This is a genomic window from Streptomyces sp. NBC_00328 (assembly GCF_036139655.1).
Lineage (GTDB): Bacteria > Actinomycetota > Actinomycetes > Streptomycetales > Streptomycetaceae > Streptomyces.
In genome coordinates this window covers 6,772,064-6,829,734 of sequence record NZ_CP108013.1, presented here as the reverse complement: position 1 = coordinate 6,829,734, position 57,671 = coordinate 6,772,064, and the positions used below count along the sequence as shown (strand labels likewise).

General features: G+C 70.7%; 48 protein-coding genes and 5 tRNA genes (2 of these 53 running past the window's edge). 20 read left to right on the top strand and 33 right to left on the bottom strand.

Annotation, left to right across the window (positions count from 1 at the left end; translation table 11 throughout):
- Window positions 1–2,670 carry the 3' portion of a tetratricopeptide repeat protein gene (locus OG485_RS30100; protein WP_328671673.1) on the top strand. The gene continues 525 nt to the left of window position 1, outside the view, so the window shows 2,670 of its 3,195 coding nt (coding positions 526–3,195); its start codon lies beyond the left edge, outside the window; its stop codon occupies window positions 2,668–2,670.
- Here the strand turns inward: OG485_RS30100 and OG485_RS30095 are convergent.
- Entirely contained in the window at window positions 2,612–3,616 is a 1,005-nt protein-coding gene (locus OG485_RS30095) for a LysR family transcriptional regulator (protein ID WP_328671672.1), read from the bottom strand. The two genes, OG485_RS30100 and OG485_RS30095, sit on opposite strands and share 59 nt — an antisense overlap.
- Window positions 3,617–3,697: 81 nt before the next feature.
- On the opposite strand from OG485_RS30095, the gene OG485_RS30090 reads away from it, so the two are divergent.
- Window positions 3,698–4,624 (top strand): DMT family transporter, encoded by a 927-nt coding sequence (locus OG485_RS30090; RefSeq protein WP_328671671.1) that lies wholly within the window; start codon window positions 3,698–3,700, stop codon window positions 4,622–4,624.
- A gap of 19 nt (window positions 4,625–4,643) precedes the next feature.
- Here the strand turns inward: OG485_RS30090 and OG485_RS30085 are convergent, their stop codons facing one another.
- Entirely contained in the window at window positions 4,644–6,458 is a 1,815-nt protein-coding gene (locus OG485_RS30085) for a DAK2 domain-containing protein (protein ID WP_328671670.1), read from the bottom strand.
- Between the two features lie 263 nt (window positions 6,459–6,721).
- Between OG485_RS30085 and rpmB the strand changes: the two genes are divergently transcribed.
- Entirely contained in the window at window positions 6,722–6,907 is a 186-nt protein-coding gene (rpmB, locus tag OG485_RS30080; protein WP_037625034.1) for a 50S ribosomal protein L28, read from the top strand.
- A gap of 131 nt (window positions 6,908–7,038) precedes the next feature.
- Here rpmB and OG485_RS30075 read toward each other — a convergent pair whose 3' ends face one another.
- Window positions 7,039–8,004 (bottom strand): thiamine-phosphate kinase, encoded by a 966-nt coding sequence (locus tag OG485_RS30075; RefSeq protein ID WP_326785315.1) that lies wholly within the window; start codon window positions 8,002–8,004, stop codon window positions 7,039–7,041.
- 206 nt (window positions 8,005–8,210) lie between these two features.
- Here OG485_RS30075 and OG485_RS30070 point away from each other — a divergent pair, with 206 nt between their 5' ends.
- Both OG485_RS30070 and OG485_RS30065 read left to right on the top strand, forming a co-directional pair.
- Entirely contained in the window at window positions 8,211–8,444 is a 234-nt protein-coding gene (locus OG485_RS30070) for an Lrp/AsnC family transcriptional regulator (protein WP_158990895.1), read from the top strand.
- Between the two features lie 20 nt (window positions 8,445–8,464).
- Complete coding sequence (locus OG485_RS30065) at window positions 8,465–8,974, top strand: DUF3515 domain-containing protein (protein WP_328447716.1); 510 nt, start codon at window positions 8,465–8,467, stop codon at window positions 8,972–8,974.
- 21 nt (window positions 8,975–8,995) lie between these two features.
- On the opposite strand, the gene OG485_RS30060 is transcribed toward OG485_RS30065, so the two are convergent.
- The 3 genes from OG485_RS30060 to OG485_RS30050 all read right to left on the bottom strand — a co-directional run bounded on the left by OG485_RS30060 (window position 8,996) and on the right by OG485_RS30050 (window position 12,047).
- On the bottom strand, window positions 8,996–10,153 hold the full coding sequence (locus OG485_RS30060) for a D-alanine--D-alanine ligase family protein (RefSeq protein WP_328671669.1): 1,158 nt from the start codon (window positions 10,151–10,153) through the stop codon (window positions 8,996–8,998).
- 116 nt (window positions 10,154–10,269) lie between these two features.
- Entirely contained in the window at window positions 10,270–11,280 is a 1,011-nt protein-coding gene (locus OG485_RS30055; protein ID WP_328671668.1) for an NAD(P)H-dependent glycerol-3-phosphate dehydrogenase, read from the bottom strand.
- Entirely contained in the window at window positions 11,277–12,047 is a 771-nt protein-coding gene (locus OG485_RS30050) for a lysophospholipid acyltransferase family protein (protein WP_328671667.1), read from the bottom strand. The genes OG485_RS30055 and OG485_RS30050 overlap by 4 nt, the downstream gene beginning before the upstream one ends.
- 144 nt (window positions 12,048–12,191) lie before the next feature.
- Here OG485_RS30050 and cofC point away from each other — a divergent pair, with 144 nt between their 5' ends.
- Window positions 12,192–12,830 (top strand): 2-phospho-L-lactate guanylyltransferase, encoded by a 639-nt coding sequence (cofC, locus tag OG485_RS30045; protein ID WP_328671666.1) that lies wholly within the window; start codon window positions 12,192–12,194, stop codon window positions 12,828–12,830.
- Between the two features lie 74 nt (window positions 12,831–12,904).
- A complete protein-coding gene (locus OG485_RS30040) occupies window positions 12,905–13,108 on the top strand; it encodes a hypothetical protein (RefSeq protein ID WP_326785322.1) in 204 nt (67 codons plus the stop codon).
- A gap of 81 nt (window positions 13,109–13,189) precedes the next feature.
- On the opposite strand, the gene OG485_RS30035 is transcribed toward OG485_RS30040, so the two are convergent.
- From OG485_RS30035 to leuC, 4 genes are all read right to left on the bottom strand, one after another.
- Complete coding sequence (locus OG485_RS30035) at window positions 13,190–13,825, bottom strand: HU family DNA-binding protein (RefSeq protein WP_328671665.1); 636 nt, start codon at window positions 13,823–13,825, stop codon at window positions 13,190–13,192.
- 138 nt (window positions 13,826–13,963) lie between these two features.
- Window positions 13,964–14,194: a hypothetical protein gene (locus OG485_RS30030; protein ID WP_328671664.1), complete on the bottom strand. Its 231-nt coding sequence runs from the start codon at window positions 14,192–14,194 to the stop codon at window positions 13,964–13,966.
- A gap of 274 nt (window positions 14,195–14,468) precedes the next feature.
- The gene (gene leuD / locus OG485_RS30025) at window positions 14,469–15,062 is read right to left on the bottom strand and encodes a 3-isopropylmalate dehydratase small subunit (RefSeq protein ID WP_326785325.1); all 594 of its coding nucleotides are present in this window, start codon (window positions 15,060–15,062) and stop codon (window positions 14,469–14,471) included.
- Window positions 15,063–15,067: 5 nt separating this feature from the next.
- Entirely contained in the window at window positions 15,068–16,492 is a 1,425-nt protein-coding gene (gene leuC / locus OG485_RS30020) for a 3-isopropylmalate dehydratase large subunit (RefSeq protein WP_266763142.1), read from the bottom strand.
- A gap of 192 nt (window positions 16,493–16,684) precedes the next feature.
- Here leuC and ndgR point away from each other — a divergent pair, with 192 nt between their 5' ends.
- Window positions 16,685–17,401, top strand: a complete 717-nt coding sequence (gene ndgR, locus OG485_RS30015) for an IclR family transcriptional regulator NdgR (protein ID WP_028806673.1) — start codon at window positions 16,685–16,687, stop codon at window positions 17,399–17,401.
- Window positions 17,402–17,617: 216 nt separating this feature from the next.
- Here the strand turns inward: ndgR and OG485_RS30010 are convergent.
- The 9 genes from OG485_RS30010 to OG485_RS29970 form a co-directional block, all read right to left on the bottom strand.
- Window positions 17,618–17,690, bottom strand: a tRNA-Glu gene (locus OG485_RS30010).
- Between the two features lie 29 nt (window positions 17,691–17,719).
- Window positions 17,720–17,791 (bottom strand) — tRNA-Gln (locus tag OG485_RS30005).
- A gap of 25 nt (window positions 17,792–17,816) precedes the next feature.
- Window positions 17,817–17,889 (bottom strand) — tRNA-Glu (locus tag OG485_RS30000).
- Between the two features lie 62 nt (window positions 17,890–17,951).
- Window positions 17,952–18,024 (bottom strand) — tRNA-Glu (locus OG485_RS29995).
- Between the two features lie 44 nt (window positions 18,025–18,068).
- Window positions 18,069–18,140: transfer RNA gene (locus tag OG485_RS29990), tRNA-Gln, on the bottom strand.
- Between the two features lie 90 nt (window positions 18,141–18,230).
- Window positions 18,231–18,965, bottom strand: coding sequence for an HAD family hydrolase (locus OG485_RS29985; RefSeq protein WP_328671663.1), 735 nt, complete (start codon window positions 18,963–18,965; stop codon window positions 18,231–18,233).
- A gap of 218 nt (window positions 18,966–19,183) precedes the next feature.
- Window positions 19,184–20,653, bottom strand: coding sequence for a glutamate--tRNA ligase (gene gltX, locus OG485_RS29980; RefSeq protein ID WP_328671662.1), 1,470 nt, complete (start codon window positions 20,651–20,653; stop codon window positions 19,184–19,186).
- Window positions 20,646–21,422 (bottom strand): fumarylacetoacetate hydrolase family protein, encoded by a 777-nt coding sequence (locus OG485_RS29975; RefSeq protein WP_328671661.1) that lies wholly within the window; start codon window positions 21,420–21,422, stop codon window positions 20,646–20,648. The genes gltX and OG485_RS29975 overlap by 8 nt, the downstream gene beginning before the upstream one ends.
- A 227-nt stretch (window positions 21,423–21,649) precedes the next feature.
- A complete protein-coding gene (locus tag OG485_RS29970) occupies window positions 21,650–21,838 on the bottom strand; it encodes a hypothetical protein (protein ID WP_328447741.1) in 189 nt (62 codons plus the stop codon).
- Window positions 21,839–22,439: 601 nt separating this feature from the next.
- On the opposite strand from OG485_RS29970, the gene OG485_RS29965 reads away from it, so the two are divergent.
- The 8 genes from OG485_RS29965 (at window position 22,440) to OG485_RS29930 (ending at window position 32,890) form a co-directional block, all read left to right on the top strand.
- Window positions 22,440–26,132 (top strand): sensor histidine kinase, encoded by a 3,693-nt coding sequence (locus OG485_RS29965; protein WP_328671660.1) that lies wholly within the window; start codon window positions 22,440–22,442, stop codon window positions 26,130–26,132.
- A 9-nt stretch (window positions 26,133–26,141) separates the two neighbouring features.
- Entirely contained in the window at window positions 26,142–26,555 is a 414-nt protein-coding gene (locus tag OG485_RS29960; RefSeq protein ID WP_266765867.1) for a roadblock/LC7 domain-containing protein, read from the top strand.
- A 111-nt stretch (window positions 26,556–26,666) separates the two neighbouring features.
- Window positions 26,667–27,065: a DUF742 domain-containing protein gene (locus OG485_RS29955; RefSeq protein ID WP_037624993.1), complete on the top strand. Its 399-nt coding sequence runs from the start codon at window positions 26,667–26,669 to the stop codon at window positions 27,063–27,065.
- Window positions 27,046–27,621 carry a GTP-binding protein gene (locus OG485_RS29950; protein WP_028802395.1) on the top strand — a complete coding sequence of 192 codons (576 nt, stop codon included), beginning with the start codon at window positions 27,046–27,048 and terminating at the stop codon, window positions 27,619–27,621. The genes OG485_RS29955 and OG485_RS29950 overlap by 20 nt, the downstream gene beginning before the upstream one ends.
- A 351-nt stretch (window positions 27,622–27,972) precedes the next feature.
- Window positions 27,973–31,218, top strand: a complete 3,246-nt coding sequence (locus tag OG485_RS29945; RefSeq protein ID WP_328671655.1) for a sensor histidine kinase — start codon at window positions 27,973–27,975, stop codon at window positions 31,216–31,218.
- 11 nt (window positions 31,219–31,229) lie between these two features.
- Window positions 31,230–31,643, top strand: a complete 414-nt coding sequence (locus tag OG485_RS29940) for a roadblock/LC7 domain-containing protein (RefSeq protein WP_261709979.1) — start codon at window positions 31,230–31,232, stop codon at window positions 31,641–31,643.
- A 94-nt stretch (window positions 31,644–31,737) separates the two neighbouring features.
- Window positions 31,738–32,328: a DUF742 domain-containing protein gene (locus OG485_RS29935; RefSeq protein WP_328671653.1), complete on the top strand. Its 591-nt coding sequence runs from the start codon at window positions 31,738–31,740 to the stop codon at window positions 32,326–32,328.
- Window positions 32,309–32,890 (top strand): GTP-binding protein, encoded by a 582-nt coding sequence (locus OG485_RS29930; RefSeq protein WP_151472110.1) that lies wholly within the window; start codon window positions 32,309–32,311, stop codon window positions 32,888–32,890. The genes OG485_RS29935 and OG485_RS29930 overlap by 20 nt, the downstream gene beginning before the upstream one ends.
- Before the next feature lie 267 nt (window positions 32,891–33,157).
- Here the strand turns inward: OG485_RS29930 and OG485_RS29925 are convergent, their stop codons facing one another.
- The 3 genes from OG485_RS29925 to OG485_RS29915 all read right to left on the bottom strand — a co-directional run bounded on the left by OG485_RS29925 (window position 33,158) and on the right by OG485_RS29915 (window position 35,766).
- The gene (locus OG485_RS29925) at window positions 33,158–33,352 is read right to left on the bottom strand and encodes an acyl-CoA carboxylase subunit epsilon (RefSeq protein ID WP_328671650.1); all 195 of its coding nucleotides are present in this window, start codon (window positions 33,350–33,352) and stop codon (window positions 33,158–33,160) included.
- Window positions 33,353–33,409: 57 nt separating this feature from the next.
- The gene (locus tag OG485_RS29920) at window positions 33,410–35,017 is read right to left on the bottom strand and encodes an acyl-CoA carboxylase subunit beta (RefSeq protein ID WP_328671649.1); all 1,608 of its coding nucleotides are present in this window, start codon (window positions 35,015–35,017) and stop codon (window positions 33,410–33,412) included.
- 251 nt (window positions 35,018–35,268) lie between these two features.
- Window positions 35,269–35,766 carry a hypothetical protein gene (locus OG485_RS29915; RefSeq protein ID WP_328671648.1) on the bottom strand — a complete coding sequence of 166 codons (498 nt, stop codon included), beginning with the start codon at window positions 35,764–35,766 and terminating at the stop codon, window positions 35,269–35,271.
- 315 nt (window positions 35,767–36,081) lie between these two features.
- Here OG485_RS29915 and OG485_RS29910 point away from each other — a divergent pair, with 315 nt between their 5' ends.
- Complete coding sequence (locus tag OG485_RS29910) at window positions 36,082–36,714, top strand: YceI family protein (protein ID WP_328674716.1); 633 nt, start codon at window positions 36,082–36,084, stop codon at window positions 36,712–36,714.
- Window positions 36,715–36,882: 168 nt separating this feature from the next.
- Here the strand turns inward: OG485_RS29910 and OG485_RS29905 are convergent, their stop codons facing one another.
- Window positions 36,883–38,238, bottom strand: coding sequence for a hypothetical protein (locus tag OG485_RS29905; RefSeq protein WP_328671647.1), 1,356 nt, complete (start codon window positions 38,236–38,238; stop codon window positions 36,883–36,885).
- A gap of 123 nt (window positions 38,239–38,361) precedes the next feature.
- Window positions 38,362–41,403, bottom strand: coding sequence for a glycoside hydrolase family 3 protein (locus OG485_RS29900; RefSeq protein WP_328671645.1), 3,042 nt, complete (start codon window positions 41,401–41,403; stop codon window positions 38,362–38,364).
- A gap of 287 nt (window positions 41,404–41,690) precedes the next feature.
- On the opposite strand from OG485_RS29900, the gene OG485_RS29895 reads away from it, so the two are divergent.
- Window positions 41,691–43,553, top strand: a complete 1,863-nt coding sequence (locus tag OG485_RS29895; RefSeq protein WP_328671643.1) for a ricin-type beta-trefoil lectin domain protein — start codon at window positions 41,691–41,693, stop codon at window positions 43,551–43,553.
- Between the two features lie 89 nt (window positions 43,554–43,642).
- Here the strand turns inward: OG485_RS29895 and cimA are convergent, their stop codons facing one another.
- The 5 genes from cimA to ureA form a co-directional block, all read right to left on the bottom strand.
- Window positions 43,643–45,247 carry a citramalate synthase gene (cimA, locus tag OG485_RS29890; RefSeq protein WP_328671641.1) on the bottom strand — a complete coding sequence of 535 codons (1,605 nt, stop codon included), beginning with the start codon at window positions 45,245–45,247 and terminating at the stop codon, window positions 43,643–43,645.
- 330 nt (window positions 45,248–45,577) lie between these two features.
- On the bottom strand, window positions 45,578–46,168 hold the full coding sequence (locus OG485_RS29885; protein ID WP_328671640.1) for a TetR/AcrR family transcriptional regulator: 591 nt from the start codon (window positions 46,166–46,168) through the stop codon (window positions 45,578–45,580).
- Between the two features lie 15 nt (window positions 46,169–46,183).
- A complete protein-coding gene (locus tag OG485_RS29880; protein ID WP_328671638.1) occupies window positions 46,184–47,221 on the bottom strand; it encodes an agmatine deiminase family protein in 1,038 nt (345 codons plus the stop codon).
- A gap of 23 nt (window positions 47,222–47,244) precedes the next feature.
- The gene (locus OG485_RS29875; protein WP_328671636.1) at window positions 47,245–48,954 is read right to left on the bottom strand and encodes an urease subunit alpha; all 1,710 of its coding nucleotides are present in this window, start codon (window positions 48,952–48,954) and stop codon (window positions 47,245–47,247) included.
- A complete protein-coding gene (ureA, locus tag OG485_RS29870; RefSeq protein ID WP_328671634.1) occupies window positions 48,951–49,655 on the bottom strand; it encodes an urease subunit gamma in 705 nt (234 codons plus the stop codon). Before ureA ends, OG485_RS29875 begins: the two co-directional genes overlap by 4 nt.
- A gap of 164 nt (window positions 49,656–49,819) precedes the next feature.
- On the opposite strand from ureA, the gene OG485_RS29865 reads away from it, so the two are divergent.
- Window positions 49,820–51,253 (top strand): cytosine permease, encoded by a 1,434-nt coding sequence (locus tag OG485_RS29865; RefSeq protein ID WP_328671631.1) that lies wholly within the window; start codon window positions 49,820–49,822, stop codon window positions 51,251–51,253.
- Here the strand turns inward: OG485_RS29865 and OG485_RS29860 are convergent.
- From OG485_RS29860 to OG485_RS29845, 4 genes are all read right to left on the bottom strand, one after another.
- The gene (locus tag OG485_RS29860; protein WP_328671629.1) at window positions 51,200–52,540 is read right to left on the bottom strand and encodes a KamA family radical SAM protein; all 1,341 of its coding nucleotides are present in this window, start codon (window positions 52,538–52,540) and stop codon (window positions 51,200–51,202) included. The genes OG485_RS29865 and OG485_RS29860 overlap by 54 nt on opposite strands.
- Before the next feature lie 14 nt (window positions 52,541–52,554).
- Entirely contained in the window at window positions 52,555–53,625 is a 1,071-nt protein-coding gene (locus OG485_RS29855; RefSeq protein WP_328671627.1) for a hypothetical protein, read from the bottom strand.
- A 155-nt stretch (window positions 53,626–53,780) separates the two neighbouring features.
- Complete coding sequence (locus OG485_RS29850) at window positions 53,781–54,869, bottom strand: branched-chain amino acid aminotransferase (RefSeq protein WP_328671625.1); 1,089 nt, start codon at window positions 54,867–54,869, stop codon at window positions 53,781–53,783.
- 278 nt (window positions 54,870–55,147) lie between these two features.
- Complete coding sequence (locus OG485_RS29845; protein ID WP_328671623.1) at window positions 55,148–56,191, bottom strand: 3-isopropylmalate dehydrogenase; 1,044 nt, start codon at window positions 56,189–56,191, stop codon at window positions 55,148–55,150.
- Between the two features lie 175 nt (window positions 56,192–56,366).
- Between OG485_RS29845 and OG485_RS29840 the strand changes: the two genes are divergently transcribed.
- Window positions 56,367–57,671, top strand: the 5' portion of a protein-coding gene (locus OG485_RS29840) for a purple acid phosphatase family protein (protein WP_328674715.1). Its footprint extends 264 nt past the window's final position; 1,305 of the gene's 1,569 nt are visible here — the first part of the coding sequence; the start codon lies at window positions 56,367–56,369; the stop codon falls past the right edge of the window.

The following is a 57,671-nucleotide window of genomic DNA, read 5'->3' as shown; positions in this document are numbered from 1 at the left end:
CACGGGCAGGGGTGGTGGCGCGCGGTGCGCGGCGCGGACGAGGAGGCGCTGGAGCTGTGGGCGCCGGTGCTCCAGGGCGAGTACACCTGCGCCCATGAGCCGCACACCGTCCTCGCGTCCTCCCTGCTGCCGCTGCTGCGCCTGGGGCGGACCGAGGAGGCGCGCTCCCATCATCTGCGGGGTTTCCGGCTGGTGCGGGCCATGGAGAGCATGCGGGGCGCGTACGCGGACCATGTGGAGTTTTGTGCCCTGACCGGCAACGAGGCGCGCGCCCTGGAGCTGCTCGCGGAGCGCCCGGCCTATTTCACGGACTCCGGGGATCCGCGCAGCAAGCTGGACTTCATGTCGGTCGTGGCGCTCGCCATGGACAGGCTGACCGCCCTCGGGCTCGGCGGGCAGCCGGTTCCCGGGCCGGCGGGGCGGGGGTGGACGGCGGCGGAACTCGCCGTGCACGCGCGCGGGGAGGCGCTCGCGCTGGCCGCGCGGTTCGACGAGCGCAACGGCACGTCGTACGTCGGTGAGCGGGCCCGCGCGCGCATGGACCAGCCGGTGCTCGTCGGCCGGCTGCCGCTGGGCGTCCGCTCCGCGGCCCCGGCACGCTCCGGGTCCAGGCCGTCGGCGCCGGTGCCCGCGCCTCCGGGGGAGGCCGGGGCCGAGGCCGCCGGGCCGGGCCTGGACGCGCTGCTCGCCGAGGCCCGGCGGCTCTCGGCTGTGCGGGACCCGGACGCGGTCGAGGCGTGGGCAGCGGTCTCGCGCGCCGCCGAGGGCCAGGAGCCGGCGGTCCGCGACCGCGCGGAGATCGCCGATCACGCGGCGATGGGCCTCGGGCCGCAGGGCGCCGCCCTCTTCCACCGGGCCGCCGGACTGTACGCCGAGGCGGGCGACCCCGGTGAGGCGCTGGCGGCCCGTTCCCGCGCCGCGTACGTCCTGGCGCTGTCGGGCGGATCGGCCGAGGTGCTGGAGGTGGTCGCGGATCTGCGCGAACAGGTGCTCGCCCTGTTCGCGCGGGGCGGGACGGGGGTCTCGCAGACGGCGTCCGTGCTGGTGAGCCGGGCCCGGACGCTGATGCACCGGGTGGACGAACTGGAGACCGGCGCGGTGAGCGGGCGGACGCCCTCCGCCGGCGACGGCGACACCGGATCCGGCTACGGCTCCGAAGCCGCTGTCATGGCCGCCGCCGACGAGGCCGCGCGGGAGCTGCTGGCCCTCGCGGAGGCGCACACCGGGGACGACCTGGGCCTCGCGTCGCGGGCCGCCGAGGCGTACGCGATGCTCGGGGAGCTCGCGGCCCGCGCCGACGACGCCGAAGCGGCCGCCGGACTCCTGCGGTGCGCCGTCGACGGGTTCGTGGCGGCGGGGCTGCCGTGGTTCGCCGTCGAGTACGACTCCCGGCTCGCCGGGATCGCGACGCATCTCGGCGACATGGAGGCGGCGGAACGGGCGACGCGCGACGCGCTGGATCACGGGGCCTCCCACCTGGAGCCGATGGGCCATGCCCAGCTGCATCTGAGGCTCGCCGAGACGCTCGCCGCCACCGGACGGTTCGGCCCCGCCTCGGAGCATGCCCTGGAGGCCGCGCACTGGGCCGACGAAGCGGGCGAGGCGGCCACGTTCGGAGCCTGGGCGCGTCACCACCTCGGCGGGTTCCTGCTCCGCCGGGGACGGTGGGCCGACGCCGCCGAGATCCTGGAGTCGGCGCTGCCGGATCTGACCGCCGAGATGCACGGCGAGGGCACGATCGTGCAGACGCGCTGGTGGCTCGGCGACTGTCTCACCGAGCTCGGCGAACACCGCGAGGCCGCCGAGCACTGGCTGCGCGCCGCCGACACGGCCCGGCACTGGCCCGAGCAACGCGACCACGCGATGCTCGCGAACCTCGCGGCCGAGGCCCTCACGCACGCCGGGCTGACCGCCCAGGCCGATCAGGCGTACGTCCGTGCCGGCGACCTCTGGCGCGAGCTGGGCGACGTCGACGGGCTCGTCCGCGCGCTCCGGGCACGCGCGTGGGGCGCGGCCTGGCGGGACGGAGGGCTCGACCAGGCACGGGAGCTCATGGCGGAGGCGATCCAGGAGTGCGCGTCGGCGGCGGAGGGCCGGCCGGCCGGCCCGGACTCGCCCGGGGCAGGACGGCCGGGCGGAGCGGACGGCCCGTCCGAGGCCGAGGCGGCGAGGACGGACCGCAGCGCCGGAGTCGGTGTCGGTGTCGGTGTCGAAAACGAGGACGCGGAGGCGGAGGCGGAGGCAGAGGCGGAGGCAGAGGCGGAGGCAGAGGCGGGGCGCCGTATCGTCGCCGAACTCGGGCACACCCACCGTCAGTTCGGTGACCTGGTGGCGCGCTCGGTACCGGACGACGCGGAGGAGGCCGTCGTACGGGAGGTGTTCGAGGAGGCCCTCGGGCACATGGTCCGGGCGATCACCGTGTTCGCCTCCCTCGGCGACTCGCTGCTCGGTGCCCGGACGGGCGCCGAACTGGCGGCCGGCTGGCTGGAGGCCGACCTGGGGCGCCACGAGGCCGCGTCGGCCCGCGCGGGCACGGTCCTCGCCGTGTGCGACCGGCTGGACGCGGAGACCGCCGGGGCCCGGCGGGCCGAGGCCGAGAAGATGCGCGAGCTCACGGAGAAGGCCGGCCAGGAGCTGTCCGGCCGTTCCCGTGGCCGTCCGCAGGGCTGACGGGAGCGGCCGGACCCCCCGGCGGACGGGCGGGCCCGGGATCCGGGTCGTCGCCGGCGCGGATCGTCTCGGCCGCGCGGCGCAGTTCACCGAGGACCGTCCGTACGGCCTTGCGGGCCGCGCTCTCGGGACGGTGGAGCACGTCGATGCGGCGTACGGCGTGGACCCCGGTCAGCGGTCTGAGGACCAGGGCGGGATGCGGGCGGGTGGTCCAGCGGGGCATCAGGGCGAGGCCGCCTCCCGCGGCGACGGTCTCCGCGACCACCGCGAACTCGTTGATGCGGTGGACGATGTCGAGCCGCCGGTTCGCGGCGGTCGCGATGGCGTCGACGGTGGCCATCAGCGGGAAACCGTCGTGCACGGTGATCCAGGGCAGACCCGCGACATCGTCCGGGGTCAGGCTCGCCTCGCGGGCCAGGGGGTGGTCGGCCGGCAGGGCGACGTCGAGGGGTTCGCTCAGCAGCGTGGTCGCGGTGACGGTGCGCGGCCAGGGCGGTGTGTGCGCGAGATGGTGGGCGAGCACGAGGTCGTAGTCCCGGGTCAGCCGGGGGAAGTGGTCCTGCGCCACGTCCTGGTCGGCGAGCGAGAGCCGCGGGGCCGTCTCGGCCCGGTCGCGCAGCAGGACCGGGAAGAACGTGGCGGCCGCGCTGTGGAAGGCGGCCACCGACACGTCTCCGGCCGGCTTCTCGACGAACTCGTCCACGCAGTGCCGTGCCCGGGCGAGGGCGCTCTCCACCTCGATCGCCGCACCGGCCAGCACCCGCCCGGCGTCCGTCAGCACCAGCCGTCGTCCGTCGCGTTCGGTGAGCGGGACCGGGATCGAGCGTTGCAGCAGGCGCAGGTGCTGTGAGACCGCCGAGGGGGTCATCAGCAGCGCCTCCGCCACCGCGGTGACACTTCCCAGCTCGCCCAGTTCACGCAGGATCCGCAACTGCCGCTCGTTCACCCGTTCATTGTAGTGATGCTTAAAAGACCTTGAAGAACTTCCGTCTGTGCTTCACGGTCGGTGTACGGGAGTGTGTGGGGCGTGTCCCGAGTCCGCAGCACCGACGCGGTGCTTCTCCTTGTCGCCGTCGTCTGGGGTTCCAGTTATCTGGCCGCCAAGACCGCCACGTCGGCGCTCCCCGTCCTGCTCGTCCTGTTCGCCCGGTACGGCATCTCCGCCGTCGCCTGCGTCGCCCTGGTCGCCGCCCGGCGCCGGACCCGGCGCTGCACGCGTGACGAGCTGCGCGTCGGGGCCCTGCTGGGGGTCACTCAGGCGGCGGTCCTGATCCTGGAGACGTACGGGGTCGCGCACACCAGCGCGGCCAACGCGGGCCTGATCATCAGCCTCACCATCGTCCTCACCCCGCTGCTGGACCGCACGTCCGGCGCGGCGCGGCTGCCGCTCCGCTACTTCGCCGCCACCGGCCTGTGTCTGCTGGCCGTCGGGCTCCTGGTGTCGGGCAGCGGCTTCCACTCCCCTCGCGGCGGTGACCTGCTGATCCTCGCCGCCGCCCTGGTCCGCGCGGCCCATGTGGCCCTGGTGGGGCGGCTCACCGCCCGTCACCCGGTACGGCCGCTGCACGTCACGGCCGTCCAGACGGCCGTCGGCGCCGTCCTGTTCACGGTGCCCGTCGCGGGCAGCCTGACGACGCTCGGCGGGGTCGACGCCGGGGGCTGGGCGCGGCTTCTCTATCTCGCCCTGTTCTGCGGCCTGTTCGCCTTCCTCGCCCAGACCTGGGCGGTGCAGCGCAGTTCCGCGAGCCGGGTCAGTCTGCTGCTGGGCACCGAGCCGGTCTGGGCCGTCGCGGTCGGCCTCGCCCTGGGCGGCGAACACCTGACGGCCCTCACCGCCCTCGGTGCCGTGGTCATGGTCGCCGGGACCTACTGGGGGCAGGCCGTCGAACGCGTCCACAGGACGGCCGGGACCCTGGAGGTCCCCCGGCGGTCCGAGGTGCCCGCGGGGGCCTGACCACCGGCACCCAGGTCCGCTACTCGACCCCGATCAGCAGCAACGCGCCCTGGCGCCCGCCCCGGTACACCACGGTGTCCACCGCGAGGTACGACTCCCGCACCCGGGACTCCAGGCGCGCGGCGATGGTCTCGGGAGCCTCGTCGCCCAGGACGAGGGTGACCATCTCGCCGCCCGCCGCGAGCATGCGGTCGAGGACGGTCTCGGCCGTGGCGGTCACGTCGGCGCCGATGACGGCGACGTCGCCCTCGATGAGGCCGAGAACGTCTCCGGCCTGGCAGATGCCGGCCATCGTCCAGGACTGCCGCTCGGCGACGGCGACCTCGGCGTAGCGGGTGGCGCCGGCCGCCGAGGTCATGGCGACGACGTCCTCGTCGAAGCGGCGGTCGGGTTCGTGCACGGCCAGCGCGGCGATGCCCTGCACCGCGGAGCGGGTCGGGATCAGCGCGACCCGGACGCCCTCGGCGCGGGCCTGTTCGGCGGCGGCCGCCGCGGTGTGCCGCAGGTCGGCGTCGTTGGGCAGCAGCACCACCTCGCGCGCGTGGGCCCGTCGTACGGCCTCCACCAGCTCCCCGCTGGCGGGCGGCTCCCCCGGCCGGGCGAGGACGGTGGTCGCCCCGGCCTCCGTGTAGAGCCCGGCCAGGCCCTCGCCGGGCACGACGGCCACGACGGCCCGCTGCGCCCGCTCCCGGGGCGGGCGCCCCGCCCCTGCTCCGGTGTGCGCGTCACCGAGCCCGAAGTGGGTGATCCGGATGCGGTGCGGACGCCCCGCCTCGACGCCCGCCTCGACGGCCGCGCCCGCGTCGTCCACGTGCACATGGACGTTCCACAGTCCGTCGCCGCCGACCACGACGAGGGAGTCGCCGAGGCCGTCGAGCCGGTCCCGCAGCCGCTCCACGGCGGCGTCCTCCGCTTCCAGGAGGTAGATCACCTCGAAGGCGGGATGGCCGGTCTCCGCGGCCCCCTCCCCGCAGGCGGCCGTCGCGGCGGCGCCGTCGCCGTCCGGCACGTCCCGCCCGGCGGCCCGGGAGCCGCCGGCTCCGGCGTCGGCGGCGGCGTCCGGGGGGCCGGCCGGACCGGGCACGCCCGGGGTGCCGGGAACGGCCCCCTCCGCCGGCTCGTGCGGTGCGGCGGAGGCCGCGAACGGTCTCGGCGCCTCCCCCGTGAACGTCTCGACCAGCGCCGCGAGAATCGCCACCAGTCCTCGCCCGCCCGCGTCGACCACGCCGGCGTGCCGCAGCACGGCGAGCTGCCCGGTGGTCGCGGTGAGCGCGGTGCCCGCTCCCTCGTGGGCGGCGAGCGCGACCGTGCCGCAGTCCCCCTCGGCACCGCAGGCCGCTTCGGCGGCGGCCGAGGCGACGGTGAGGACCGTGCCCTCGACGGGGTGCGCGACGGCCCCACGGGCGGAATCGGCGGCGTTGCGCAGGGCGAGGCACAGGCCCCGGCCGTCGGTGTGAGCGGCCTCACCCTCGGCCGCGAGCACCTGGGCCATGCCCCGCAGCAGCTGGGCGAGGATGGTTCCGGAGTTGCCCCGGGCCCCGATCAGGGCCCCGTGCGCCATGGCCCTGATGGCGTCGGCGAGGGAGACGTCGCTCTCACCGGCGGCCCCGGCTCCGTCGGCGTGCGCGGCCGCTTCGTGCCCCGCGAACACCGCCTCGACGGCCGCCGCGGCCGACTCCACCGTCAGATACAGGTTCGTCCCGGTGTCCCCGTCGGCGACCGGGTAGACATTGATCGCGTCGATCTCCTCGCGCGCACGGCCCAGGGCCTCCAGCGCGAGCCCGCACCAGGTGCGCACCGCGACAGCATCGAATGTCTGCGGCACCTGCGGCACCTGCGCCTCCTTGAGCTGCTGGACGTGGAGGCAGCGTAGACCCAGAACGGGTTACTGCCGGTAGAGGGCCCCGGGCCCGAGGAGGGCGAAGTGGCAACCGGCAGGTCATGGTAGTTTCGTTCTCCGGACGCAGTCGTTGTATGCTGCTCCAGTTGCCCGATCCGATCGGGCCATCCCCCTGGCAGCGCCACTCAGATCCTAGATCTTGATTCTCGGCATGCCGGGATCAACCGTAAGTGCATCTGAAGTCTTTGGAGTGACCCGTGGCTGCCAACTGCGACGTCTGCGGCAAGGGGCCGGGCTTCGGCAACAACATCTCGCACTCGCACCGCCGTACACCGCGTCGCTGGAACCCCAACATCCAGCGCGTTCGTACCGTGGTGGGCGGGACGCCGAAGCGCGTGAACGCTTGCACCTCGTGCATCAAGGCCGGCAAGGTCACGCGCTGACAACCGCTAGCGCGCGGCCACTGCTGGTACGTCTGCACTGAACCCGTCCACCTCACGGTGGGCGGGTTTTTTGCTGCTCGCGTTCCGTCGGCCGCCCGAGCGCCCGGGGATACACCCCGGGCGCCGGGGGCTCAGGACTCGATGCCCCCGAAGTGGTCCCAGCCGCCCTTGCTCGTCCAGGGAGCGCCGTCCACGGTCACCCGGGGCAGCGCCGACGGGTTGAGGACCTCGCCGATCACCTTCCAGCGCGCGGGCAGCTTCACGTCCGGCGGGAAGGTGGCGACGATCGCGTGGTCCTCGCCGCCGGTGAGCACCCACTGGATGGGGTCGACCCCCACGGCCTGACCGATGTCGTTCATCTGCGAGGGGATGTCGATGTCCCCGGAGCGGATGTCGATACGGACCTTGCTCGCCTCGGCGATGTGCCCGAGGTCGGCGATCAGGCCGTCACTGACGTCCGTCATCGAGGTCGCGCCGAGCCCGGCGGCGGCCGGACCCGCGTGATACGGCGGTTCGGGGCGGCGGTGCGCCTCGACGAAGGCGCGCGGCGAGCGGAAGCCCCGGGAGAGCACCGCGAACCCGGCCGCCGACCAGCCCAGCCAGCCCGTCACGGCGACGACGTCACCGGGCTGGGCGCCGCCCCGGGTGACCGGCTCGTGGTTGCGCAGATCGCCGAGCGCGGTGATCGCGACGGTGATGGTCTCCCCCCGTACGACATCACCGCCGACCACGGCGGCGCCCGCGACCTGGCACTCGTCGCGCAGCCCGTCCATCAGCTCCGAGGGCCAGGTGGCCGGGAGCTCGGCGGGCACGACCAGGCCGAGCAGCAGCGCGGTCGGCACGGCGCCCATCGCGGCGATGTCCGCGAGGTTCTGTGCGGCGGCCTTGCGGCCGACGTCGTACGCCGTGGACCAGTCGCGGCGGAAGTGACGCCCTTCGAGGAGGATGTCGGTGCTCGCCACGACCCTGCGGTCCGGCGCTGCCACCACCGCGGCGTCGTCGCCGGGGCCGACCCGGACCGCCGGGGTGGTGGTGAGACGCGAGGTGAGCTCTCGGATGAGCCCGAACTCCCCCAACTCGCCCACGGTGCCCTTCATGATCGTCGTGCTCCCTCTGTCGCTGCTCGTGCCCGGTCGCGAGCCGTCTGAGTACTCGGTACGGTCGAGTTGACCGTCAACTTGCGCAGTTCCTCCACCCCGGCGCGCGAGCCCCAGTGACCGCGGGTCTCCCCGCGGCGAGCGGCAACGCGATACCGTGGCGTTCCTTTTCCCCACATGATCCTCGTGGCCGCCCTGGAGGTTCCGTGGTACAGGCGTACATCCTGATCCAGACGGAGGTCGGCAAAGCGTCGACCGTCGCCGAGACGATCGCCAAGATCCCGGGGGTGATCCAGGCCGAGGACGTGACCGGACCGTACGACGTGATCGTGCGCGCCCAGGCGGACACCGTCGACGACCTCGGCCGCATGGTGGTCGCCAAGGTCCAGCAAGTGGACGGCATCACCCGCACCCTGACCTGCCCGGTCGTGCACCTGTAGCCCCCGTCTACCCTTGGCCGGTGAACTTCTTCCGTCACCGGCACACCGCTCTGCTCGGGCTGCCCGCTCTCGCGACGCTGATCGCGATCGCGGGCTGCTCCTCAGCAGACGACAGCGCGTCCGTCGCGGTTCCGAGCCCGGACACGAAGGTCACCGAGCTGTGCCAGAACCTGGACAAGGCGCTGCCGCGGACCGTGGACGGCCGGCGCCGGGAGGACCCGGAGCCCCGGTCCGCGCTGACCGCGGGCTGGGGAAGCCCGGCGATCATACTGCGCTGCGGTGTCGAGCGGCCGCCGAAGATGATCGATCCGAAGGTGGCGGCGGGCGACGACCCGAAGGCGGTGGGCGGCGGAGTGAACGGCGTCGACTGGCTGATGGAGCAGCAGGACGACGGGACGACCCGCCTCACCACCGCGTCGCGTCTGGCGTACGTCCAGGTCACCGTGCCCGAAGGGGCCGATGCCTCCGGCGTGCTCGTCGACCTGGCCGCCTCCGTCAAGAAGGCGATCCCCAAGGGGATCGCCGACTGACGTACTGGTGCCGCGACGTACTCAGCGCAGTCCGGTGGACCGGCGCAGCGCCGCCTGGATCAGGCGGTCGACGAGCTCCGCGTAGCCGACGCCCGTCTCCCGCCACATGCGCGGGTACATGGAGATCGGCGTGAAGCCCGGCATCGTGTTGATCTCGTTGATCACGAACTCGCCGTCCTCGGTGAGGAAGAAGTCCGCGCGGACCAGGCCCTCGCAGGACGCCGCGTCGAAGGCCTCGACGGCCAGGCGGCGGACCTCCGCGGTCTGCTCCTCGGTGAGCGGCGCCGGCACGATCCCGTCGGCGGCGTCGATGTACTTGGCCTCGAAGTCGTAGAACGCGTGCGACTGCACGGGCGGGATCTCCGCGGGGACCGACGCGCGCGGGCCGTCCTCGAACTCCAGGACTCCGCACTCGATCTCGCGTCCGCGCAGCAGCGCCTCCACGATGATCTTCGGGTCGTGCCGCTGGGCCTCCGCGATGGCCTCGTCGAGGCCGGAGAGGTCGTCGACCTTCGTGATGCCGAACGACGAACCCGCGCGCGCGGGCTTCACGAAGAGCGGCCAGCCGTGCTCACCCGCGAAGTCGACGATCTTCTTGCGGGCGGCGGACTGGTCCTGCTGCCACTCGCGCGGCCGGATCACCACGTACGGGCCCACCTTCAGGCCGAACGAGGTGAACACCCGCTTCATGTAGTCCTTGTCCTGGCCGACGGCCGAGGCGAGCACGCCTGAGCCGACGTAGGGGACCCCGGACAGTTCCAGCAGGCCCTGGAGGGTGCCGTCCTCGCCGTACGGGCCGTGCAGCATCGGGAAGACGACGTCGACCTCGCCGAGCGCCTTGGGGACCGACCCCGGCTCGTTGTAGACGACTTCACGGTTGGCCGGGTCGACGGGGAGCACCACGCCGCCCTCGCCGGACTCGGCGAGCTGCTCGACGCTGGGCTGCTTGCGGTCGACGATCGCCATGCGTTCCGGCTCGTCCGCGGTGAGCGCCCAACGGCCGTCCTGGGTGATACCGATCGGCAGTACGTCGTACTTCGTACGGTCGATCGCGCTGAGGACGGCGCCGGCGGTGACCACGGAGATCCCGTGTTCGGAGCTTCGGCCGCCGAAGACGACGGCCACGCGCGGCTTGCGCGTCGGCTGCTCAGGGCTCTGGGGGAGGTTCTCGGTGCTCATATCGGGTTGAGAGTACCCGGTGGTACGGCGGTGAGTCAGCGCCCCACGGCGGCTGTTGCTCAGCGTCGTACCCACCTTGCGGAGCGTCGCCCACCTGGTGGTTCGGCGGCGCCGGTTCAGCGGCGTTCGGGCTTGGCGCTGCGCCCCATCAGCTCCTTGAGGGCGACCACCGGCGGCTTGCCCTCGTGGACGATGCTGACGACGGTCTCCGTGATCGGCATGTCGACGCCGTGCCGGCGTGCCAGATCCAGCACCGACTCGCAGGACTTGACCCCCTCGGCGGTCTGCCGGGTGACCGCGATGGTCTCCTGGAGGGTCATGCCCCGGCCGAGGTTGATGCCGAAGGTGTGGTTGCGGGACAGCGGCGAGGAGCAGGTGGCGGCGAGGTCGCCGAGGCCCGCGAGGCCGGAGAACGTCATCGGGTCCGCGCCCATCACGAGTCCGAGGCGGGTGGTCTCGGCCAGGCCGCGGGTGATCAGCGAGCCCTTGGCGTTGTCGCCCAGACCCATGCCGTCGGCGATGCCGACGGCGAGACCGATCACGTTCTTGACGGCTCCGCCGAGTTCACAGCCCACCACGTCGGTGTTCGTGTACGGCCGGAAGTACGGCGTGTGGCAGGCGGTCTGGATCCGCCGGGCCACCGCCTCGTCGCGGCAGGCGACGACGCCCGCCGCCGGCATCCGCTGGGCGACCTCCTTGGCGAGGTTGGGCCCCGTGACGACGGCGACACGGTCCGCGGAGACCTTGGCGACCTCCTCGATGACCTCGCTCATCCGCTTCACGGTGCCGAGTTCGACGCCCTTCATGAGCGAGACGAGCACGGTGTCGGGGGCGAGCAGCGGCACCCAGTCCGCGAGGTTGCCGCGCAGGGTCTGGGAGGGCACGGCGAGGACGGTGAAGTCGGCTCCGCGTGCGGCCTTCGCCGGGTCGGCGGTGGCCCGCAGGTTCTCCGGGAGTTCGATGCCCGGGAGGTAGTCCGGGTTCATGCGCGTGGAGTTGACCGCGTCGGCGAGTTCGGGACGGCGTGCCCACAGGGTGACGTCGCACCCCGCGTCGGCGAGCACCATGCCGAAAGCCGTACCCCACGATCCGGTCCCGAAGACGGCCGCCCTGACCGGCTTGCTCACGTGCCCTGCCCTTCTTCCTGCGGTGCCTTCGACTTGGCCGCGGTCCTACGGCGCTGCGCGATGCGCACCTCGCGCGGGTCGTACACGTTCTCGGGCGCCTTCTCGCCGCGGATCAGCTCCAGCTGCGCGGTGACGGCCGCCATGATGACCTCGGTGACCTCCTTCAGGAGGTCCGGGTTCATCTCCCGGTCGTAGTAGCGCGAGAGGTCCACCGGCGGGCCCGCGAGCACGCGGTGGGTCTTGCGCGGAAGGATGTCGGGCTTCTTGGCGTACGGGGGCAGCAGTTCGTTGGCGCCCCACTGCGCGACCGGGATCACCGGGCACCGGGTCTGCAGGGCGACCCTCGCCGCACCGGTCTTGCCGGTCATCGGCCAGCCGTCGGGGTCACGGGTGAGCGTGCCCTCGGGGTAGAACGCCACGCACTCACCGCGTTCCACGGCGTCGATCGCGGCCCGGAAGGCGCTCAGGGCGTCGGTGCTCTCGCGGTAGACGGGAATCTGTCCGGTGCCGCGCATCGCGGCGCCGACGAATCCCTTCTTGAAAAGCCCGGCCTTCGCCAGGAAGCGCGGAACACGCCCGGTGTTGTACTGGTAGTGCGCATACGCGAACGGGTCCACATGGGAATTATGGTTCACCGCGGTGATAAATCCGCCCTCGGCCGGAATGTTCTCCATCCCGCGCCAGTCCCGCTTGATCAGAAGCACCAGCGGCGGTTTGACGAGAACCGCTGCGAAGCGGTACCAGAAGCCGATTCTGCGGCGGGGCACGCGGACACCTTCCTCTAGAGCCTGGGGGGCCGCACAAGTGTCGCTCCAGGCCGCCTGTCTGTCGAGAACACCGTACGCCCCGACACCCGGACCGCCAGGGTGACCAGGTCACAATAAGGCGTGACTGGAGAGGGTGGAGCGCTCGTGCGGTGGACCTTGGTCGTACCTCTCAAACCCCTGGCGCGGGCCAAGAGCAGGCTGGCGGACACCGCTTCCGACGTACTGCGCCCAGGGCTTGCCCTCGCGTTCGCGCAGGACACCGTGGCGGCGGCGCTGGCCTGCGCCACCGTCCGAGGTGTGGCGGTCGTCACGGGCGACGCCCTGGCCGGGAGGGAGCTGGCCGCGCTCGGCGCGCACATCGTCGCGGACGAGCCGGGCGGGGGCCTCAACGCGGCGCTGGCGCACGGGGCCGAGGCCGTACGGGCCCGGGATCCCGAATGCGCCGTCGCGGCCCTGAACGCCGATCTGCCCGCTCTGCGGCCTGGGGAATTGGCCCGGGTACTGGCCGCCGCGGGCGAATTCCCCCGCGCTTTTCTGGCCGATGCTGCCGCAATCGGCACGACGCTCCTGGCCGCTTCCCCGGGCCGGGAATTGCTCCCCGCTTTCGGCGGTGATTCCCGGGCCCGCCATCGCGCCTCGGGGGCCGCGGAACTCCGTCTCGACGCGGTGGATTCCGTACGCCAGGACGTGGACACCCGGGAGGATCTGCGGGCGGCGCTGGCACTCGGCGTCGGACCGCGCACGGCGGCCGCGGCGGCGCGGCTGCTGATTCCCGGGCAGTAGGCGGCAATGGGCGGCCGAGCCCGGGGGCGGAACTGCTCGCGTCCCGCGCGGGGCGGGATCAGTAGGCTGCCCCCATGCAGGCGACCTCGTACACGTACGACCCCGAGACCCGCAGCGGACAGGTGCTGCTCGACGACGGCACCCCGGTGCCCTTCGACGGCCCGGCGTTCGACGCCGGCGGGCTGCGGCTGCTGCGGCCTGGACAGCGCGTGCGGATCGAGACCGAGGGCGAGGGCGCGGAGCTCAGGATCACCCTGATCACGCTGCAGACGTTCTGACGCGGACGTTCTGGACGTGCCGCGGGCCGGGCTCCCGGTGGGAGCCCGGCCCGGCGCGTGAGGTGCCCCTCGGCCCTGCTTCTAGCGGGCGGTGGCCTTCTTGGCGGTGATCTTGCGAGCCGTCGACTTCTTCGCGGGGGCCTTCTTGGCCGTGGCCTTCTTCGCCGGAGCCTTCTTGGCGGCGGTCTTCTTGGCCGCGGTCGTCTTCGCCGTCGTCTTCTTGGCGGCGGCCGTCTTCGCCGTCGTCTTCTTCGCCGCGGTCTTCTTCACGGCGGCCGTGGTCTTCTTCGCGACCGTCTTCTTCGCCACGGCCTTCCTGACCGCCGCCTTCTTGGCGGTGGTGGCCTTCTTGGCCGCGGCCTTCTTCACCGTCGCGGAAGCGCCGCCGGAGAGGCTGCCCTTCGGGGCCTTCTTGACCGCGACGTCGTTCTTCGGGAGCTTCTTCGAGCCGCTCACCAGGTCCTTGAAGCCCTGGCCGGCACGGAAGCGCGGCACAGAGGTCTTCTTGACCCGAACACGCTCACCCGTCTGAGGGTTGCGGGCGTAACGGGCGGGGCGGTCGACCTTCTCGAAGGAACCGAAGCCCGTGACCGAGACCCGGTCTCCGCTGACAACCGCACGGACGATGGCGTCCAGTACCGCGTCGACCGCGTCGGCGGCCTGCTGACGCCCGCCGACCTTGTCGGCAATCGCTTCTACGAGCTGCGCCTTGTTCACGTCTTCCCCTTCGGAGACATTGCCCGAACGAATGCGTTCAAGCTTTTTCGCACGTTAGGCAGATATATACCGCAAATCAAACACGAAACGGGCTAATCACCCTTGTGCCGCAACGAACTCGGGCCGCAGCTCAGTTCGTCAGTGATCCCCTTCGAGGAATCGGCCCTCGTCGAGGTCGGTGGTGAACCGCTCCAGCCGCCTTGTCGCGTCGGCGAGATCGTGCTTGGCCGCGGCCGTAATGACCAGCAGCTTCCGGGCCAGCGCCATCCGTACGCCCTCCGGGACTTGCAGTGCGCGCACTCTTGTGTGCGCTTCCTTGAGTTGGGCCGCGACCGCCGCGTAGAGCTCGAGTTGGCTGTCACGTTCCATGCACAGATTGTGCCATCTGGGGCGAGTTGTCGCCTGCGCAGGGGGCAACTGCCGCCCACCGGAGGCCTTCTGGCCCCCTTGGCCGGAAGTCGCCCACGTAGCCGCCTACCCAGGCAACCCGCCTTGTAACTAAGGGAGTTGACTGTCCTCGTGAGGGTGCGCGGGAGCCTTCCGGGAGCGGAAACAGCTGTACCCCCAACCGTCCACGATTGGGGGTACAGAGTGATGCGGCATGGCTGAAATCAACCGTGCCCGGCCGGAGCCGGGCCGGGTGTCAGACCTGGAGCGTCTTCGGCTTGTGCGAGGGCCGCTTGGCCTCGTACGCCGCGATGTCGCCCTCGTTCTGGAGGGTGATGGAGATGTCGTCCAGCCCGTTCAGCAGCCGCCAGCGGGCGTTCTCGTCGAGCTCGAAGGCGGCGGTGATGCCCTCGGCGCGCACCTCACGGGCCTCGAGGTCGACCGTGATCTCGGCCTGCGGGTCCTTCTCCGACAGCTCCTGCAGCGCGTCCACGATCTTCTGGTCCAGAACCACCGTGAGCAGGCCGTTCTTGAGCGAGTTGCCGCGGAAGATGTCGGCGAACCGGGACGAGATGACGGTCTTGAAGCCGTAGTTCTGGAGCGCCCAGACGGCGTGCTCGCGGGAGGAACCCGTACCGAAGTCGGGACCCGCCACCAGAACCGTGGCGCCCTGGCGCTCGGGCTGGTTGAGGATGAAGGACGCGTCCTTGCGCCAGGCCTCGAAGAGACCGTCCTCGAAGCCGTCCCTGGTCACCTTCTTGAGCCAGTGGGCGGGGATGATCTGGTCGGTGTCGACGTTGCTGCGGCGCAGCGGGACGGCCCGGCCGGTGTGCGTGGTGAATGCTTCCATGGCTCTCAGACTCCAGCGGGCACGGGGGCGTCGGACAGGTCGGCCGGGGAGGCCAGGTGGCCGAGAACCGCCGAGGCCGCGGCGACCTGCGGCGAGACCAGATGCGTACGGCCGCCCTTGCCCTGCCTGCCCTCGAAGTTGCGGTTGGAGGTGGACGCGGAGCGCTCACCGGGGGCCAGCTGGTCGGGGTTCATGCCCAGACACATCGAGCAGCCCGCGTGCCGCCATTCGGCGCCGGCCTCCTTGAAGACCACGTCCAGGCCCTCGGAGACGGCCTGCAGACCGACCCGCGCGGAGCCGGGGACGACCAGCATCCGTACGCCGTCGGCGACTTTGCGGCCCTCGACGATCTCGGCGGCCGCACGCAGGTCCTCGATACGGCCATTGGTGCACGAACCTACGAAGACGGTGTCGACCTTGATGTCGCGCAGCGGCTGTCCGGCGGTCAACCCCATGTATTCCAGGGCCTTTTCGGCGGCGTGGCGCTCCGAAGCGTCTTCGTACGAAGCCGGGTCGGGGACGTTCGCCGAAAGCGGCGCTCCCTGGCCGGGGTTGGTGCCCCAGGTGACGAACGGCGACAGGGAGGCGGCGTCGATGACGACCTCCGCGTCGAATTCGGCGTCGTCGTCGGACTTCAGGGTCTTCCAGTACGCGACCGCGGCGTCCCACTCCTCGCCCTCGGGGGCGTGGGCGCGGCCCTTGAGGTACGCGAAGGCGGTCTCGTCGGGGGCGATCATGCCAGCGCGGGCGCCGGCCTCGATCGACATGTTGCAGATGGTCATCCGGGCTTCCATCGAGAGCTTCTCGATGGCGGAGCCGCGGTATTCCAGGATGTAGCCCTGGCCGCCGCCCGTACCGATCTTGGCGATGATCGCCAGGATCAGGTCCTTGGCGCTGACTCCGTCGGGCAGTTCGCCGTCGACCGTGATGGCCATGGTCTTCGGGCGGGCCAGCGGGAGCGTCTGGGTGGCCAGCACATGCTCCACCTGGGAGGTGCCGATGCCGAACGCCAGGGCGCCGAAGGCGCCGTGCGTGGAGGTGTGCGAGTCGCCGCAGACCACGGTGGTGCCCGGCTGGGTCAGACCCAGCTGCGGCCCCACCACGTGCACCACGCCCTGCTCGACGTCGCCCAGCGAGTGCAGCCGCACGCCGAATTCGGCGGCGTTCTTGCGCAGCGTCTCCAGCTGGACCCGGGAGACCGGGTCCGCGATGGGCTTGTCGATGTCGAGGGTCGGGGTGTTGTGATCCTCGGTCGCGATGGTGAGGTCGAGGCGCCGCACCGGGCGGCCCGCCTGACGCAGGCCGTCGAAGGCCTGCGGGCTGGTCACCTCGTGCAGCAGGTGCAGATCGATGAAGAGGAGGTCGGGCTCGCCCTCGGCGCGCCGGACGACATGGTCGTCCCAGACCTTCTCCGCGAGTGTCCTACCCATCGCTTTCCCTCCGGCCGGCTTGTGTGGCGCCGGCCCAACTAGAGATTTCCGGGGCGGTTGAACGTCCGTACCCCTCGTACCGGACGTCGTCCGCCGGACCCGTTGGTTCGCGGGCCGCTGTGTCTACAAGGGTGGCGCGTTCCACCGGAAATTGAACTTGCGTTTCACAGAGTGAGACGCGAGTATCGTTTCATGGACAACAGTAGCGGCGTCGGCGTTCTGGACAAGGCAGCCCTTGTCCTGAGCGCTCTGGAGTCCGGTCCGGCCACCCTCGCAGGCTTGGTCGCGGCGACCGGACTGGCACGACCCACGGCACATCGCCTCGCCGTGGCACTTGAACACCACCGCATGGTGGCGCGCGACATGCAGGGCCGTTTCATCCTCGGACCCCGGCTCGCCGAACTGGCCGCGGCCGCGGGTGAGGACCGCCTCCTCGCGACGGCGGGCCCGGTGCTCACGCACCTGAGGGACATCACGGGCGAGAGCGCGCAGCTCTACCGCCGCCAGGGCGACATGCGCATCTGCGTCGCCGCGGCCGAGCGGCTGTCCGGTCTGCGGGACACGGTCCCGGTGGGCTCCACGCTCACCATGAAGGCCGGTTCCTCCGCCCAGATCCTGATGGCCTGGGAGGAGCCGGAGCGGCTGCACCGCGGTCTGCAGGGCGCCCGCTTCACCGCCACCGCTCTGTCGGGGGTACGGCGCCGGGGCTGGGCCCAGTCGATCGGTGAGCGCGAGCCGGGCGTGGCGTCCGTCTCCGCGCCGGTCCGCGGACCCTCGAACCGTGTCGTGGCCGCCGTCTCGGTCTCCGGGCCGATCGAGCGCCTGACCCGCCACCCGGGCCGCATGCACGCCCAGGCCGTCATCGACGCCGCCGGGCGGCTCTCCGAGGCCCTGCGCCGCACCGGCTGACCTTCGCTCCGCTCCCGCGCGACGGGAGGGCCGGCCTCAACGCCGCGGCAGGCCCTTCCCGAAGCGCACCGTCCCGTACACGGGGTGTACCGGCTCACCGAGCCCGTGCACCCCGTGCCCCGTTTCCGGGGTGATCCAACTCATGGCACCGTGGTCCGAGTTGATCTCCGAACGCCGAAAGGGCCCCCACCGAAGTGGAGACCCTTGCGGACCGTGTACCCCCGACCGGATTCGAACCGGCGCTACTGCCGTGAGAGGGCAGCGTGCTAGGCCGCTACACAACGGGGGCCTGAATCCTGCGTTTCCGCAGATTCGGAGCTGGGCTACCAGGACTCGAACCTAGAATGACGGTACCAGAAACCGTAGTGTTGCCAATTACACCATAGCCCATGGTGGTTTAGACCAATTTGGTCAGTACCCCCGACCGGATTCGAACCGGCGCTACTGCCGTGAGAGGGCAGCGTGCTAGGCCGCTACACAACGGGGGCCCTAGCGATCCTGCATGAGGGGCAGCGGGTGCGACCCGAACTGCCTCCCTGAGAAGGATCTGTACCCCCGACCGGATTCGAACCGGCGCTACTGCCGTGAGAGGGCAGCGTGCTAGGCCGCTACACAACGGGGGCGGGTGCGGATCTGGATTTCCGCGTGTGCAGATGAGCTCTGCGAGCTGGCCTACCAGGACTCGAACCTAGAATGACGGTACCAGAAACCGTAGTGTTGCCAATTACACCATAGGCCACTGAAACGCGACCCCTGTGGGGGATCTTGTTTTAGCTGGCACCTCCGGGCTCCGGCCTTTCGGCCCGCTCCCGGCGGCGCAGAAGGAACATTACCCGAAGGTGGACCACGCTCCAAAACGGGTATCCGTGTCGAGGATCGCGGGCAACTCTGCGAGCGATCCGATGCGGTGCGGACCCGTCCGTCCGGCGGCGCCGGCGGCGTGGGCGCCGCCCCGGTCGATCCAGACCGAGAGCAGACCGGCGTCGGCGGCGCCGCGTCCGTCGATCTCCGGATGGTCCCCTACGTAGGCGACGCGGTGCGGTGGCAGCCCCAGGGCGTCACAGGCCGCGTGGAAGGCGGCCGCCGCGGGTTTGGAGACGCCGAGTTCGGCGGCGCACAGGATGGCCTCGAAGCGGTCGTGCACACCGAGGACGCGCAGCTTGCGGTCCTGCACGAGGAGGCTGGAGTTGGACAGCACGGCGTGCCGGTGGCTGGCCACGAGCGCGTCCAGGACGGGCAGGACGTCCGGGAAGAGCGCCCAGGCGCCCTCGTAGTGCGTGACGTACCGGTCGAACCACGCGTCGGCCTCGGTGTCGCTCAGCGACTCCCCCAGGAACACCCGGACACGGTCCCGCCGCTGACCCTGCCAGTCCGTCTCGCCGGCCGCGTACCTCGCCCACTGGGCGTCGGTGATCTCCCGCCAGCGCCCGAGGGCCTGCTCGACGGTCGTCCCGCCGTCGAGCAGGCCCTCGGCGGCGAGATGGTCCCGCATGCCCGCCCGGTCGGCGGCCGTGTAGTCGAAGAGCGTGTCGTCGATGTCCCAGACCACGGCGTCGATGCTCATGCGCCGACGGTATCCCCGGGGGCGGGCGGCTGTCCCTCGGACGGTGGCGGTCGCGCCGGTCAGGGGCACAGCGGACGTACAACTGCGCTGCGACAAGAGGGAATTGACGGGAGCGGTGAACCGAGGGTGACCGGCCGGGCACATGCGGCAGGGCCGGCGCACACGCGACAGGGGCGGTGCCCGAACCGGACACCGCCCCTGTCGCGTACGTCTGCGGGCTAGGCCGCGAGCCGCTCCAGCGCGGCGTCGACGCGCGCCAGCGTCCTCTCCTTGCCCAGGATCTCCAGGGACTCGAAGAGCGGCAGGCCGACCGTGCGGCCGGTGACGGCGACGCGGACCGGGGCCTGGGCCTTGCCGAGCTTGAGGCCGTGCTCCTCACCCGCGGCCAGGACGGCCTCCTTCAGGGACTCCGGGGAGGTCCAGTCGGCCGCCTCCAGCTTCTCGCGGGCCGTGCGGAGCAGGGCGTCGCTGCCCTCCTTCATCGCCTTCGTCCAGGACGCCTCGTCGACGGCCGGCTCCGGCAGGAACAGGAAGTCGACGTTGTCCGTGATCTCGGAGAGGACCTTCATCCGCGACTGGGCGTGCGGGGCGATCGCCTGCCACTGCGCCTCGTCGAAGTCCTCCGGCGCCCAGGGCGCGAAGGGAGCGCGCAGCCAGGGGGCGCAGCGCTCGGTGAAGTCCTTCACATCGAGCATGCGGATGTGGTCGGCGTTGATCGCCTCGCACTTCTTCAGGTCGAAGCGGGCCGGGTTCGGGTTCACGTCCGTGACGTCGAACGCGGCGACCATCTCGTCGATCGAGAAGATGTCGCGGTCCGCCGCGAGCGACCAGCCGAGCAGGGAGAGGTAGTTCAGCAGGCCCTCGGGGAGGAAGCCGCGCTCCCGGTAGAGGTTGAGCGAGGACTCCGGGTCGCGCTTGGAGAGCTTCTTGTTGCCCTCGCCCATCACGTACGGGAGGTGGCCGAAGGCCGGGGTCTCCTTGGCGACGCCCAGCTCGGTCAGCGCCTTGTAGAGGGCGATCTGCCGGGGGGTGGAGGAGAGCAGGTCCTCGCCGCGCAGGACGTGGGTGATCTCCATCAGGGCGTCGTCGACGGGGTTGACGAGCGTGTACAGCGGGGCGCCGTTGGCCCGGACGATGCCGTAGTCCGGGACGTTCTCCGGGAGGTACGTGATCTCGCCGCGGACCAGGTCGTCGAAGGTGATCGCCTCGTCGGGCATCCTGAAGCGGACGATGGGCTTGCGGCCCTCGGCCTCGTAGGCGGCCTTCTGCTCGGCGGACAGGTCGCGGCAGTGGCCGTCGTAGCCGGAGGGCTTGCCGGCGGCGCGGGCGGCGTCGCGGCGGTTGTCCAGCTCCTCGGTCGAGCAGTAGCAGCGGTACGCGTGGCCCGCGTCCAGGAGCTTGGCGGCGACATCCGCGTAGATGTCCATGCGCTGCGACTGGCGGTACGGCGCGTGCGGGCCGCCGATCTCGGGGCCCTCGTCCCAGTCGAAGCCCAGCCAGCGCATCGAGTCGAGGAGCTGGTCGTACGACTCCTCGGAGTCGCGGGCCGCGTCGGTGTCCTCGATGCGGAAGACCAGGGTGCCTTCGTTGTGCCGGGCGAACGCCCAGTTGAACAGGGCGGTGCGGACCAGCCCGACATGGGGATTGCCGGTCGGGGAGGGACAGAAACGTACACGGACGTTAGCCACGCTTGATCACCTTGTTGGTGAGAGTGCCGATGCCTTCGATGGTGACGGCGACCTCGTCGCCGACGTTCAGGGGGCCGACCCCAGCCGGGGTGCCGGTGAGGATCACGTCGCCGGGGAGCAGCGTCATGGCCTCGGTGATGTTGACGATGAGGTCCTCGATGGAGTGGATCATCTCGCTGGTGCGGCCGAGCTGCCGCTGCTGCCCGTTGACCGTGCACTGGATGGTCAGGTCGGCGGGGTCGAGGTCCGTCTCCACCCAGGGGCCGAGCGGGCAGGAGCTGTCGAAGCCCTTGGCGCGGGCCCACTGCTTCTCGCGCCTCTGCACATCGCGGGCGGTGACGTCGTTGGCGCAGGTGTAACCGAGGATGACGTCCTTGACCCGCTCGCGCGGGACCTCGCGGCACATGCGGCCGATGACGACGGCGAGCTCGGCCTCGTGGTGCAGCTCGCTGGAGAAGGAGGGGTACTGGATCGGGTCGCCGGGACCGGTCACCGAGGTCGACGGCTTGAAGAAGGCGAACGGGGCGTCGGGCACCTCGTTGCCGAGCTCCCTGGCGTGCTCCGCGTAGTTGCGGCCGAAGGCCACGACCTTGTTCGGGAGCACCGGCGGCAGCAGCCGGACCTTGTTCAGCGGGACCTTCGTACCGGAGAGCTCGAAGTCCGCGAACGGGATGCCCTTGATGATGTCGAGGACGAGCTCGTCCGGCTTGTCGCCCTCGACCGCGCCGAAAGCGACGTTGCCGTCGATGGAGAATCTGGCGATGCGCACGGGATCCTTGCGCCCCTCACTGAGCTGGCTGGAGTCTGACGCTCCAGGCTAACGCGGCAAGGGCTGCGGGCTTGGCGTATATCCGCCGGGGCGGTGAGCCGCGGGGCGTGCTCCGGGGTGACGGGCGGCGGCGCACCGGTCCGGGCCGGCGGTGAGGGTGCCCTCGTGGAGGGGTGTCCGGGACCGGCCGGGCCGCGCGCCGCGCGGCCCTTCGCCGGTCACCGCGTTCACTCCGCGGCGGCGACCGTGACCGGGGCGTCCATCAGGACGGTGCGGCGGGGGTTGGCCGTCTGGAGGGGGAGCTCGACCGAGTGCTCCGGCCGCTCCGGCGTGCGCAGGGCATCGGCGTCCTCGAGGTGCGCCAGCGTCGTGCGCCGCGGATTGGCAATGTTGCGGAACATCATCGTCGTCTTCACCGTTTTGCTCGACCTTGTCGTCCTGGGCGCCGGTCGGGGTCAAAGAGCCCCACATAGACGCGGGTTGTCGGATTCGCCATCCCTGTAAAGCGTCAGGCTAAACATTCAATTCCCTGGCGATGCCGTGAAGAGGCCATGATCGCTGTGTGAGTTTGCTCACTCACCAAGGGGCAAACCGGTCAATCGAGGCCCCCAATACGGGCCGACCAAACGGACATTACTCCACTGAACCAGTCATTCCGCTCCTGATCATCGCGACTGGGACACGGTCGTGACGCCCATGGCTCGTAGGCCTATGCCCGGTATGTACGAGAACCCCTTACACGCCTCGTGACCTGTCACTCACATGCTGTCACGGAGGTCACAGCCTGGTACATGGCCCTTGTTGGAGATCCTGCACTGTGCTGGAATTCCTCGGACCGCCGCGGATTCACGAATCCGGCGCGCAGGGGCGCTACTCAGCGCCGAGTGGCGGCGGGAAGGGGGAACCTGCGCCGGTCATTCAGACCACAGACACAGGGCGCATCTGCGTCCGTGTACAACGCCGACACCGCCCCGCCGTTCCAGCGGAGGGGCGCCTGGTCCAGAGGTTGCGACGCTAGTGCAGGGACGTTTCAAGAGGGATGGCAGCGCTTCGGCGGAGCCGGAGCCGCGCGGCGGGACCGACCGCGGTTCCTCGCCCCAGCACGCCCAGAACCCGGGACCGGCAGAGGTCGGCGGCAGCGGTGAACACTCCGCTCGCGCCGGCGCGAAGCCCAAGGCTCCCGCCACCACGACCGACGCCACGTCGACGGGTACACCGAGCTACGGCTCGCGTGTAGCCCTGCGGAACTGGCGCATCTCGACGCGACTTGTCTCGCTGCTCGCGCTCCCCGTGGTCGCCGCGACCTCGCTGGGTGCGCTCCGCATCAACGAGTCGATGGACAACATCCAGCAGCTCGACAACATGCGGCTGCTGACCGAGATGACCAAGCAGGCCACCGAGCTCGCCGCCGCGCTCCAGCAGGAGCGCGACGAGACGGCCGGTCCGCTGGCACACGGCGCACTGGCCAACGACTACGAGGTCAAGTCGGCGCGCGACAAGACCGACGTGGCGAAGAAGCACTTCCTCGAAGGCACGCAGCAGGTCGACGACGCGACGGCCAAGGGCCAGCTCGCCGGCGTGCACGACAGCCTCGTCGGTGTCGTGAGCGAGCTGTACAAGCTCAACCAGATCCGCAGCGACGCCTACAACGACCCGCAGAACGCGACCCAGACGGTGGACGCGTACCACCGCCTGGTCACCGAGCTCCTCGCGCTCTCGCAGGACATGGCCGAGGCGACCAGCAACCCGGAGATGATCCAGCGCACCCGCGCGCTGGCCGCGTTCTCCTCCGCCAAGGAGTACGCCTCCGTCCAGCGGGCCATCATCGCCGCCGCGCTTCCCACGCAGCCGAAGGTCTTCGGAACCCTCTCCAAGAACGACCAGCAGTACGCGCTGTCCGCGCAGGAGAGCCAGGAGTCCGAGAACAGCAGCTTCAAGAACATCTACGGCAAGGGCAGCACGGACCTGCTCCAGCCGATCGAGGGTGACAACCCGACGATCAAGTCGGCCGACCAGTACGCCAAGCGCGTGCTGAGCAACCCCGAGGGCCTCAAGACGCAGAACAAGCGGTCCTACAAGGACTGGCTCGACGACGACTCGTCCAAGATCGACCAGATGTCGAAGATCGAGACCACGCTGCTCAGCGAGATGGAGCAGAAGGCCCGTGAGCTGCGCAACGAGTCCCAGAGTGAAGCGATCATCTCCGGTGTACTGATCCTGCTCGTCCTCGGTGTCTCGCTCGTCGGCGCCTTCGTCGTGGCCCGGTCCATGATCCGCTCCCTGCGCCGCCTCCAGGACACCGCCACCCGGGTCGCCTCGGACCGCCTGCCCGAGCTCGTCAAGCAGCTCTCGGAGTCGGACCCGCAGGACGTCGACACCTCCGTGGAGTCGGTCGGTGTGCACTCCCGGGACGAGATCGGCCAGGTGGCCGCGGCCTTCGACGACGTGCACCGCGAGGCTGTCCGCCTCGCCGCCGAGCAGGCCCTTCTGCGAGGCAACGTCAACGCGATGTTCACCAACCTCTCGCGCCGTTCCCAGGGTCTTATCCAGCGCCAGCTCTCGCTCATCTCCGAGCTGGAGTCCCGCGAGGCCGACCCCGACCAGCTCTCCTCGCTGTTCAAGCTCGACCACCTCGCGACCCGCATGCGCCGTAACGGTGAAAACCTTCTCGTTCTCGCCGGTGAAGAGCCCGGTCGCCGCTGGACCCGTCCGGTCCCGCTGGTCGACGTGCTCCGCGCCGCCGCCTCCGAGGTGGAGCAGTACGAGCGCATCGAACTCTCCTCGGTGCCGGGCACCGAGGTCGCCGGCCGGGTCGTCAACGACCTCGTCCACCTGCTCGCCGAGCTCCTGGAGAACGCCACGTCGTTCTCCTCCCCGCAGACCAAGGTCAAGGTCACCGGTCACGCCCTGCCCGACGGCCGCGTGCTGATCGAGATCCACGACACCGGTATCGGTCTGTCCCCCGAGGACCTGGCCGCGATCAACGAGCGGCTCGCCGCTCCGCCCACGGTGGACGTCTCCGTCTCCCGACGCATGGGTCTGTTCGTGGTCGGTCGTCTGTCGCAGCGTCACGGCATCCGTATCCAGCTTCGTCCGTCCGACTCCGGCGGTACGACCGCGCTGGTCATGCTGCCGGTGGACGTCGCCCAGGGCGGCAAGAAGCCCATGCCGAACAAGCCGGGCCAGAGTGCCGTCGGCGGCGGCCCCGCCGCCGCGCAGGCCTCGGCCGGCGCGTCCGCGGCCCGTCGCTCGGGCGGTCCCTCACTCGCTGCCGGATCCCCCTCCGCCCCCGGCGGTCCCCTCGGGGCCCCGCCGCAGCGCGGACAGGTCGGCGCGGGCCAGGGTCCGCGGGCCGCGCTGCCCGGCAGCAACCAGGGCGGTCGCCCGGGTGGCTCCGGCGGTGCGCGTGGCCAGCAGGGCCAGGCCGGCGGCCAGCAGGGCAGGCAGGCTCCCGCCGGTGCGAACGCCTTCGGGCAGAGCCCGCAGCAGGGCTTCCCCGCCCAGAACGGCTCGCAGCAGCAGGGCTTCGGCAACGGAACCGGCACGGGCCAGAACGCCTTCGGCGACAGCAACGCGGCTCCGGCCGCGCCCGCGAAGGCACCGTCCAACGGCAAGAGCGGCCGTCGCCGGCCGCAGCTTCCGGGACGCGGTGGCGCCGCGCGCGCCGAGCTGCCCGGTGGCAACGCCGGCTCCCGCACGCCGAGCTGGAGCGACGACAACGCGCAGCCGCCGGTTCCGCGTACGTCCCCCGACACCCCGCGTGGTCACGAGGACCCCGACGCCACGTCCCGCATGCCGCGGGTCGATGACCGGGGCCCCGCCTCCACCGCGGAGTTCGCCCGTCCCGACTTCGACGCCCCGCGCCCCGGCGCGAGCGCGCCGCAGAACAACGGCCAGAACAACGGCCAGTACGGTTACGCCTCCGGCAACCAGTCCCCCACCGGCCAGAACCCGGCCGCCACGGGACAGTTCGCCGCCCAGGGCTACGGCGCCTCCCAGTCGCCGTCGTCCACCGGCCAGTTCGCCCAGCCGGGCTACGCGCCTTCCCAGGACCCCGCGTCCACCGGGCAGTTCGCGGCAACCGGCTACGGCAACGGGCAGGGTTCGTCCACCGGACAGTACGAGCGACCGGCAACCCCACAGCCGCCCGCCCGTCCGCAGGCCCCCGAGGCGCTTCCCCCGGCCTCGAACCCCGGTGACGGCCGTACCCCGCTGTACGACACGCTGGAGACCAACTGGTTCCACGGTCAGGCCAACGGCTCGGACGGCGCGCCGGTCAACGGCACCGCCCACCAGAACAACGGTTCCCAGGGATACCCGCCGGCCGCCCCACAGCAGCCGCAGACTCCCCCGGCTCCGCAGCGGCCGGCCGCCGCACCGACCGCTGCTCCGACCGCCGCTCCGGCCGCGACCACGACGTGGCGCAGCTCTCCGAACGACGACCTCGTCAAGCAGGCGGAGCGTTCCCGTAAGCCGTCGGCAGGCGGGGTCACCACCTCAGGCCTGCCGCGCCGAGTCCCGCGAGCCAACCTCGTCGCGGGCACGGCACAGCAGCAACAGCACCAAAGCGGTCCGCAGGTCTCGCGTGCGCCTGATGACGTACGCGGCCGGCTGACCAATCTCCGTAGGGGCATTCAGCAAGGTCGACAGGCCGCTCCCAACGGCCAGACCGGCAGCTTCCCCAGCCCCACTCACCAGCAGGAGCGTTAGTTGAGCCCGATGAGCCAGGCGGCACAGAACCTCAACTGGTTGATCACCAACTTTGTGGACAACACCCCCGGGGTGTCCCACACCGTCGTCGTGTCCGCCGACGGACTCCTTCTGGCGATGTCCGAAGGCTTCCCCCGCGACCGCGCGGACCAACTGGCGGCCGTCGCCTCCGGACTCACTTCGCTGACTGCCGGGGCTTCCCGGATCTTCGAAGGCGGTGCGGTGGCCCAGACGGTCGTGGAGATGGAGCGCGGTTTCCTCTTCCTGATGTCGGTTTCGGACGGATCGTCTCTCGCGGTCCTCTCCCACCCGGAATGCGACATCGGCCTCGTCGGCTACGAGATGGCACTGCTCGTCGACCGTGCGGGCGCCGTCCTCACGCCGGACCTGCGTGCCGAACTACAAGGCAGTCTGCTTCACTGACCGCCGCCGGATCCAGACACCGCACGAAATCACCGTCCGGCCGCCACAATCCCCCCACCGGCCCCAACAGACGGCACGACTGACCGACTTGCTGTCCCGCCCGGAGGATTCATGACCCCGCCCCCCGCCTCTCATGATCCGTACGCCGAGTCGTACGGGGATGAAGGCGACCAGCCGCTGGTACGTCCGTACGCGATGACCGGCGGCCGGACCCGGCCGCGGTACCAACTGGCCATAGAAGCTCTGATCAGCACCACGGCCGATCCGGCCCAGCTGATGGGACTGCTGCCCGAACACCAGCGCATCTGCCATCTGTGCCGGGAAGTGAAGTCGGTGGCCGAGGTGTCGGCCCTCCTGTCCATGCCGCTCGGCGTGGCCAGGATCCTTGTCGCGGACCTCGCCGAGGCCGGACTTGTCGCCATTCACCAGCCTGGCGGCGATGAGAACAACGGCGGCGCGCCGGACGTGACACTGCTCGAAAGGGTGCTCAGTGGACTTCGCAAGCTCTGACGGAGGCCGGGCGACCACCTCCGCGAAGATCGTCGTAGCGGGTGGCTTCGGTGTCGGCAAGACCACGTTCGTGGGTGCCGTCTCCGAGATCAACCCTCTGCGTACCGAGGCCGTCATGACCTCCGCCTCGGCGGGCATCGACGACCTCACCCACACCGGGGACAAGACCACCACCACGGTGGCCATGGACTTCGGCCGTATCACCCTCGACCAGGACCTGATCCTGTACCTCTTCGGTACGCCGGGCCAGGACCGCTTCTGGTTCATGTGGGACGACCTGGTCCGCGGCGCCATCGGCGCCGTGGTCCTGGTGGACACCCGGCGTCTCGCCGACTGCTTCCCCGCGGTCGACTACTTCGAGAACAGCGGCCTGCCGTTCGTCATCGCCCTCAACGGCTTCGACGGTCACCAGCCGTACAACCCGGAGGAAGTGCGCGAGGCTCTTCAGATCGGCCCGGACGCTCCGATCATCACGACGGACGCGCGACACCGTGCAGATGCGAAGAGCGCTCTGATCACCCTGGTCGAGCACGCTCTCATGGCACGGCTGCGGTAGCAGCCAAGTAGACGACTCTGTATGGAAGTTGTCGTAGACGCGTTGGAGCCGGCTGTGTCATTTGACACGGCCGGCCTCAGTGTTCATAACGTTTCGACAGAGAATTTCGCCGGCCCCGACACGCATAGCGGTCGCCCGGTACCCCTGCGTTCATGAAGGCCCCGTCTTTTGACGGGGCTCGCTCTTTATGACCGTTTTGTCTGTGGTCAGCGCCACTCGGAATCATCCGTTCCGAGTGTTTGGAATGGCGCTGCTTGACGTGCTGGAATGCGCTGAACTGCCCAGTAGTCAAGGGCGCTGGTAGATACGGCGGCACACAGTAGGTGCCGACGCCGAGAGGTTGTTGGTCGAGTGAGGCGAAGCATGAACGGTCCCGAGCCGTCGGCACGGGGCAACTTCACCCCGCCGGCGCGCGGAGCGGCGCCCGCACAAGTCGCCGGCCCGGAGCCCACGCCGGCGCCCGCGCCGAGCGGAAGCCGATTCTCCCCGCGTAACTGGCGTGTGCCGACCAGGCTGAACGCGATCCTGCTCATACCCGTGGTGGTCGGCCTCGTCATGGGCGGCTTCCAGGTGAAGGGCTCGATCGACACCTGGCAGGAAGCGCAGGACGCCGAGAAGACGGCGCGCCTCGTGCAGGCGGCACTGAACTACGGCGACAAGCTGTTCGTCGAGCGTGACCTCAGCGCCTACCCGCTGCTGTCCGGCAAGGGTGCCAAGGACGCCACCGTCGTCAAGGTCCGCCGCGACACCGACCTGGCCGCCGACGCCTTCGACGAGGCCGCCCAGGACATGCCCAAGACTCCGGGCCTGGAGCGCCGCCTCACGGTCTTCCACAATGTCGAGCCCGGTCTCACGAAGCTGCGGGAAGCCGCGTACACCACCGCGCTTCCCGGTGTGAAGACCGAAGAGGGCTACCTCCAGATCCAGCACCCGCTGATGGAGTTCGCCAACGAGCTCGGTCTGGGCACCGGCAACATCACCAGCTACGGCCGTACGGTCTACGCGATCTCGCTGTCCAAGGCCGCGCTCTCGCTGGAGCGGTCCATCGGCATGCACATGCTGATCAAGCCGGGTCCCGGCGTCAGCAGCCTCGCCAGCCAGCGCGTCGCCCTGTCCTCGTACGCCTACCTCGAAGGCATCGCCATCGAGGAGTACAAGGGTGGTGGCACCGAGGAAGACTCGGCCAAGCTCGAATCGGCTTCGGCGAAGGTCAAGTCGGAACTGACCGCGAAGGCCCGCGAGGCCGCGGGCGCCGACCCGAACTACGTGCCGCCGCCCTCGGGCGACACCGAGATGGTCAAGGAACTCTCCGGGCTCGAGTCCCCGCTGGAGGCCGAACGCGCGGGGCTCGCCGCCAAGGGCGTCACCGCCCAGAACTGGATGGCGGTCAACACCGCCAAGTACAACGCGTACCGCCAGATCGAGTCGGACCTCGCCGACAAGGCCGTGGCCGAGGCCGGTGACATCTCCGACAGCGCCCGGACCGACGCCTTCATCACCGGCGCCGCCGTCGTGATCGCCCTGCTCGCCGCGTTCATCCTGGCCGGCATGGTGGCCCGCCAGATGAGCCGCGCGATGCGCCAGCTCCGCAGCGCCGCCTTCAATGTCGCCGAGCAGCGTCTGCCGATGCTGGTCGACCAGCTCTCGCGCACCGACCCCGGCCGGGTCGACACCCGCGTGCAGCCGATCCCGATCACCACCACGGACGAGATCGGCGAGGTCGCCCGCGCCTTCGACCAGGTCCACCGCGAGGCCGTACGACTGGCCGCCGAGCAGGCCCTCCTGCGAGGCAACATCAACGCGATCTTCACCAACCTCTCGCGCCGCAACCAGTCGCTGATCGAGGGCCAGCTGACCCTGATCACCGACCTGGAGAACAACGAGGCCGACCCGGACCAGCTGGAGAACCTCTTCCGCCTGGACCACCTCGCGACCCGTATGCGCCGCAACGGCGAGAACCTCCTGGTCCTCGCGGGCGAGGAGCCCGGACGCCGCTGGGACCAGCCGGTCCCGCTGGTCGACGTCCTGCGCGCCGCCTCCTCCGAGGTGGAGCAGTACGAGCGCATCGAGCTCTCCGGTGTCCCGGAGGCCGAGATCCACGGCCGCGCCGTGACCGACCTCGTGCACCTGCTCGCCGAGCTCCTGGAGAACGCGACCACGTTCTCCTCCCCGCAGACCAAGGTCCGTGTCACCGCGACCCGTCTTCCCGACGGCCGCGTCATGGTCGAGATCCACGACAAGGGAATCGGCCTCACCGCCGAGGACTTCGCGGACATCAACCACAAGCTGGCCAACCCGCCGACCGTGGACGCCGCGATCTCGCAGCGCATGGGCCTCTTCGTGGTCGGCCGGCTGTCCGACCGCCACGGCATCCGCGTCCAGCTCCGCCCCTCGGGCGAGCAGGCCGGCACCACGTCCCTGGTCATGCTCCCCGACGCCATCACCCACGGTGGCGGTGGCGAGCACCAGCCGATGGCCGACGAGTTCACCGTGTCGCAGATCATCCCCGAGCAGCAGCAACAGCAGCAGTCGTTCCCGGGCGAGAACTTCGGTGTCCCGCAGCAGCCTGTGCTGACCGCCGCGGACCTCGGCTTCGACGACAGCCGCTACGAGGTCCCGGACGACGCCCGTGATCTGGACCCCGTGGGCCGCTCCCTGATGCGCGAGGAGCGCCGTGCGGCGCTGGAGGCCCAGGCGCAGGGTCCGGAGGCCATCGAGGCCCCCCAGGCCTACGCCGACGGCTTCGACGCGCAGCCCGCCTCCGCGTACGACAACGGGCAGGCGTCCTTCGACGGCACCCAGGCGTACGACGGCACCCAGGGTGTCCAGGGTGTCCACGAGGAGCAGCAGACCACGTACGACCAGCAGACGTCGTACGAGGAGCCGCAGCAGGCCCCGTACGACGAGGCGTACTTCCCGTCCAACGGCGGCTACCCTGAGCCCTCCTACACGGAGCCGGTCCAGCAGGACCACGCCGGAATGGGCGGCTCCGCCCCGGAGACGGTGCCGGGCTTCGGTGAGCCGTCCTACCAGGACGACTGGCCGCAGCAGGACACGCGCCAGGACGCATACCAGGGCGGGTACCGGCCCGACTACGCTCCGCAAGCGGAATCCCCGCAGGTCGCTGACGCGGGCGAGCAGAACAGCGTAGGCTTTGGTCGTCCGGGTCCGGCCTCTTCAGCCCCCCACACGATGACCAACGCGGGACTCCCCCGTCGCGGACCCGCCCCCGCCGGCAACGCCCGGCGCCCCGCGGAACCGGCGAGGGAGCAGGCGGCGCCCATGTCCTCCGGGAACACGGGCGACGATTGGCGGTCGTCGAACGACGATCGGTGGCAGCGCGCCGAGCAGCTGAAGAAGCCCAAGGCGGGCGGGGTCACCTCGTCCGGTCTGCCGCGGCGGGTGCCCAAGGCCAACCTGGTCGAGGGAACCGCGGAATCGACCCCCCAGGGAGGCCCCCAGGTCTCCCGCGCTCCTGAGGACGTCCGGGGCAGGCTGAGCAACCTGCGTCGCGGCGTGGAGCGGGGACGCAGTGCAGGTACTGACACGAACGGTCAGGGCTTCGGTTCTGACAGCACCTACAACCAGGAGCGTTAGTTGTGAGCCCGATGAGCCAGGCGGCACAGAACCTGAACTGGTTGATCACCAACTTCGTGGACAACACCCCCGGGGTGTCGCACACAGTGGTGGTCTCCGCCGACGGACTCCTTCTGGCTATGTCCGAAGGCTTTCCCCGTGACCGCGCCGACCAGCTGGCAGCCGTCGCGTCCGGTCTGACCTCTTTGACCGCGGGCGCGTCCCGTATCTTCGAGGGCGGCCACGTGAACCAGACCGTTGTGGAGATGGAGCGAGGATTCCTCTTCCTGATGTCCGTTTCGGATGGTTCTTCACTCGCAGTACTTGCACACCCTGAGGCGGACATCGGTCTCATTGGGTACGAGATGGCGCTTCTGGTGGACCGTGCGGGCACGGTTCTCACTCCGGACCTTCGTGCGGAGCTCCAGGGCAGCCTTCTCAACTAATAGACAGACGGTGCGAATTCGCGTCCCGGGGCCGTAAGGTTTCGGGACGCGGTCCCAGCGTTGGGTGCCCGGCACGGTCGGAGGAGGAGAGAGAGTGGTAACACCCCCAGGCGGTTCGTCTTCGGGCAACTGGTCGTACGGCCCCGGCCAGGGGCAGGGCGGCCAGGGCGACGGTTCACAGAACCCGTACAACTTTCCCTCCGCACCCGGCCAGCGACGGCAGTACCCGCCCCAGGGTCCGCAGGGCCCCGGGCCCTCTCCCTACGACCAGCCGTCGGCGCCGCGCATCCAGCCCGTGCAGCCGCAGCGGCGCTCCCCCGAGGCGTCACCCGCCGGGGGTGCCAGCAATCCCCTGGTGCGTCCCTACGCCATGACGGGTGGCCGCACCAGGCCCCGCTACCAGCTCGCCATCGAGGCGCTGGTGCACACGACCGCGCAGCCGCACCAGATGCAGGGCCAGTTGCCCGAGCATCAGCGCATCTGCAACCTCTGCCGGGAGATCAAGTCGGTGGCCGAGATCTCGGCCCTGCTGACCATCCCTCTCGGTGTAGCCAGGATCCTCGTCGCCGACTTGGCGGAGGCGGGCCTGGTCGCCATTCATCAGCCGGGCGGCGACGAGAGCGCCGGCGGCCAGCCAGCCGTGACATTGCTCGAAAGGGTGCTCAGTGGACTTCGCAAGCTCTAGCGGAGGGCCTTCCCGCTCCACCACGTCCGCGAAGATCGTGGTGGCGGGCGGCTTCGGCGTGGGCAAGACCACGTTCGTCGGCGCCGTCTCGGAGATCAACCCGCTGCGCACCGAGGCCGTCATGACGTCCGCCTCGGCGGGCATCGACGACCTCACGCACACCGGCGACAAGAAGACGACGACCGTCGCCATGGACTTCGGCCGTATCACCCTCGACCAGGACCTGATCCTGTACCTCTTCGGTACGCCCGGTCAGGACCGCTTCTGGTTCATGTGGGACGACCTGGTCCGCGGCGCCATCGGCGCGATCGTCCTGGTGGACACCCGGCGTCTCGCCGACTGCTTCCCCGCGGTCGACTACTTCGAGAACAGCGGCCTGCCGTTCGTCATCGCCCTCAACGGCTTCGACGGCAACCAGCCGTACCAGCCCGAGGAGGTCCGCGAGGCCCTTCAGATCGGCCCCGACGCCCCGATCATCACGACGGACGCCCGCCACCGCGCGGACGCCAAGTCGGCGCTGATCACGCTGGTCGAGCACGCCCTCATGGCGCGCCTGCGCTAGCGGCCCCCGCTCGTACGACAACGGCCCCCGCTTCTCCGGCCGGAGAAGCGGGGGCCGTTGCTCGTTCGCCGTACGCCCCGGCACGCGCGGGCGAGGACTCCCGGCCGAACTCCTGCCCCGTACAGCCCCGTTGGGCGGCGGGACGACCGGGGCCCGCCCGAACGCCCGCCGCAGAGCCCCCTGTCGGCCCTGGAGGGCGTCCTCGGACTCCCGGACACACCACAGCCCCGTCCTCCACCGGAGGACGGGGCTGTCGGCGTCAGACTCTCAGCGCCAGCTGTGCGGCGCCCGGAAACCGGGCTCCCGCTCCAGTCGGCGCCAGCCCGCCTTGCGGTGGGGGCGGTGGGAAGGAGCGGCATCAGTGGGAGCGGCGGCGGCGCGGGCCAGGAGGATCGCCGTGATGGCGGCGACCTCCTCGGGCTCGGCGTGGCCCTTCTCGACGCGGATGTCAGCGTTGCTCATAGGTTTCAGTCTCCATGAGAGAGGTTTCCGCGGGGGTACCGCGGAGAATCCGCAGGGTTACTGCGGGGGGTTGCCGTGCTTGCGGGAGGGCAGGTCCGCGTGCTTGGTGTGCAGCATCGCGAGCGACTTGACCAGGACCTCGCGGGTCTCGGCGGGGTCGATGACGTCGTCGACCAGACCGCGTTCGGCGGCGTAGTACGGGTGCATCAGCTCGGCCTTGTACTCCTTGACCATGCGGACCCGCATGGCCTCGGGATCGGCGGCGTCGGCGATCTGGCGGCGGAAGATGACGTTGGCGGCGCCCTCGGCGCCCATCACGGCGATCTCGTTCGTGGGCCAGGCGTAGGTGAGGTCGGCCCCGATGGACTGGCTGTCCATGACGATGTAGGCACCTCCGTACGCCTTGCGCAGGATGAGGGAGATCCGCGGCACCGTCGCGTTGCAGTACGCGTAGAGCAGCTTCGCGCCGTGCCGGATGATCCCGCCGTGCTCCTGGTCGACACCCGGGAGGAACCCAGGCACGTCCAGCAGCGTGATGATCGGGATATTGAAAGCGTCACACATCTGGACAAAGCGCGCAGCTTTTTCGGAGGCCTCGATGTCGAGGACACCGGCCAGGCTCTGCGGCTGGTTGGCCACGATGCCGACGACCATGCCGTCCAGGCGGGCCAGCGCGCAGATGATGTTGCGGGCCCAGCGCTCGTGGATCTCCAGGTAGTCGCCGTCGTCGACGAGCTCCTCGATGACCTTGGTCATGTCGTACGGGCGGTTGCCGTCGGCCGGGACCAGGTCCAGCAGCACCTCGCTGCGGCGGTCCGCCGGGTCGGCGGACTCCGCGCGCGGCGGGTTCTCGCGGTTGTTCTGCGGCAGCATCGACAGGAGGTAGCGGACCTCGGCGATGCAGGTCTCCTCGTCGTCGTAGGCGAAGTGGCAGACGCCGGAGGTCTCCGCGTGGACGTCGGCGCCGCCCAGGCCGTTCTGGGTGATCTCCTCGCCCGTCACCGCCTTGACCACGTCCGGGCCGGTGATGAACATCTGCGAGGTCTCGCGGACCATGAACACGAAGTCCGTCAGCGCGGGGCTGTAGGCCGCGCCGCCGGCGCACGGGCCGAGCATCACCGAGATCTGCGGGATGACCCCGGAGGCCCTGGTGTTGCGCTGGAAGATGCCGCCGTAGCCGGCCAGCGCCGAGACGCCCTCCTGGATACGGGCGCCCGCGCCGTCGTTCAGGGACACCAGCGGCGCACCCGCCGCGATGGCCATGTCCATGATCTTGTGGATCTTCGTGGCGTGGGCCTCGCCCAGCGCGCCGCCGAAGATGCGGAAGTCATGCGCGTACACGAAGACCGTACGGCCCTCGACCGTGCCCCAGCCGGTGATCACACCGTCGGTGTACGGCTTCTTGGCCTCCAGGCCGAAACCGGTCGCCCGGTGCCGGCGCAGCTGCTCGACCTCCTGGAACGAGCCCGCGTCCAGCAGCAGCCCGATGCGCTCCCTCGCGGTCAGCTTGCCCTTGGCGTGCTGCGCCTCGGTCGCCTTCTCGCTCGGGCCACGCAGCGCCTCCGCGCGGATGGCGTGCAGTTCGGCCACACGGCCACGCGCGTCCGTCGGTTCGCCTGCGGGGATCGTGGAGCTCGCGGTGTCGGCCTCGTCCAAAACGGTCATGTAGCGACCATACGAAGTCCACCAAGGAAACAGGGCCGTCGACTCTGCACAGTCTCCGGACCGTTTTCCTGGCGCCCCTGAACAGAACCACCATCACATGCAGGCGATCCGACTGCCAGGAGGGGCTTGGGTTTGTGGATGTCTCACAAACTGTTCGGCCGACTGCCATCTCACATCCATGAGTGGCACATGCCATCACCGGGGTGACGCGGACGCCCGTTCGGCGGTCCGCGCACCCTGGAGGCGCCGGCTCAGCAGCCGCCGCAGTTGTAGTAGAGGACGTCCCAGTGGTTGCCCTCGTCGGCGTAGATGTTGCCGGCACCGGACCGGTACTGCGGAGCGCCGTCGCCGCGCAGGCCTATGTAGCCGAAGGTGTTCTTGATGTAGCCGGTGACGCAGGTGTTCTTGCCGTAGTCGAGCTTGTAGCCGTTCCAGTGCGAGTAGGTGCCGCTCGCGTGGCCGGTCTCGGTGCCGCCGGTGATGTTGAGCGCGCAGCCGCTGGCCCCCTTGAGGGTCTGGGCGCCCTGCGCGGTGGCGAGGTTGAGCTGCTCGAACGACGTGCAGGTGGAGTTGTTGCGGTCGGAGCAGCCACCGGAGGAGGACCAGGTGATGCCGGACTGGCGGAACATCGAGGTCGCGGTGGCGTGGCTGATCTTGCTGACGGCGAAGGCGTCGCCGGCGGTGCCGACGACGGCGACACCGGGGGCCACGACGAGGGCGAGGGCGGTCAGCGTGGACCTGAGCTTCATCTGGGGAGACCTTTCCTGCTGAGGACCGTGGGGCGGCCGCACGGACGTCCGGCCGCGTTTCCTGTGGGGCGGCTGTGCAGGGGGTGCACGCAGATGGTGCCCGAGTTCTACGCGCGTCCGCCAGAGGTCCGGCAAGGGTGACCCACCATCACCGCGCACCCGCGACCCAACGTGACCCCGCGCACACGCTCCGGATGATGTTGAAAGTTGAACGGAATAGGTCTACGGTTGCCTTCGTTGGAGTCGTTGAACATTAAACAGCCTGACGCCGTGGCTCTCACCGGAACCGCGGCCCGTCCCCCCAAGGAGCACCTCATGGGCATCTTCGGCCGCAAGACCACCGACACCGCCGCCGCCTCCGCCACCTCGACGGCCACCGCGACGGCCGGTGCCGTGAACCCGGACCTGGCCGCGCTGACCGGCGACTACACCATCGACCCGTCCCACTCGAGCATCGGTTTCGTCGCCCGGCACGCGATGGTGACCAACGTCAAGGGCACGTTCAACGAGTTCGAGGGCACGCTGCACCTGGACGGCACCGACCCGTCGCGGTCCACGGCCTCCCTCGACATCACGATGGACAGCATCGACACCGGGTCCGCCGACCGCGACGGTCACCTCAAGAGCGCCGACTTCTTCAAGACCGACGAGTTCCCGGCGATGACCTTCCGCTCCGTCAAGGCGGAGGCCCTCGGCGGTGACGACTACCGGATCACCGGCGATCTGGAGATCCTCGGCACCACCAAGCAGATCAGCATCGATCTGGAGTTCAACGGCGCCGCCAAGGACCCGTTCGGCAACGAGCGCGTGGGCTTCGAGGGCAAGGCCGAGATCCTCCGCTCCGAGTGGGGCCTCACCTGGAACGCGGCCCTGGAGACCGGTGGCGTCCTCGTCTCCGACAAGATCAAGCTGAACTTCGACATCTCGGCGATCAAGAACGCCGGCTGAGCCCCGGGCTTCGGCCCCGCGCCGCCGAGCGCCTTCTCCGACGCCGAGCTCCCCGGACAGGGGCGCTCGGCGTCGCCGTGTGCGCGGACCGCGGCCGGCCCGAGCGCGGCCGGACGAAGTGCGTCACCCCTCGACGAACCGGGTCACCCCAACGGAGTGCGTCACCCCTCAGAAGCCGCCGCCGAAGTCGCCGCCGCCCCCGCCGAAGTCGCCTCCCCCGCCGTCACCGAAGCCGCCGCCGAAGTCACCGGGGTCGAAGTCGGCACCGGAGACATCGCCTCCGTCGTAGCCGCCGCCGAAGTCGCCGTAACCGGTGCCGTACGCGGCCCCGTATCCGGGGCTCGCCATCATGCTGCCGAGCACGGTCCCCACGAGCAGGCCCGGCAGCACGCCGCCGCCGAAGTAGCCGCCCGCCCAGGGGCCGTACGCCGGACCCGCGTCCCAGTACGGGCGGCGGCCGTACTCCGTCTCGACCTCGCGCACCGCGGGCTGTTCGCCGCCGGTGAGACGCATCCAGTCCGCCTTGCAGACCGGGACCTCGCGGGGCGCGCCCCCGTCGGGTGTCCAGGCCGCGTCGGCGACGGAGGGGCCGTGCCGGGGGTCGAAGAAGCAGGGCGCGCGGCGCTCGGGGACCGGGCGGTGCTCGCGGCGCGCCGCGAGCACGGCGAGGGAGAAGCGGCCCTCCTCCAGGGACTGGGTGACGGCGCGTACGTCCTCGGGGCGCCGGGCCTCGGCCATGAACGACTTCGCCTGTTCGTAGGCGTCCAGCGCGCGTTCGTAGTCCGCGCGCATCACGTCGTCCGCGCCTGCCTCCGCGGGGTGGAAGTCGAGGCGGTCGAGTTCCTCGCCGAAGGCGGTGATGTCCTCGTCCACGACCACGCGGAGCCTGTCGAGCGCGGCGCGCTGTTCCTCCTCCTTGCGGCGCCGGTTGCGGCGCACGACCGTGTAGGCGCCCGCGCCGCCGACGACGGCCACCGCGCCGACCGCGATCAGCGCTCCCGTCGAGACACCTCCGCCGTCCGTGGCACCGCCCCAGCTCGCGGGGGCCGAACCGTGGATGCCGGGGAGCGCGAGGTCGGTGAACCGGTTCAGCTGGGTGTTCGCGTCCGACACGCCCTGGACGCTGGTGACCAGGTTCTGTACGGCCGAGCGGGACATCACCGCGGAGTCGGCGCGGGCGTCGAAGCGGTCGCCGAGCCTGATCGCGTAGAGGCCCGTGACGCCGGTGTCGGTGCGCAGGTTCCGGAAGAGGTTCTCGGTGGGGAAGTCCGCGGGAAGCACGGCGACGAAGAGCGGCTTGTCGGCCTTCTTGATCTTGGCGGCGAGGGCGTCGGCCTCCGGCGCGGACAGCTGCCCGGAGGCGGCCGGGTCCACATAGACGGGGCCCTTCCGCAGGGCCGCCGCGACCGTGGAGACGTCCGTCGCGGCATGGGCCCCGGGCGCCGGGAACCACACCAGGGCCAGGGCCGCGAGTATCAGTGCGACCAGCAGGCCCGGAAGTCCTCGGGTGTGTGCGGCCCTCATGCCTTGAAGCTACCCGAACCAGAGCGAAACCGGACATCGGGAGAGCGGCGTCCCGCTGCCGCCGGAACGCGGGCCGGCCGGGGCTGATGTGTCCAGCCCCGGCCGGCCCTCCACGTTCTCCCTCTATCCCGCTCGGTACGCCTGGGCCAGCTTCGCCACCGCCTCTCCGTAGTGGCCGGTCAGCAGAAGGTGATCCGCGTCCGCGAAGGGGGCCGCGTTCGCCGCGGTGACCGACGAGCCGATCTTCTGCTGGACGAGCAGACGGGCCTTCGTCACGGCCGCGCGGGCCGTCCCGTCGGCGCCGTGCCGCTCCGCCGCCGAGGCCACCAGGGCCAGCGCCCGCAGTCTGGCGGCGCCACCCCCCGGTACGTTCGTCAGCGTGGTGAGACCCCATCCGTACGGGAACTGCGGATCGTAGGAGGTGTCACCGACGTTGATCGGGAGCTGGGACTCCGACTTCGGCCAGGTGACCGGGAGCTGCCCGGTGAAGGCGCGCTTTCCGTAGAGGACGTCCGCGACCCCGTCGCCCTCGGTGCCCGGCAGCCAGGAGGCCACCAGGGCGTCGACGGCTCCGAGCCGGTCGCCGATGAGCTGCGGGCGGCCCGAGACGATCAGCACCGCGCACTTCATCGCCGCGCACACCTTGTCGACGGCCGCCTTGTCGGCCGCGGTCAGCTCCAGGTCGTTGCCGTTGCCGACATCGCCGACGCCCTCCGCGTACGGGGTCTCGCCGACGACGACCACACCGACGTCGTAGCCGCCGGTCGGGGCCGAGGCGTCCTTGGAATAGGTGACGTCACCGCCGGCGTTCCGCATGCCCTGGAGGATCGTGGTGCCCTTGGTGTTGCTGCCGGACGAGCCCTGCCAGGTGAGGGTCCAGCCGCCGGTCTGGTTGCCGAGGTCGTCGGCGTTCGAACCGGCGACGTACACCTTCTGGGACTTCCTCAGCGGCAGGACTCCGCCCGCGTTCTTCAGCAGGACCTGGGACTCGGCCGCCGCCTGCCGTGCCACGGAGCGGTGCGCGGCGGAGCCGATCCTCGACGCGCCGCTGGTGTCCGCGTACGGCTTCTCGAAGAGGCCCAGCTCGAACTTCTGGGTGAGGATGCGCGACACGGCGTCGTCGATCCGCCGCTCGGTGACGCGGCCCGCCTTCACCTCGTCCGTGAGCGCCGCCCGGAAGTCCTTGTACGAGTACGGCACCATCATCATGTCCACGCCCGCGTTGACCGAGGTGCGCACGTGCGAGGCGTAGTCGCCGGGGAGCTGGTCGATGGCGTTCCAGTCGCTGATGACGAAGCCGTCGAAGCCCATCCGGCCCTTGAGCACGCCGTTGATCATGTCGGCGCGGGCGTGCATCTTCACCGGTCCCCGGCCGTCACCGACGATGTCGAGCGAGGAGTAGGACGGCATGACCGAGCCGACACCGCGGTCGACCGCCGTCTTGAAGGGCGCCAGGTGCACGGCCTCCAGCTCCTGCCGGGTGACCTTGGTGACGCCCTGGTCGACGGTGTACGAGCCCGTCGTGGACGTGCCGTACCCGGTGCCGCCGTCGCCGACGAAGTGCTTGGCGGTGGCGAGGACCTTGTCGTCGTCCTTCAGGTCGCTGCCGTCGCGGGCGCCCTGGAGTCCCTGGACGACCGTCTCCATGGACTTCACGAGCGCCGGGTCCTCGCCGAAGGACTCGTAGGAGCGGCCCCAGCGTTCGTCGCGGGTCACGCACAGACACGGGGCGAAGTCCCAGGGGATGCCGGTGGCGCGGACCTCGGCGGCGGTCACCGCGCCCGTCCGCTCCGCCAGAGCGGGGTCACGGGTGGCGCCGAGCCCGATGTTGTGCGGCATGATCGTCGCGCCGGCGAGGTTGTTGTGGCCGTGCACCGCGTCCACGCCGTAGATCAGCGGGATCTGGAACCGCGTGGCCTGCGCCCTCAGCTGGTAGCCGTCGATCATCGCCGCCCAGGCCTCGGCGGTGTTGGGGGTCGGCGTGGAGCCGCCGCCGGAGAGCAGCGACCCGAGGTCGTAGGCGGCGATGTCGCCGCCCGTGCCGATCGCGCCGCGCTCGGCCTGGGTCATCTGGCCGGTCTTCTCCTCCAGGGACATCCGGGAGACCAGGTCGGCGACCCGCTTCTTCACGGGCAGTTTCGGGTTCAGGTACGGCAGCCCGTGGGCGTCGACGACGATCTGCGGGGTCTCGGCGGGGGCCTTGGCGCCGGTCACCGTGAGCTTGAGGGGGATCGTCTCGGCCGCTTCGGCGGACTTGTCGCGCAGGGTCCGGACGGTGACGGTGCGGCTCGCGCCGGACGTCGTGCCCGCCGGGAAGGTGATCTCGCCCTTGACGGAGGCGTAGTCCTTGCCCGGCTCGGCGCCGCCGCCCGTGCTCTCGTACGCGACGGTCACGGGCTCCTCGATCGGGGCGGAGCCGGTGGTGGCGACGGAGATCCTCACCCGCGCCGTGCCGCCCTCCTTCACCGGGTAGACCGCCGAGTCGGTGGTGACGGAGGCCCGCAGGGACTGGTCGGCCTTGCCGTACAGCTCGACGTCGTCCAGGGCGAACCGCCCCTGGACGCCGACCGGGAGAGTCAGGGCGTAGCCCCACATCTGCGTCAGGCCGAGGACGTGGTCGATACCGCCGACCGGCTGGTAGTCCGTGCGATAGACGAAGTCGGCGAACGGGATCTCGATCTGTTTCCAGCCGCTGAAGTCATCGGTGAAGGAGGTCGTCCACAGTTCCGAGGCCTCGCCGTTGGCGCCGCCGTCCTTGATCTCGAAGGCGATCTTCTTGCCGGTGGCGCGGCCGTCCCACCAGAGGCGGATCCCCTTGTGCGCGGACCAGTCGTGGGCCGGCTGGTCCGCCGCGAAGTCATGGGTGAAGCCGCCGTAGCCGCTGATGTCGTAGTCGCCGGTGAGGACCTTGGCGCCCTCGGGCGCGTCGGACCGCGAGGTCAGGGCCAGCTTCGGCGGGTCGTCGCTGTCGCCGCCCCAGGTGAAGATCCCCTCGGCGGGCTGGTTCGCGAAGGGCACCTCGCCCTCGAAGCGGTCGACCGGGACGGGTGCGGGATCACCGGCCGCCGCCGTTCCCGCCGTGGCGAGCGGAAGCAGTCCGGCGATCAGCGCGGCACCGGCCAGCAGAGCGGTTCTTCGTACGGAATTCCGATCGAGCCCGGTCAATGGGGGTCCCCTCGACTCTCACGTCGTTCTGACGACGTTGCTTCCTGACGATGACGTGCTTGCTCTGTTCCCTCACTCTTCTTACGGCTTAGATCAGGGCGTGAGTTAACTGGCGCCCCGGCCACCCGTCAAGACTTCACGCCGGAACCGGTACAGACTCAAGTCCCGTCCGGATCAGAGCAGTTGTTCCTTCAAAGTCTGAACGCGCAACCCCTTGACGCGGCTTCGCAGCCGTCATTTACTCACGCCTCGCACGCCTCCCCCCACCTCCAGAAGGGCGGCGCTCCATGAGGAGATCCACTCGGGCGGCCCGGCTGATCGTCGCCGGGCTGCTCGCCACCGCGGGATTCACGGCGGCCGCGCCCGCGCACGCCGCGGGCGAACAGGTCACCGCGTACCTGACGACGACGGACGACGACGGCGGACGGCATGTCGTCCGCGGGCTCCAGGCCCAGGCGCCGTTCGCCTTCCAGTCGGGCAGCGGCGGCAGCGGTGAGAACATCACCGTCGACGAGAACACGCGGTACCAGACCTTCACCGGCGGCGGCGCGTCCTTCACGGACACCGCGGCCTGGCTGATGAACAGCAGCGGCGCCCTGTCGCAGAGCACCCGCGACGCGACGATGCGCAAGCTGTTCTCACCGACGGACGGGATCGGGCTGTCCTTCCTGCGCAACCCGATGGGCGCCTCGGACCTCGCGCGCTACGGCTACAGCTACGACGACGTGCCGGCCGGGCAGAGCGACCCCGGCCTGGCGCAGTTCTCCATCGCGCACGACCTGGCCGACGTGGTGCCGCTGACCAGGCAGGCGCTCCAGCTCAACCCCTCCCTGACGGTCATGGCCTCGCCGTGGACGGCACCGGCCTGGATGAAGGACAGCGGGTCGCTGAACGGCGGCTGGCTGAAGGCGGAGAACTACGGCGCCTACGCCTCGTACTTCGTGAAGTACCTCCAGGCGTACCGGGATCAGGGCGTCCCCGTCTCGTACGTCACCGCCCAGAACGAGCCGACCTGCTGCTCGGGCTATCCGTCGATGAGCTGGAACGCCTCGGGACTCGCCTACTTCACCAAGAGCGAGCTCCTGCCCAAGCTCCAGGCGGCCGGTCTGTCCACCAAGGTGCTCGCGCACGACTGGAACTGGGACGTGTACGACTCCTACGCCGCCCAGACGGTCGACGACGCGGCGGTCCGCTCGCACCCGAACTTCGGCGGGATCGCCTGGCACGGGTACGGCGGCGACATCGCCAAGCAGACGGGCGTGCACAACCAGTACCCGGGCCTCGACGCCTTCGGGACCGAGCACTCCGGCGGCACCTGGATCGCCAACCAGCAGCGCGAGGACATGCTCAACATCGTCGACTACACCCGCAACTGGGCGAAGTCGGTGACCAAGTGGTCGCTCGCCGTGGACCAGAACAAGGGCCCGCACAACGGGGGTTGCGGCACCTGCACCGGGCTGATCACCGTGCACAACGGGGACGGCGCGAGCGGGACCGTCGACTACACGGTCGAGTACTACACGATGGGCCACCTGACGAAGTTCGTCCGGCCGGGGGCGCAGCGGATCGCCTCCACGGCCTCGTCGGCCGTCCCGAACGTCGCCTGGCGCAACCCGGACGGCAGCAAGGCGCTGATCGCCTACAACGACGCGTCGAGCGCCAAGACGGTGACCATCAACTGGGGTTCCCAGCACGCCACTTACTCGCTGCCGGGCAAGACCTCGGCGACCTTCACCTGGTCCGGCACCCCGTCGGGCGGGGGCAGCCAGTCGGGCGCGTTCGTCGGGCTGGCCGGCAAGTGCCTGGACGTGGCGGGCGCGTCGAGCGCCAACGGCACCGCGGTGCAGCTCTACGACTGCAACGGAACCGCCGCGCAGTCCTGGACCGTGGGGACCGACGGGTCGGTGCGCTCGCTCGGGAAGTGCCTCGACGTCACGTCGGGGTCGGCGTCCGACGGCGCCAAGGTCCAGCTCTACGACTGCAACGGCTCCGGCGCCCAGCAGTGGTCGTACAACTCATCGACGGGTGACGTGGTCAACGCCGCGGCGAACAAATGTCTCGATGTGACCGGCAACTCGTCGGCGAACGGGGCACGGGCGCAGATCTGGTCGTGCACGGGGGCCGCGAACCAGAAATGGCAGCTGCGCTAGCCGTCACGTACGCCGGACCGGCGAAAACGCCGTGAACGCCGTGAACGCCGGAGGGTGCGGGAAGCGCGCCCTCCGGCGTTCGGGCGTGTTCACGACGCGGGTTCCACCCCGGCCCGCAGCAGACCGTAGGTGTACGCGTCCTCCAGTGCCTGCCAGGACGCGGCGATGACGTTCTCCGCCACGCCGACCGTGGACCACTCCCCCGTGCCGTCGGACGTGGAGATCAGGACGCGGGTCGTGGACTGCGTGCCGTGCTTGCCCTCCAGGATGCGGACCTTGTAGTCGACCAGCTCCAGCTTGGCGAGCTGGGGGTAGATCGTCTCCAGGGCGACGCGCAGGGCGCGGTCCAGCGCGTTGACCGGGCCGTTGCCCTCGGCGGTGGCGACGATGCGCTCGCCCTTGGCGAAGAGCTTGACCGTGGCCTCGTTGGCGTGGCTGCCGTCGGGGCGGTCCTCGACGATGGCCCGCCAGGACTCGACCTCGAAGTAGGTGCGCGCCCTGCCCTCGGCCTCGGCGCGCAGCAGGAGTTCGAAGGAGGCGTCGGCGGCCTCGTAGGTGTAGCCCTTGAGTTCGCGTTCCTTGACGCGCTCCACGACGCGGGCGACGAGTTCGCGGTCGTCGCCGAGGTCGACGCCGAGCTCCTTGCCCTTGAGCTCGATGGAGGCGCGGCCGGCCATGTCGGAGACCAGCATCCGCATGGTGTTGCCGACCTGCTCGGGGTCGATGTGCTGGTAGAGGTCCGGATCGACCTTGATCGCGGAGGCGTGCAGGCCCGCCTTGTGCGCGAACGCCGACACCCCCACGTAGGGCTGGTGGGTGGAGGGGGTCAGGTTGACGACCTCGGCGATGGCGTGCGAGATCCGCGTCATCTCCCGCAGCGCGCCCTCGGGGAGCACCTTCTTGCCGTACTTGAGCTCCAGGGCGGCGACGACGGGGAAGAGGTTGGAGTTGCCGACGCGTTCGCCGTAGCCGTTGGCGGTGCACTGGACGTGGGTGGCGCCCGCGTCGACGGCGGCCAGTGTGTTGGCGACCGCGCAGCCGGTGTCGTCCTGGGCGTGCATGCCCAGCCGCGCGCCGGTGTCCGCGAGGACGGTGGAGACCACGGCCTGCACCTGCGCCGGGAGCATCCCGCCGTTGGTGTCGCACAGCACGACCACGTCGGCACCGGCCTCGTGCGCGGCCCGCACCACCGACTTCGCGTACTCCGGATTGGCCCGGTAGCCGTCGAAGAAGTGCTCGCAGTCCACGAACACCCGCCGTCCCTGCGCGACCAGGTGGGAGACGGTGTCGCGGACCATCTCCAGGTTCTCCTCCAGCGTGGTGCGCAGCGCCAGCTCCACATGCCGGTCGTGGGACTTGGCGACCAGCGTGATCACCGGGGCGCCGGAGGCCAGGAGCGCCTTGACCTGGGGGTCCTCCGAGGCCTTGCCGCCGGCCCGGCGGGTCGCTCCGAAGGCCACGAGCTGGGCGTGCCGGAAGTCGATCTCCTGGGCGGCGCGGGCGAAGAACTCGGTGTCGCGGGGGTTGGCGCCGGGCCAGCCGCCCTCGATGAAGCCCACCCCGAAGTCGTCCAGGTGCCGCGCGATGGCCAGCTTGTCCGCCACGGTGAGGTTGATGCCCTCGCGCTGCGCGCCGTCGCGCAGCGTCGTGTCGAAGACGTGGAAGGAATCGTCGACTTCGCTGGTTTCCGTCATGGTCTCAAGGCTCCTGTATTGAAACTCGGTCTACCGGAATGACCGGCTCCACCGTCCCCCAATGATCCCGCGCGCTGCGCTCCCGGCTGAAGGTGGGCCAGAAATGCGAAAAACCCCTCGCGGGTGCGAGAGGTCTGCGCGCGGGTCGAGAACGACGGTGTCCGCCCGTACCTGGTCGTACGTGGCGGTCACTGCGGACCGGCGCGCCTGCTGCCAATAATCGTGGCGAACGAGAGCACGGGGGCAGTGTGGCACAAACCGCCTCCGTGATCACACGGTGTCTCAGGATGCGAGCACTGGGCTACATGGCCGGTACGGATGTACGACCGGTCAGCCCAGCGACGCGTCGAGGAACTCCTTCACGTGGGACAGGACCTGATCGCGGCTGGTGCCGCGCAGACCGATCGCCACATGGATGGAGAAGCCGTCCATCAGGGCGCGCAGCCGGGCGCCGAAGCGGTCCGCGTCGACGGGGCGGAACTCTCCGCGCGAGACGCCCTCGGCGAGCAGCGCGACGAGGTCCCGGTGCCAGGCACCCTCGATGGCGGCCTGCCGTTCGCGGGCGTCGTCGTCCGCGTTCTGGGAGTGGTTCCAGACCTCCAGCCACAGGGTCCAGTGCGGGTCCCGGTGGCCGTCGGGGACGTACAGGTCGACGTAGGCGTCCAGGCGTTCGCGGGCGGTTCCGCGCGCGGCGAGCAGCCGGCCGCGCTCGGCGCCGAGGCGGCCCTCGCTCCACTCCAGGGTGCGCAGCAGCAGCTCGTCCTTGGTGCGGAAGTAGTAGAGGAGGTGGCCGCTGCTCATGCCGACCTCACGGCCGAGCGCCGCCATGGTGAGTTTCTCCAGACCGCGTTCGGCGATCATCTCCATGGCGACGGCGAGGACCTCCTCGCGCGGTGGCGCGTTCTTCCGCGCACCGGCCATCCGTGACTCCCCTTGTCAGACCTTCGGCTGCTGCTGGGTGATGCAGTGGATGCCACCGCCGCCCGCGAAGATCGTACGTGCGTCCACCAGGGTCACGGTCCGCTCGGGGAAGAGCCGGCGGAAGATGCCCGCCGCCGTCTCGTCGCGCGGGTCGTCGAAGCCGCAGAGCACGACGCCGCCGTTGCAGAGGTAGTGGTTGATGTAGGAGTAGTCGGCCCAGTGGCCGTCGGCCTCCAGGACGGTCGGGGCGGGGACCTCGACGACCTCGATGGCGCGGCCGCGGGCGTCGGTCTGGGCCTTGAGCAGCCCGATGACCTCCTTGCCGACCTCGTGGTCGGGGTGCGCGGGGTCCTGCTGGGAGTGGGCGACGATCACCCCGGGCCGGGCGAAGGCGGCGACGATGTCGACGTGGCCGAGGGTGCCGAAGCCGTACGGGGGGTAGTCGCCGGTCAGGCCGCGCGGCAGCCAGATCGCCTTCTCGGTGCCGAGCTGGGCGTGGATCTCCGCCTCGACCTGCTCGCGGCTCCAGCCGGGGTTGCGCTCGGGGCCGAGCTGCACGGTCTCGGTGAGCAGCACGGTGCCCTCGCCGTCGACGTGGATCGCTCCGCCCTCGTTGACCAGCCGGGAGGCGTACGCCTTCGCTCCGGCCAGTTCGGCGACCTGCGCGCCGATCTTGGAGTCGTGCTCCCAGCGGGCCCAGTCCTGGGCGCCCCAGCCGTTGAACGTCCAGTCCACGGCGGCCAGTTCGCCCTGGCCGTTGGTGAGGAAGGTGGGGCCGATGTCGCGCATCCAGGCGTCGTCGAGTTCCCGCTCGACGGTGTCGACGCCGGGGCCGAGGAGTTCGGCGGCGGGGGCGGACTGGCCGGGGCCGCACACCACGGTGACGGGTTCGAAGCGGCGGACCGCGCGGGCCACCTCCGCCCAGGCGGCACGGGAGGCGGCGAGGTCCTCGGGGTTGTCGAAGGTGGGGTTGGGGCCCGGCCACGCCATCCAGGTGCGCTCGTGCGGGGTCCACTCGGCGGGCATGCGGAAGCCGTCGGCGGCAGCAGACATGGGTGATCCTTAGAGGCTGTCGATTACAGGAAGTACAGGCGGTTGAGGGAGACCGAGTCGGCGGGCTCGGAGCGCAGCGGTTCGCCGTCGAGGGTGACCAGTCCGGTGCGCCCGTCCACGTCGACCGCTCCGGTACGGGAGTTGAGGCGCAGGTCGGCGGGGCCGATGCCGCGGGTGCCGCGGACCGCCACACGGCGGCGGCGGGTCGGCATGGTGTCGTTGCCCTGGTCGAGCGCGGCCTGGGCGACGAAGGCCACGGAGATCTCGGCGGGGGTCGCGCCGTGCGCCCCGAACTGCGGTCCGAGGACGAGGGGTTCGCAGGTGTCGGTGGCGGCGTTCGGGTCGCCGACGACTCCGTAGGCCGGGAAGCCGGCCTTCAGGACGAGCTGCGGTTTGGCGCCGAAGTACTCGGGGCGCCACAGCACGATGTCGGCGAGCTTGCCGGTCTCGATGGAGCCGACCTCGTGGGCGAGGCCGTGGGCGATGGCCGGGTTGATGGTCAGTTTGGCCATGTAGCGCAGGACGCGTTCGTTGTCGTGGTCCTCGGGGGCGCCGAACTGGGCCTTCATCTTCCCGGCCATGGCGAAGGTGCGGCGCACGGTCTCGCCGGCGCGGCCCATGCCCTGCGCGTCGGAGGAGGTGATGCCGATGGCGCCCAGGTCGTGCAGCACGTCCTCGGCGCCCATGGTCCCGGCGCGGATGCGGTCGCGGGCCATGGCGGCGTCGCCGGGCAGGTCGGTCTTCAGGTCGTGGACGGAGACGATCATGCCGTAGTGCTCGGCGACCGCGTCCCGGCCGAAGGGCAGGGTCGGGTTGGTGGAGGACCCGATGACGTTCGCGACGCCCGCCATCTTCAGCACGTTCGGGACGTGCCCGCCGCCGCAGCCCTCGATGTGGAAGGCGTGGATGGTGCGCCCGTCGAGCACCCTGAGGGTGTCCTCGACGGACAGGCACTCGTTCAGCCCGTCGCTGTGCAGGGCGACTTGGACGTCGTGCTCCTCGGCGACGCGCAGCGCGGTGTCGAGCGCCCGGGTGTGGGCGCCCATGTCCTCGTGGACCTTGAAGCCGCTCGCGCCGCCCTCGGCGAGCGCCTCGATCAGGGGTGCGCCGTCGGAGGACGAACCCCGGCCCAGGAAGCCGATGTTGACCGGCCAGGCGTCGAAGGCGCCGAAGGCGTGGCGCAGCGCCCAGGGGGAGTTGACGCCGACGCCCCACACCGGGCCGAACTCCTGGCCGATGATCGTCGTCACGCCGGAGGCGAGCGATGCCTCCATGATGCGCGGCGACAGCAGATGGACGTGGGTGTCGACGGCTCCGGCGGTGGCGATGAGCCCCTCGCCGGAGACGATGGAGGTGCCGGTGCCGACCACGACGTCGACGCCGTCGAGGGTGTCGGGGTTGCCGGCCCGCCCGATCGAGCAGATCCGGCCCTCGCGGATGCCGATGGACACCTTCCGGATGCCCTGGACGGCGTCGATCACCACCACGTTGCTGATGACGATGTCGCAGGTGTCCCGGACGGCGGCGGCCTTGAGGTGCAGCCCGTCGCGGGCGGTCTTGCCGAATCCGGCCAGGAACTCGTCCCCGGGGAGCTGGGCGTCGGACTCGACGCGGACGGTCAGCCCCGAGTCGCCGAGCCGGACCCGGTCACCGGCGCGGGGGCCGTGGGTGGCGGCGTACTCGTAGGGGGTGAGGCGGCGGGCCTCGGCGGGGTGGCCTCCTGGGCGGCTCATCGCTCGGCCTCCTGGTCACGGGTGTCGGGTACGCCGAGGTATCCGCAGGCTGCGGCCCGGCGCAGGGCCTCTTCCCTGGCGCCTGGCGCGTCCAGCGGTCCGTCGACCAGCCCGGCGAAGCCGATCGCGACGCGCGCTCCGCCGATGGGCAGCAGCCCCACCTCGGCGCTCTCCCCCGGGCCGAAGCGGACGGACGAGCCGGCGGGCACGGCCAGCCGCATGCCGTAGGCGGCCGGCCGGTCGAAGTCGAGCCGCGGGTTGGCCTCGAAGAAGTGGAAGTGGGAGGTGACGGAGACGGGGACGGGGGCCGTGTTCGTCACGGAGAGGCGGACGGCGGCCTCGGGCTCGGCGTGCTCCGGGCCCGGCAGCAGGGCGCCGGGGGCCCGCTCGCCGAGGCCGCCGCCGATGGGGTCACTGACCACCGCGAGGCGCGAGCCGTCCTCGAAGACGGCCTCGACATGCACCTCGGTCACGATGTCCGCGACGCCGGGCAGGACGTCGTCGGGGCCGAGGACGGACCGGGCCGCCTCGACGGCCTCGGCCAGCCGTCCGCCGTCGCGGGCGGTCTCGCAGACGGTGTCCGCGATCAGGGCGGTGGCCTCCGGCACGTTGAGCCGCAGTCCTCGCGCCCGGCGGGCACGGGCCAGCTCGGCCGCCGAGAACAGCAGCAGTCGGTCACGTTCGGTGGGGGTCAGTCTCACGCCACGACACCTCCTCGCCTTCCTCCATTTAGAACGTCACTCTAAACGTCGGATTCATGGAAGGGAAACATTGACGGATAAGCATCGGAGGCGCCACATTGAGCGTCGCTCTAACTCGTGATGCTGACCGCACCACGCCAGGCGGCCGTCAAAGGAGACCAGCCATGCCGATCGAACAGCGCGGAGTCGACACCATCCCCGAGGAGGAACGCACCAGCGGGCCGCGCGACCTCGTATCGATCCTGCTCGGTTCCAACCTCTGCCTCGGGGTGATCATCTTCGGCTGGCTGCCGCCCTCGTTCGGGCTCGACTGGTGGTCCTCCGTGAGCTCGATCGTCGCAGGCACGGTCGTCGGGACGGCGCTCACCGCGCCGCTGGCCCTGGTCTCCCTGCGGACCGGCACCAACCTCTCCACCTCCTCCGGCGCGCAGTTCGGCGTGCGCGGACGGCTGGTCGGCTCGGTCGTCGGCCTGCTTCTCGCGCTCGGCTACACCGCGCTGACCGTGTGGATCGGCGGGGACGTGATGGTCGGCGTCCTCGGCCGGCTCTTCGGCCTGGAGGCGAACGGCCTGGCGTACGCCGTCGTGTACACGCTGCTGGCCGCCGCCACCGTCGCGGGTGCCGTCTACGGCTACCGCGTGCTGCTCGCCATGTCCCGCGCCCTCGCGATCGGCATGTCGGCCCTGCTGGTGGTCGGCGTGATCGCGTACGCCCCGCACTTCAGCACCGCGGCGCTTCCGGAGGCCGGCGGCTATCTGCTCGGCTCGTTCTGGCCCACCTGGCTGCTCGCGGCGGTGGCGGCCGGCCTGTCGGGCCCGATCGCGTTCATCACGCTGCTGGGCGACTACACCCGCTACGTCTCCCCCGAGCGCCACTCCTCCCGCACGGTCCTGCACGGCACCTGGCTGGGCCTGATCGCCGGTCTCCTCGTCCCCCAGCTCTTCGGCACCTTCACGGCGTACGGGGCTCGCGCGGCCCTGGACTACGCGGGACCGCTGGTGTCCGCCTCCCCCGGCTGGTACCTGGTCCCGCTGCTGCTGGCCGCCTCCGCGGGCTCGGTGGGCAACGCCGGCCTGATGCTCTACTCGATGGGCCTCGACCTCGACGCCATCCTGCCCCGCGCCTCGCGCGCCCGGGCCACCTGCGCGGTCGCCGTCGTCGCCATGCTCTGCGTGTTCGTCGGCCACTACGCCTGGAACGCCCAGTCCGCGATGACGTCCTTCGTGCTGCTCCTGACGGCGATCGGCACCCCGTGGGCGGTCATCACCCTGATCGGCTTCGTCCGCTGCCGCGGGGTCTACGACCCCGACGCCCTCCAGGTCTTCAACCGCCGCTCCCGCGGCGGCGTCTACTGGTACCGGGGCGGCTGGAACGTCCGGGCCACGGCGGCCTGGGCCCTGGGCGCCTTCGTCGGTATCCTGGCCGTGTCACTGCCGTCGTACGAGGGCCCGCTGCTGTCCCTGACGGGCGGGGTGGACTGCAGCTTCGTCCTCTCCGGCCTGGTCGGCGGCCTCGCCTACCTGGCCCTGACGGCGAAGGCCACGTCACACCCGATCGAGCCCGTCCAGGAACCGGCCCGCACCGAAAGCCGGCTTTAGGTCGGTCCACCAGGTGGCGTGCTCGTCGTAGGCGGCGAAGAACGGGCGCCCCACCAGGTCCGGATCGCGGGCCTGGATGAGATGGAGCACGAAGACCTTCTCCCCGGCCACCTCCGCCGTCCCGTCCACGCAGACCTTGCCCGGCATCGCCGACATGACCGGGCCGCGCACGGTCCGCGCGAGGCCGGACACCTGGGCGTAGGCGTCGCGGAAGATCTGATGGCAGCGGGCCAGCGGCACCCCGAAGTAGCCCTGCGGGCCGGTGTCCCGCTCTACGAACTGGTAGTAGGGCACCGCCCCCAGCGCGGTCGTCTCGTTCCACAGCTCGGCCCACGCCGCGGCGCTGTCGTTGATCCCCCTGACCAGGGGACCCTGACAGCGGATCACGGCCCCCGTGTCGCGCACCCGGCGCATCGCCTCGCGCACGGCCGGGGGCCGCAGCTCCTGCGGGTGCGTGAAGTGGGCCATCAGGGCGAGATTCCGGCCGCTCGCGACCACCTTCTCCAGCAGTCGCAGCAGGTCGTCGGCGTCGCGGTCGGTGAGGAACCGGTACGGCCAGAAAGCCAGCGCCTTGGTCCCGATGCGGATCGAGCGGACCGTGTCGATCTCCAGGAGCGGCTCGACGTACCGGCGCAGCACCTCGGTGCTCATCACCATCGGATCGCCGCCCGTGATCAGGGCGCTGGTGACCTCCGGGTGGGCGCGCAGATAGGCGGACGTGGCGGAGATGTCGTCGGTGGCGATCCGCAGGTCGGACTCGCCGACGAACTGGGGCCAGCGGAAGCAGTACGTGCAGTAGGCGTGGCAGGTCTGGCCCTGGCGCGGGAAGATCAGCACCGTTTCCGGGTACTTGTGCTGGAGACCGGTGAGGCGACGTCCCTCGTGCACGGGGACGTTGGCGTCGAGCTGCCCGGAGGGATGCGGGTTGAGCTTCATCCGGATCTCGTGGGCAGCGCGCAGCACGTCCGCCTTCGGGGCCTGCTGGGAGAGCAGGTCCGCCATCTGCTTGAGATCGGGCTCGGGCAGCATCTCGGCCTGCGGGAACGTCAGCCGGAAGATCGGGTCGTCGGGCACGGCCGCCCAGTCGATCAGCTCGTCGACGACGTAGCTGTTCGTGCGGAACGGCAGGACGGCCGCCACGGCCCGCAGGGCGAGCCGTTCGTCGGGCGACAGCGACACGCGCTGGAGCAGGCCGTCCAGATCACGCGGGGTGAAGGCGCGAAAGCGGGGACTCGTGTCGGGGGATCGGGTGCTCGTGTACGAAGCCGGGTGGAGCGCTGAACTCATTGGTGCCGGAGCCTCTATTCCGTGAACGAAGCCGCTGGCCGCAGTTCGACGAAGGCGGTCGCCGAGGCATCGTACTTCTCCGTGAAGTGCTGGATGAGTAAGGCGTGCAGCTCGCTTTCGTCGTCCACCACGACCAGTTCGTGCGCGCCGGGGGCGCTCAAGAAGTCGCTGTGCGCCGACAGTTGGTCCAGCCGGTGGCGTGCCATGTACGACACGAGGTCGTGCCCCGCGACGTACACGGCGTCGTCCGCGTACACGAAACGGCAGCTGAACGCCCTGCGCCCGTCGGTCGCGTCGACCAGGGTCACCGGCAGATGGGTGAACCGGTCCATGGGCTTGCTCTGCTGCCACAACTCGTCGAAGCGCTGCTCGACGAAGGTGCCGAGCGGGGAACGGACGGCCACTTCGAGCTGGACGCCTTCGCCGGAGAGGCGGCCCACGGTGAGGAAGGAGACGAGGCAGCGGTCGTCCCAGCGGTAGAGGGTCACGCCCGGAGAGGTGGAACACAGGCGCACTTCGAGGAGTTGGCGGGATTCCTCGTCGAGCCGGAGCGCGAACCGGTCCAGGGTGCGCAGGTTGCGCATGATGTCGCGGCGGATGTCGGCGCTCCGCTCGCCCAGTTCACGGCCGCGCAGAATGACCGCGAGCGAGTCCGGGTCCAGCAGCAGTATCTGGACGCGGGCACCGTGCGCGGTGGCCGCCTTGATGCCGCGGAACAGCCGCTCGGAGAACTGCGGGCCGAAGACGCTGGAGAAGGTGTCGAGGACCTTGACGTTCGAGGTCGCGCCGTAGACCTGGGAACTGAACCATTCGTAGTCCAGCCGGGTGTGCTCGCGGACCCGGCCCTCCTGGGCGCGGCTGATCAGCGGGCCGATCACGAAGACGGTGACGACGACGCCGACGATGTCCGTGCCGAGGTTGAGGGCGAGGTTCTCCCCGTAGTTGACCATCCGCCTGCTGGTCCACAGCAGGAGTGCGGCGACGGCGGCGAGCAGGCCGAGGACGGTGAGGCTCTGCGGTCGGCGCGGAGTGCGCAGGGTGCGCAGCAGCCGGCCCGGCCGTGACAGCGGCGACCTTGCACTCACCTGCGCTCCCTCCGCGACCGTGCGGGCGCACGGGAGGGCACGCTCCCCCGTGGACTGAGTGGATACCCGTGTCGCCGGGGCGCTACGCGTCGAACGAACAGCCGGTCCCCGCACCCCTGTCGGGGAGACGGGGACCGGCTGAGGGTGCGGGCGGATCAGCCCAGGGGGTGCATCCAGCCGTGGGTGTCCTCGGTGATGCCGCGCTGGATGTCGAGGAGGGCCTCACGGAGGCGGAGGGTGACCTTGCCGGGCTCGCCGCCGGACTGGTGCCACTCGGTGCCGGCGCGCTTGACGTTGCCCACGGGGGTGATGACGGCGGCGGTGCCGCAGGCGAAGACCTCGGTGAGGGTGCCGTTCTCGGCGTCGGTCTGCCACTGGTCGATGGAGACGCGGCCCTCCTCGGCGGTGTAGCCGAGGTCGCGGGCGACGGTCAGCAGGGAGTCGCGGGTGACGCCCTCCAGGATGGAGCCGGTGAGGGACGGGGTGACGATCCTGTCGCCGTACACGAAGTACAGGTTCATGCCACCGAGTTCCTCGATCCACTTGTGCTCGACCGCGTCGAGGTAGCAGACCTGGTCGCAGCCCTTGGCGGCGGCCTCCTTCTGGGCGAGGAGCGAGGCGGCGTAGTTGCCGCCCGTCTTGGCGTCGCCCATGCCACCGGGAACGGCGCGGACGCGGTCCTCGGAGAGCCAGATCGACACCGGCTTCACGCCGCCCGCGAAGTAGGCGCCGGCGGGCGAGGCGATGACGAGGAAGAGGTACTCGTTGGCGGGCTTCACGCCGAGGCCGACCTCGGTCGCGATCATGAAGGGACGCAGGTAGAGGGACTCCTCGCCGCCGTGCGCGGGAACCCAGTCGCGGTCCTGGCGGACGAGCGCGTCACAGGCCTCGACGAAGGTCTCCACGGGCAGCTCGGGCATGCCGAGCCGGCGGGCGGAGGCCTGGAAGCGCTTGGCGTTCTTGTCGGGACGGAACGTCGCGACGGAGCCGTCGGGCCGGCGGTAGGCCTTGAGGCCCTCGAAGATCTCCTGCGCGTAGTGCAGGGTCATGTTCGCCGGGTCGAGGGAGAGCGGTCCGTACGGGACGAGCTGGCCGTCGTGCCAGCCACGGCCCTCGGTCCACTTGATGGTCACCATGTGATCGGTGAAGTGGCGGCCGAACCCGGGGTTGACCAGGATCGCCTCGCGCTCGGCGGCGGAGAGCGGACTGGCGGAGGGCTTGAGCTCGATCGTGGGCTGCGTCATGAGTGGTTTTGTCCTTCACCGGTTGTATGTGACGGGCCGCGCTCACGCCCGAACTGCCCGTGGCCAGTGCTAGGACGTCCGAACATTCCCTCATTCCGCGGCTCCGCTCCCGATTATCGCGCGCGGAGGACCGTGGACGAAAACGGTGTGAATACGGCCCTGGGAATGACCCAGGGATGGCCCAGGGACTGATGGTGGCACCCGGCGAGGGCACAGCAAAGCCGCCGGGTGCGGATGCGACCCGGCGGCTTGCTACGGAACGTAGGTGGTGCGCCGGGTCAGCCGGCTACTCGCAGGGCGAGCGCGTCGCCGATCTCCTCGGTGCTGCGGGCGGGCTTGCCGACCCGCTCGGCGAGGTCGGCCGCGACGGCCTCCTCGATCCGGGCCGCCTCGGTCTCGTAGCCGAGGTGGCGCAGCAGCAGGGCGACGGACAGGACGGTGGCGCTGGGGTCGGCCTTGCCCTGGCCCGCGATGTCGGGCGCCGAGCCGTGCACGGGCTCGAACATCGAGGGGAACTCGCCGCTCGGGTTGATGTTGCCCGAGGCGGCGACGCCGATGCCGCCGGAGACGGCCGCGGCGAGGTCGGTGATGATGTCGCCGAAGAGGTTGTCGGTGACGATCACGTCGAAGCGCTCGGGCTGCGTGACGAGGAAGATCGTCGCCGCGTCCACGTGGATGTAGTCGGTGGTGACCTCGGGGAACTCCTCGGCCACCTTGTTGAAGACGTTGGTCCAGAGGTGGCCCGCGAAGGTCAGCACGTTGTTCTTGTGGACCAGCGTCAGCTTCTTGCGCGGGCGGGCCTGGGCGCGGGCGAACGCGTCACGGACGACCCGCTCGACACCGAACGCCGTGTTGACGGAGACCTCGGTGGCGACCTCGTGCGGCGTGCCCTTGCGGATGGTGCCGCCGTTGCCCGTGTACGGGCCCTCGGTGCCCTCACGGACCACGACGAAGTCGATCGCGGGCTGGCCGGCCAGCGGGGTCTCGACCCCCGGCAGGAGCTTCGAGGGACGCAGGTTCACGTGGTGGTCGAAGGCGAAGCGGAGCTTGAGCAGGAAACCGCGCTCCAGGACACCGGACGGGACCGAGGGGTCACCGATCGCACCCAGCAGGATGGCGTCGTGCCCCTTCAGGGCGTCGAGGTCGGCGTCGGTGAGGGTCTCACCGGTGGCGTGGTAGCGCCGGGCGCCGAAGTCGAACTCCTTGGTCTCCAGCTTCACGTCCTGCGGGAGGACGGCGGAGAGGACTTTGAGCCCCTGGGCCACGACTTCCTGGCCGATGCCGTCACCGGGGATCACTGCGAGATCGATGCTGCGAGACATGACGGCACCGTACTCCGTGTCCCATGGAATGACACGCGATGTCCGCCATACGGACGGGCCGGTGTCGCAGCACGTCTACCCTTCGACACACGTTCACCCGTATGTATGAACGCCGTTGGCGCAGGGTGGGAACTTTCCAGACATGACCGCTCCCTCCACGGGGACTTCCCCCGAGCTGCCCGTCCCCGATGTCGGCATCCCCCGCGAACTCGCACGCGAACTGAGCATGCCGGAGCAGTACGAGTACCTGCGGACACGGCTCACACGGCGCCGGGCACTCGTCGCGGCGAGCGCCTTCGCGGGCGGCGGGCTGCTGGCCGGCTGCGCCCAGGGCGCCGAGGCCACCGCGCGGGTGGCGTCCGGCTCCTCGCCGAACCCGGCCACCAGCCGGATCCCCGGCGCCGCCGTCACTCCGTTCGGCCGCCACCTCGCCTTCGGCGCGGACCCGAAGACCCAGATGCGGATCTCCTGGCAGGTGCCGTTCGCGGTCAGGAAGCCCTACATCCGGGTGGGCCCGACCCCCTGGGCCCTGAGCCACAGGATCGAGGCCGAGGTCCGCCATCTGCACACACCGGGCCTCACCGGGCAGCGGGCGGCCCTGGACCAGTACTACCTGCACGCGGCGCTCGACGGGCTGCGCCCCGGGACGACGTACTACTACGGCGTCGGCCACGAGGGCTTCGACCCGGCGAGCAAGGCGCGGCACTCCACGATCGGCCGTTTCCGCACGGCGCCCGCGCACCCCGAGAAGTTCGTGTTCACCGCCTTCGGCGACCAGGGCGTCACCCCCGACGCGCTGGCCAACGACAAGGTGCTCCTCGGCCGCGGTCCCGCCTTTCATCTGCACGCGGGCGACATCTGCTACGCGGACGGGATCGGGCTCGGCCAGGAGTCGGACGTCTACGACCCGGCCGCCTGGGACCTGTTCCTCAAGCAGACCGAGACGGTCGCGAAGACGGTTCCGTGGATGGTGACGACCGGCAACCACGACATGGAGGCCTGGTACTCGCCGAACGGCTACGGCGGCCAGTCGGCACGCTGGACACTGCCCGGCAACGGCTTCGACCCCCGCAACGCACCGGGCGCCTACTCGTTCGTCTACGGCAACGTCGGCATCGTCGCGCTGGACGCCAACGACGTGTCGTACGAGATCCCGGCCAACAAGGGCTACTCGGAGGGCAGGCAGACGGCCTGGCTCGACAAGCGGCTCGGGGAGCTGCGCCGGCAGGCCGATTTCGTCGTCGTCTTCTTCCACCACTGCGCCTACTCGACGTCGACGCACGCCTCGGACGGCGGGGTGCGTGACGCCTGGGTGCCGCTGTTCGCCAAGCACCAGGTGGACCTGGTGATCAACGGACACAACCATGTGTACGAGCGCACCGACGCCATCAAGGGCGGCAAGGTGGGCAAGCAGGTGCCGGTGGGCGCCTCGACCGATCCGACCCGGGACGGGATCGTCTACGTCACGGCGGGCGGCGCG

Bases quoted from the DNA above. Each gene is read 5' to 3' on its own strand.
- OG485_RS30075 (WP_326785315.1), bottom strand. From the start codon at position 8,004: ATGAAGGGCACCGTGGGCGAGTTGGGGGAGTTCGGGCTCATCCGAGAG.
- OG485_RS30060 (WP_328671669.1), bottom strand. From the start codon at position 10,153: ATGAGCACCGAGAACCTCCCCCAGAGCCCTGAGCAGCCGACGCGCAAG.
- OG485_RS30040 (WP_326785322.1), top strand. From the start codon at position 12,905: ATGCAGGCGACCTCGTACACGTACGACCCCGAGACCCGCAGCGGACAG.
- OG485_RS30030 (WP_328671664.1), bottom strand. From the start codon at position 14,194: ATGGAACGTGACAGCCAACTCGAGCTCTACGCGGCGGTCGCGGCCCAA.
- leuD (WP_326785325.1), bottom strand. From the start codon at position 15,062: ATGGAAGCATTCACCACGCACACCGGCCGGGCCGTCCCGCTGCGCCGC.
- leuC (WP_266763142.1), bottom strand. From the start codon at position 16,492: ATGGGTAGGACACTCGCGGAGAAGGTCTGGGACGACCATGTCGTCCGG.
- ndgR (WP_028806673.1), top strand. From the start codon at position 16,685: ATGGACAACAGTAGCGGCGTCGGCGTTCTGGACAAGGCAGCCCTTGTC.
- OG485_RS29985 (WP_328671663.1), bottom strand. From the start codon at position 18,965: ATGAGCATCGACGCCGTGGTCTGGGACATCGACGACACGCTCTTCGAC.
- OG485_RS29960 (WP_266765867.1), top strand. From the start codon at position 26,142: ATGAGCCAGGCGGCACAGAACCTCAACTGGTTGATCACCAACTTTGTG.
- OG485_RS29955 (WP_037624993.1), top strand. From the start codon at position 26,667: ATGACCCCGCCCCCCGCCTCTCATGATCCGTACGCCGAGTCGTACGGG.
- OG485_RS29940 (WP_261709979.1), top strand. From the start codon at position 31,230: ATGAGCCAGGCGGCACAGAACCTGAACTGGTTGATCACCAACTTCGTG.
- OG485_RS29925 (WP_328671650.1), bottom strand. From the start codon at position 33,352: ATGAGCAACGCTGACATCCGCGTCGAGAAGGGCCACGCCGAGCCCGAG.
- OG485_RS29920 (WP_328671649.1), bottom strand. From the start codon at position 35,017: ATGACCGTTTTGGACGAGGCCGACACCGCGAGCTCCACGATCCCCGCA.
- OG485_RS29915 (WP_328671648.1), bottom strand. From the start codon at position 35,766: ATGAAGCTCAGGTCCACGCTGACCGCCCTCGCCCTCGTCGTGGCCCCC.
- OG485_RS29910 (WP_328674716.1), top strand. From the start codon at position 36,082: ATGGGCATCTTCGGCCGCAAGACCACCGACACCGCCGCCGCCTCCGCC.
- OG485_RS29905 (WP_328671647.1), bottom strand. From the start codon at position 38,238: ATGAGGGCCGCACACACCCGAGGACTTCCGGGCCTGCTGGTCGCACTG.
- OG485_RS29895 (WP_328671643.1), top strand. From the start codon at position 41,691: ATGAGGAGATCCACTCGGGCGGCCCGGCTGATCGTCGCCGGGCTGCTC.
- cimA (WP_328671641.1), bottom strand. From the start codon at position 45,247: ATGACGGAAACCAGCGAAGTCGACGATTCCTTCCACGTCTTCGACACG.
- OG485_RS29885 (WP_328671640.1), bottom strand. From the start codon at position 46,168: ATGGCCGGTGCGCGGAAGAACGCGCCACCGCGCGAGGAGGTCCTCGCC.
- OG485_RS29880 (WP_328671638.1), bottom strand. From the start codon at position 47,221: ATGTCTGCTGCCGCCGACGGCTTCCGCATGCCCGCCGAGTGGACCCCG.
- OG485_RS29875 (WP_328671636.1), bottom strand. From the start codon at position 48,954: ATGAGCCGCCCAGGAGGCCACCCCGCCGAGGCCCGCCGCCTCACCCCC.
- OG485_RS29865 (WP_328671631.1), top strand. From the start codon at position 49,820: ATGCCGATCGAACAGCGCGGAGTCGACACCATCCCCGAGGAGGAACGC.
- OG485_RS29860 (WP_328671629.1), bottom strand. From the start codon at position 52,540: ATGAGTTCAGCGCTCCACCCGGCTTCGTACACGAGCACCCGATCCCCC.
- OG485_RS29850 (WP_328671625.1), bottom strand. From the start codon at position 54,869: ATGACGCAGCCCACGATCGAGCTCAAGCCCTCCGCCAGTCCGCTCTCC.
- OG485_RS29845 (WP_328671623.1), bottom strand. From the start codon at position 56,191: ATGTCTCGCAGCATCGATCTCGCAGTGATCCCCGGTGACGGCATCGGC.